This window comes from Saccharopolyspora gloriosae, from assembly GCF_014203325.1.
Taxonomy (GTDB): Bacteria; Actinomycetota; Actinomycetes; order Mycobacteriales; family Pseudonocardiaceae; genus Saccharopolyspora_C; species Saccharopolyspora_C gloriosae.
The window spans coordinates 1,439,938-1,497,088 of the sequence record NZ_JACHIV010000001.1; the positions used below are offsets into that span (position 1 = coordinate 1,439,938).

The window sequence follows — 57,151 nt, forward strand, 5'->3', positions numbered from 1 at the left end:
CTGGACGTGCTCGACGTGACCGAGGCGGCCTCGGTCGCCGCCTACCAGCGGGAAGCGCGTGCCGCCGTCGAGGACGTGCTGGCGCGCGGACGCACCCCGGTGCTCGTCGGCGGCAGCGGCCTGTACGTGCAGGCGGTGCTCGACGACCTGCGGTTCCCCGGCACCGACCCGGACGTGCGGGCGCGCTGGGAGGAGGAACTGCGGACCTGCGGCGCGGCGGCGCTGCACCACCGCCTCGCCGAACTGGACCCGCCCGCCGCGGCGGCCATCCTTCCCTCGAACGGGCGACGCCTGGTGCGGGCGCTGGAGGTCATCGAGATCACCGGGCAGCCGTTCTCGGCGAACCTGCCCGTCCCGGGCCCGCCCCGCTACGACACCGTGCTGATCGGCCTGGACCGGCCCGTCGCCGAACTCGACGACCGAGTCGATCGGCGGGTCACCTGGATGTTCGACACCGGACTGGTCGCCGAGGTGCGCGAACTGGCAGACCACGGCCTGCGCCACGGCCGGACGGCGTCCCGGGCGCTGGGCTACCAGCAGGTCCTGGCCGAGCTCGACGGATCCGGCGACATGACCGTCGCCGCCGCCGAAACCGCCCGCCTGACCAGGCGCTTCGTGCGCAAGCAGCGCTCCTGGTTTCGCCGCGACGACCGCATCCACTGGTTCGAGCCGGCGACGGCGAGGCCCGGGATCCACCGGCTGCTGCGCACGTAGACTCGTCACGTGCGGTTTTCCGAAGGACCTGAGTTCACCAAGGGCCACGGCACGCAGAACGATTTCATCGTGCTGCCCGACCCGGACGGCGAGCTGGAGCTCACCGATGCCCACGTGCGCGCGCTGTGCGACCGCCGTCGCGGCCTCGGAGCCGACGGCGTGCTGCGCGTCGTGCCCGCGGGCGCGGTGCCCGACGCCCCCGACGACGTTGACCCGGACGTGTGGTTCATGGACTACCGCAACGCGGACGGGTCGCTCGCCGAGATGTGCGGCAACGGCGTCCGGGTGTTCGCCCGCTACCTCGTCGAAGCGGGGCTGGTCGAGCAGTCCGAGTTCCCCGTCGGAACCCGAGCCGGGATCCGCTCGGTCCGCACCCACCCGGACGGCGGCAGCACCGTCGACATGGGCGCGGCGCGGATCTTCGGCGACTCCGCGGCCACGCACGGCGGCAGGGAGTTCGCCGGGGTCGCGGTGGACCTGGGCAACCCGCACCTGGCGTGCGTGACCGAGGCGGACCTCGACGCGCTCGACCTCGCCGAAGCGCCCGAGCACGACGGCGGGCTGTTCCCGAACGGCGTCAACGTGGAGTTCGTGCGCCCCACCGAACCGCAGCGGGTGCGGATGCGCGTGCACGAACGCGGGGTCGGCGAAACCCGTTCCTGCGGCACCGGCACGGTCGCCGCCGCCGTCGCGGCGCTGCGCGCCGACGGGGAGAGCACCGGTCGCCGGATCGTCGACATCCCCGGCGGCACCGTGCAGGTCGACGTGACCGAGACGACGACGCTGCTCACCGGGCCCGCGGTGCTGGTCGGCGGCGGCAGGCTCGATGCCGGCTGGTGGCGGCAGGTCGAGGGCGGCTGAACCGCCTCGGGCGGTGGTCACACCGTTCGAAGGGTGAAAACCGCTCGCGTGCCGTGGGACAATGGTGCCGATATGAAGAATTCCGCACTGTGGTCACATGAGGCAGGCACCCCGGCCGGTGCCCGCACGACAGCCGAAGCCGACGACGGCATCCGCCTGGACGGGGAAGCCCCGCTCGACGACGGCGACTTCGGCTTCCAGCCCGAATCCGACCTCGCGGACCCGTCCGCGGGGGAGATGGCACTCGAAGAGCGCGCCTCGCTGCGCCGCGTCGCGGGGCTGTCGACCGAGCTCGCGGACATCACCGAGGTCGAGTACCGGCGCCTGCGCCTGGAACGCGTGGTGCTGGTGGGCGTCTGGACCGAGGGCGACGCCGCGCACGCCGAGACGTCGCTGGCCGAGCTCGCCCGGCTCGCCGAGACCGCGGGCTCCGAGGTGCTCGACGGGTTGGTGCAGCGCAGGCCGCGCCCGGATCCCGCCACCTACGTGGGGTCCGGCAAGGTCAAGGAGCTGCGCGACGTCGTGATCTCCACCGGTGCGGACACCGTCATCTGCGACGGTGAACTGTCCGCCGGTCAGCTGCGCCAGCTGGAGGACAAGCTCAAGGTCAAGGTCATCGACCGGACCGCGCTCATCTTGGACATCTTCGCCCAGCACGCCAGCTCCAAGGAGGGCAAGGCCCAGGTCGAGCTGGCTCAGCTGCAGTACTTCCTGCCGCGGCTGCGCGGCTGGGGCGAGGCGATGTCCCGGCAGGCGGGCGGGCGCGCCGGTGGCGCCACCGGTGGTGTCGGTACCCGTGGTCCCGGTGAGACGAAGCTGGAGACCGACCGCCGGTTGATCCACAAGCGGATCAGCAAGCTCCGCAAGGAGCTCAAGGCCATGAGCACCGTCCGCAGCACCAAGCGCGGTCGGCGCGAAGCGCAGCACGTGCCCGGTGTGGCCATCGCGGGTTACACGAACGCGGGCAAGTCCAGCCTGCTCAACGCCCTGACCGGGGCCGGTGTGCTGGTCGAGGACGCGCTGTTCGCGACCCTGGATCCGACGACGCGCCGTGCCGAGACCCCGGACGGCAGGCCGCACACGCTGACCGACACGGTCGGCTTCGTCCGGCACCTGCCGCACCAGCTGGTGGAGGCGTTCCGCTCGACGCTGGAAGAGGTCACCGCCGCCGATCTGCTGGTGCACGTCGTGGACGGTTCCGAGCCGCAGCCGCACGAGCAGGTCTCCGCGGTGCGCACGGTCGTCTCCGACATCGCGGCGGAGCACGGTGCCCCGGTGCCGGAGGAGCTGCTCGTGGTGAACAAGGTCGACCAGGTCGACCCGACCCGCATCGCGGAGCTGCGCCAGTTGCTGCCGGGCGCGGTGTTCGTCTCGTCGCACAGCGGTGAGGGCATCGCCAACCTCCGCGAGCTCATCGCCGAGCGGCTGCCCAGGCCGGATGTGCTCATCGACGCGCTGGTGCCCTACACCCGCGGTGAGCTGGTGGCCCGGGTGCACGCCGAAGGCGAGCTCGTGGCCGAGGAGCACACCGCCGACGGGACCCGGTTGCGGGCGAAGGTCCGTTCCGACCTGGCCGGTGCGCTGCGCCCGTTCGTAGGAGCCGGATGAGCAGGACGGGGAAGGCTCGGGCCGTCGTCGTCCTCGCGCGGTGACCGAGCCGGTGCGCACTGCCCGTCGTCGGTCGTGCGCGTTCGTCGCCGCCCTCGCGTTGGTGGGCGTCCCGACGGGGGTGGCGACCGCTCAGAGCGGTGTCGCGCCCGAGCAGCGGTGCCGGATCAGCGACCCGAACTTGACGGAGTTGTCGGGCTTGTCCTCCGACGGCCGGTACTGGTACGCGGTCGACGACGGCGGGAGCTCGATCCGGGTCAGCTTGCTCGACCGCGGTGATTGTTCGGTGCGGGACGTGTGGACCTCCGAAACCGACCCGTACGACGTCGAGGACCTCGCCCTGGCGCCGGACGGCGCGGTGTGGCTGGCCGATACCGGCGACAACCGGCGCCAGCGGAGCACCGTGGCGCTGCACAGGCTGACCGAGGACGGCGACTCGACGCTGTACCGGCTCAGCTATCCGGACGGCCCGCACGACGCGGAGGCGATCCTGCTCGACCGGGCCGGCACTCCGCACGTGGTCACGAAAGAGCCGTTCGGCGTGGCGTTCGTCTACCGCCCGGCCGCTGCGCTCGCGGCGGACGCGACGGTGCCGTGGGAACGGGTCGGCTCGGTCGCGCTGCCCACCACGGATTCGCCGGACGGACCGATCAAGGGAATCGGCACCCGGCTGGTGACCGGCGGGTCGGTGAGCCAGGACGGGACCATGATCGCGTTGCGGACCTACACCGAGGCGTACCTGTTCCACGCTCCCGACGGGGACGTCGCCGCGGCGCTGCAACGTCCTCCGGTGCCGTTGCGGTTGCCGCCCGAGCCGCAGGGCGAGGCGATCGCCTGGGAGCCGGACGGCACGCTGCTGACGACTTCCGAGGGACTGCAACCGGTGTTCGCTCTGCCTGCCGCGGCGGCACTGCTCGCCCCCGCGGAGCCCGAAGCCCCACCGTCCCCGGAAACCCCGGACGCCGACCCCACGCCCCAGGCGCATCCCGACGAGGACGGCACCGCTGACTCCGAGCCGACCGGCGAGGCGTTCTCCACCGCACCCGCGCTCGTCGTGGCCGGTGGCCTCGCCGCTCTCCTGCTGTACTTCCTGGCCCGAATGCGCCGCCGCTGACGGCAATCCTTGATCATTATCCCGCTGGCCGCGAAGCCGTTGAGCAACGACCACAGCGTGAGAGGACTACTCGCGAGTCCTCACGTTCTTTTCGTGAGGACAGCGATTTTCGTGTGTGGCGAAGCCGGCGGCTTCCTCGTGGGACGGCGATTTCGTGATGTAGGGAGCTACATGAGAAATCGATCCCGCAGAGTAGGGAGCCGCCGCCACACGACTCCCACTCAGGCCAAGAACAAAGACAGGTTCCGAGGCCCCGGCCGCTCTCCGAAAGGTTTCCCTCAGAGGCGGCGCAGGACTGCTACTACCTTGCCCAGGATCGTCGCGTCGTCGCCGAGGATGGGCTGGTACGCCTCGTTGTGCGGGACGAGCCACACGTGGTCCTCGGTGCGCTTGAACGTCTTGACGGTCGCTTCGCCGTCGATCATCGCCGCCACGACGTCACCGTTGTCCGCGTCCGGCTGCTGGCGCACCGCGACCCAGTCGCCGTCGGTGATGGCCAGGTCGGTCATCGAGTCGCCGACGACCTGGAGCAGGAACAGCGAGCCCTCGCCGACGATCTCCTTCGGCAGCGGGAACACGTCCTCCACCGATTCCTCGGCCAGGATCGGGCCGCCGGCGGCGATCCGGCCCACCACCGGGACGTACGCGGGCTTCGGCCTACCGGCGAGCTCGGACTGCTCGGAGTCGGCGACCAGCACGCCCACCGTGCGCGGGCGGTGCGGATCACGCCGCAGGAAGCCCTTCCGCTCCAGCACCCGCAGCTGGTAGGCGACCGACGAGGTGGACGTGAGGCCCACCGCGTCGCCGATCTCGCGCACGCTCGGCGGGTAGCCGTGCTCCCGCATCCAGCTGCGGATCGACTCGAGCACCTTGAGCTGCCGGTCGCTGAGTTCGTCGGTGCCCGGCTGTTCGGGGACCGACGAGGCGGGCGCGGTCGGCTCCGCTGCCGTGCCACCTCGGATGTCGGTCACGATCGCCTCCGCGCCGCGAGAACCGTTCGTCGATCCGGCGCCGTCGGACGTGCCGCCGAGTTCGTCGTTGATCGATTCGGTCGTATTGCTGACCACCACTGCCTCCTGTCCTCGTGAACGGGACTGCTCGTGACTCCGATTTCCACAGTAGACGGGGCGAAGTGGAAGATCAAACACCTGTTCGAGTTAATTTGAGTCAGACCCTGGCGCATTCGGGCACTGTTGGTACACAATCGCACGCAGGTTCGATCGAACACCTTTTCGATCTTGTACGTCGATCTGCGGGCCGGTCTCCGGCCCCGATGCTGGAGGTGCTCATGGTGGCGATGTCCGGTGCGGCGACCCGGTCGCGATCCGGCGCTGCGAGAATGGGATCACCGGCGGTTCCGGCGGGTGGGCTCTCGCTGCCGCGCGGGGCCGTCGCGGCCGAGCCGCCAATGCTGAGGGCTGCGCGGTCCGCTCCTGGGGCGGAGGCGGCGCGGGCTGGGTGGCTCGCCGCCGCCCGCGAGTGCGCCTGGCTCGTCGCGGTGGGTGCCTGCGCATTCGTCGGCGTCCTTCTGTTCGGCGTGCTCGCGCTGGATTCGGGAGCGCGGCCGGTGCCGGATGCTACGGCGGTCGCGCGCGTGGCGGACGGCGACACGCTGTGGTCGGTGGCGGCGCGTTTCGCTCCGGACAGTGACCAGCGTGCGGTGGTCGGGCGGATCGTGGAGCTCAACCGCCTCGGCGCCGACGGGTCCGGGTTAGGTCGCACGTTGATCGTTCCCGCGCAGCGCGGCTGACGCCCGGGGCGTCATCTCGCCCGCCTCTCGGGGTGTCGGCTGGGGCTTCCGCAGGTCGCTTGGTTCGATGTCACTCGACCGGGCGGGGAGGGGTGGGTCGGTTTGCTTCCCGATCTGCGGCGGATTAAAGTCGACCACAACATCTAGTAGTTACGCCGGTGTAGTTACTCCACAGGTTGGGATCACGGAGTATTCACGCGTCCACGGACCGTGAGCGCGACCGGCTACCGCGATGGTGTGGGTGACGACGACGCCGGGAAGGGGGTGAGTCCGATGCGGTGCCCGTTCTGCCGAGGCGACGATTCGCGAGTGGTCGACTCGCGCGAGGTCGAGGAAGGCCAGGCGATCCGGCGCAGGCGATCATGTTCAGCCTGCGGTCGCCGGTTCACGACGGTGGAAGAGCTCGTGCTGTCGGTCGTCAAGCGTTCCGGCGTCACCGAGGCGTTCAGCCGGGAGAAGGTGGTCCGGGGAGTGCGGCGCGCCTGCCAGGGTCGTCCCGTGGAGGAGGACGCGCTGCAGCAGCTCGCGCACCGCGTCGAGGACGCGGTCCGCTCCCGGGGTGTGTCGGAGTTGTCCAGCCACGAGGTCGGACTCGCGATCCTGGGACCGCTGCGCGAACTGGACGAGGTCGCGTACCTGCGGTTCGCCAGCGTGTACCGGGCCTTCTCCTCCGTCGAGGACTTCGAGAAGGAGATCGCGGACCTCCGGGACGCGGCGGGCGTCGTCGCCCGTGCGGCCGAGGAGAACGCAGGTGGCTAGGTCGAAGCGGCGGCACGCGAGGCGCGGGTCGGCGAACGTGGGTGGGATGCGACCGAACCGGACGGGGAGCCCGGACGGTGGCGGGAATGCACGAGCGAGCAACAGGGAAGAGGGACAGGTCATGACAGAGACCGTGGGCAGCCCGGCCGGCGCCGCGGGGGAGCCGGATTCAGGTGCTCGTACCAAGGGCATCCGGGTGCAGCGCGTCTACACCACCGAGGGGGTGCACCCCTACGACGAGGTGTCGTGGGAGCGCAGGGACGTGGTGATGACCAACTGGCGGGACGGTTCGGTCAACTTCGAGCAGCGCGGAGTCGAGTTCCCCGACTCCTGGTCGCTGAACGCGGTCAACATCGTGACCAGCAAGTACTTCCGCGGGGCCCAGGGCACCGCGCAGCGTGAGAGCAGCCTGCGGCAGCTGATCGACCGGGTCGTGAAGACCTACGTGCGCGCCGGCGTCGAGCACGACTACTTCGCCACCGACGCGGACGCAGAGGTCTTCGAGCACGAGCTGACCTGGATGCTGCTGCACCAGGTGTTCAGCTTCAACTCGCCGGTGTGGTTCAACGTCGGCACCAGCTCGCGGCAGCAGGTCTCCGCCTGCTTCATCCTCTCCGTCGACGACACGATGGAGTCGATCCTCGACTGGTACAAGGAAGAGGGCCTGATCTTCAAGGGCGGTTCCGGCGCGGGCCTGAACCTGTCCCGGATCCGTTCCTCCAAGGAGCTGCTGTCCTCCGGCGGCACCGCGTCCGGGCCCGTCTCGTTCATGCGCGGCGCCGACGCCTCCGCGGGCACCATCAAGTCCGGCGGCGCCACCCGCCGGGCCGCGAAGATGGTCATCCTCGACGTGGACCACCCGGACGTCGAGGAGTTCATCGAGACCAAGTCGAAGGAAGAGCGCAAGATCCGCGCGCTGCGCGACGCCGGGTTCGACGTGGACCTGGGCGGCGCGGACATGGCCTCCGTGCAGTACCAGAACGCGAACAACTCGATCCGCGTGAACGACGAGTTCATGCGGGCCGTGGAGAGCGATGGCCGGTTCGGCCTGCGCGCCCGCACGGACGGCTCCGTGGTCGAGACGGTCCAGGCGCGCGACGTGTTCCGGAAGATGGCCAAGGCCGCCTGGGACAGCGCCGACCCCGGCATCCAGTACGACGGCACGATCAACGACTGGCACACCGCGCCGGAGAGCGGCCGGATCTCGGCCTCGAACCCGTGCTCGGAGTACATGCACCTGGACAACTCCAGCTGCAACCTGGCCTCGTTGAACCTGATGAAGTTCCTGCGCTCGGACCTGACGTTCGACGCGGAACTGTTCGAGAAGGCAGTCGAGCTCGTCATCACGGCGATGGACATCTCGATCAGCTTCGCGGACTTCCCGACCGAGGCCATCGGCGAGACGACCCGCAAGTACCGCCAGCTCGGCATCGGGTACGCGAACCTGGGTGCGCTGCTGATGGCCACCGGGCACGCCTACGACTCCGACGGTGGCCGGGCGCTGTCGGCGGCGATCACCTCGCTGATGACCGGTACGGCCTACAAGCGGTCGGCTGAGCTCGCCGGCGCGGTCGGCCCCTACGAGGGCTACGCCCGCAACGCCGACGCCCACCAGCGGGTGATGCGCAAGCACGCCGCGGCCAACGACCTGGTCCGCACGTACCACCGCAACGACGTGGCCGTGCACAAGCTGGCGACGAAGGTCTGGCAGGACGGCCTGGAGATCGGTGCCCGCAACGGGTGGCGCAACGCGCAGGCGTCGCTGCTGGCCCCGACCGGCACGATCGGCCTGATGATGGACTGCGACACCACCGGGGTCGAGCCCGACCTCGCGCTGGTGAAGTTCAAGAAGCTGGTCGGCGGCGGCTCGATGCAGATCGTCAACCAGACGGTGCCGCGGGCGCTCAAGGCGCTGGGCTACCAGGAAGAGCAGATCGAGGCGATCGTCGAGTACATCGCCGAGCACGGCCACGTCGTGGACGCCCCGGGGCTGCGCCCCGAGCACTACGAGGTGTTCGACTGCGCGATGGGCGAGCGTTCGATCGCTCCGATGGGCCACGTGCGGATGATGGCCGCGGTGCAGCCGTTCCTGTCCGGTGCCATCTCGAAGACGGTGAACATGCCGGAGGCGGCTTCGGTCTCCGACGTCGAGGAGATCTACTTCGAGGGCTGGCGGCTGGGCCTCAAGGCACTGGCCATCTACCGGGACAACTGCAAGGTCGGCCAGCCGCTGTCGGCGGGCAAGGGCGACAAGTCCTCCTCCGAGAAGGAGGTCGAAAAGCAGATCGAGTACCGCCCGGTCCGCAAGCGGCTGCCGAAGAAGCGGCCCAGCCAGACGGTCTCGTTCACCGTGGGCGGTGCCGAGGGCTACCTGCACGCCGGTTCGTACCCGGACGACGGCCTGGGCGAGATCTTCGTGAAGCTGGGCAAGCAGGGCTCGACGCTGGCGGGCGTGATGGACGCCTTCTCGATGTCGATCTCGGTGGGCCTGCAGTACGGCATCCCGCTGGAGTTCTACGTCTCGAAGTTCCAGAACCTGCGCTTCGAGCCCGCCGGCATGACCGACGACCCGGACGTGCGGATGGCGGGCAGCGTCCTGGACTACCTGTTCCGCAGGCTGGCCCTGGACTACCTGCCCTACGAGAAGCGCGCGCAGCTGGGCATCTTCACCTCCGACGAGCGCACCGCCCAGACCGCGGACTACGGCTCGGGTTCGACGAGCGGCGGCGAAGTCGACCTGGACACCATGCGCTCCACCGTGGAGTCCTCGGTGTCGGATTCGCGCCGTGACGAGGACGACCGCGGCGCGGGCAGCTCCACGGAGCTGCTGGAGCTGCGGTTGGGCAAGGCCGCCGACGCGCCGCTGTGCATGACCTGCGGTACGAAGATGCGCCCGTCCGGTTCCTGCTACCTCTGCGAGGGCTGCGGCTCCACCTCGGGGTGCAGCTGATCGAGGGCACGAGCGCTCGGGACGACCTCGATCGTTTGCGAGCGTTGACCTGAAGTAGCACTGCGGCGGGTGGTCCGGCTTGATGCCGGGCCGCCCGCCGCTGTCGTGACCGGCTGCGGACGTGTCTTCGTCGGCATGCCGCACCGATGCGAAAGCGGGGGCCGATCGTGTGATCGGCCCCCGCGCTCGTGTCGTCCTCCCCGAATTCAGCCTTCGTGTTCGGCCAGCAGCTTCTCGGTGCCGACGAGTCGCACGCACGTCGCGAAACCGGCGATGGCCACCTCGAGCTCCGACTGCTCCGGGTAGGTCGGCGCGATGCGGATCACCTGGTCGAGCGGGTCGTCGCCCCGGGGGTGGGTCGCGCCGGCCGGGGTGAGGGCGATGCCGGCCTCCTTCGCCTTGGCGACCACCGCGCGGGCGCAGCCCGCGGGCACGCGCACGGTGATGAAGTACCCGCCCTCCGGGCGGGTCCACTCGGCGAGGCCGGTCCCGCCCAGTTCGGCGTTGAGGATCTTGTCGACCGCTTCGAACTTGGGCCGGATCACTGCCGCATGTCGGCGCATGTGCTCGCGGAGGCCGTCCGCGTCGCGGAGGAACCGCACGTGCCGCAGCTGGTTGATCTTGTCGGGACCGATGCTGCGCTTGGCGGTGCAGCCCAGCCACCACTGGACGTTCGCCGGGGAGCTGCCGAAGAAGGCGACCCCGCCGCCAGCGAACGTGATCTTCGAGGTGGAGCCGAACACGAACGCCCGGTCCGGATTGCCGTGCTCGGCGCAGAGCCCGAGCAGGTCCGCGATCGCGGCAGGCTCATCGCCGAGGTGGTGCACCGCGTAGGCGTTGTCCCAGAAGATCCGGAAGTCGGGTGCGGCCGTGGGCATGGCGGCCAATCGGCGCACCGCGTCCTCGGAGTAGACGGCGCCATCCGGGTTGCTGTACTTGGGCACGCACCAGATGCCCTTCACCCGCGGGTCTTCGGCGGCGAGCCGCTCCACGACGTCCATGTCCGGGCCGTCCGAGGTCATCGGCACCGGGATCATCTCGATGCCCAGCCGCTCGCACAGCGCGAAGTGCCGGTCGTAGCCGGGAACGGGGCACAGGAACGCGATCTGCGGCTCGTCCACCCAGCGGCGCTGCCCGCCGGGCAGCGTGCCGAGCAGCGCGAACACGAGGGCGTCGTGCATCAGTTCCAGGCTGGAGTTCCCCGCGGCCAGCAACTGCTCCACCGGCACCTGCAACGCGTCGCTGAAGATCGCCCGCAGTTCGGGCAGGCCCTGCAGCCCGCCGTAGTTGCGCAGGTCGGTGCCATCAGCGGACACCGCGGCTTCCGGTGATTCCAGCAGGCCGGCGGACAGGTCGAGCTGCTGCGGCGACGGCTTCCCCCTGGTGAGATCCAGTTTCAGCTCGCGCGCGGCCAGCGCCGCGTGGTCCTGGCGGGCGCGATCGCGCTGGACGGTCAGCTCGTCGATGGTCGAGGCGTGAGCGGTCACCGGAGTCCCTTCACCGTGAAAAACGTGGAAAGCCACCGAGACAGCCTAATGAGGCTCCACGCCGGGCCCACGCGCTGGTCGGCCGCCGCTGCCGAGCTGGAGCCGTCGCGGTGGACGTTCTCGTTCAGCCGGTGGGTGCGGTACCGCCCCGAGCGAGCATCCGCGCGGTCACGGCGACTCCACCGGCGGCCGTGAACACCGCGGGCCACGCGCCGATTCGCCGCGCCAACGGGTGCGATCCGGCGAGCGCGCCCGCGTACGCCGCTCCGAGCACGAGGGCCCGGCCGCCGCCGCTGCGCCGTCGGCAGCTCTCCATCGCCGCGAGCCCGCCCGCCCCCGCGACCAGTCCGCTCCAGGAGCGGTGCCGTTGCAGCCTGGTGACGGCGAAACCGGCGACCAGCCCCGCCGACGAGAGCAGAGCGGGCGGAACGCTGCGCATGACCTGGCTCCTTCGCGTGGAAGTGGTTCTTCGACTGTACCGGCGCCCCCGGCGCCGCCGGAGCCGATCGATCGGCATGGGCTGTTCGAGTGTTGTTCAATTCGGCGCTCGCATCCGGAAGCACCGGTGCGATCTGCTGTTGTTCCGGCGTACTCGGGAGGTTGCATGCGGTCGCGCGGTCTTGTCGTGGTGGTGTCCGGGGCGGTGCTGGCGGGTTTGGTGACCGCGCCCGCGGGGGCGAGCGCACCGCTCGGACCGCCGCCGGTGGAGGACGTCCCCGCCGCTTCGGCTGCCGAGCAGGGACCGGTCAGCGTCCGCCCCGGAACGAAGCGGGCGTCGGGCGCGGACGGATTCGAGACCTCGCGGGACACGTCGACGCTCGCTCCGGGACTCACGTTGACCGAGTTCGACCGCTACGAACCGGAAGGCTGGCTGCGCGGTGATGTGCTCACCGCGGACTTGGCCGGTTCCGGGTTGCGGCCCGAGTACCTGAGTCCGGGTGCGGCCTCGGCGCGTGCTCCGCTGGCCGAGCAGCTCTCGGGTGCGATCGCCGGGGTCAACGGAGATTTCTTCGACATCGACGCCTCCGGTGCGCCGCTCGGCGCGGCGATGTCGGACGGTGAGCTGCTCAGCGCACCCGCCGCCGGGCACAACGACGTGGCCGCGGTCGGCGGTGCCCGAGCAGCCGGGCGCTTGATGCAGGTGTTCCTGGCGGCCGAGCTGACCCGCGCGGACGGCACGGTCACACCGATCACCGACCTGAACGCGCCGACGATCGCGCCGGACGGCATCGGCCTCTACACGCCGTACTGGGGCGATGCTTCCCGCGGATCGGTGGTGGACGGACGTGCGCCGGTCGTGGAAGTGGAGGTGGCCGGTGACGTGGTCACCCAGGTGCGCCCCGCCCCGGCGGAAGGTCCGGTTCCCGGCGGCGCGGTGCGCTTGCTCGGGGTCGGCGGCGGAGCCGAGGCGCTCGGTTCGCTGCGACCGGGTGACCGGGTCGACGTCCACTACCGTCCCCGCGAGCAGGGCGCGGACGTGGTGGTCGGGGGCAACAAGGTGCTGCTGCGCGGGGGAGAGGTGCAGCAGGTCGACGACGTGGCGCTGCACCCGCGCACGGCCGTGGGGTTCTCCGCGGACGGCACCAGGATGTGGCTGGTCACGATCGACGGCAGGCAGGCCGACAGCCGCGGCGCGACGGAGCGGGAACTCGCCGAGCGGCTGCGCGCCCTGGGAGCGGCCGACGCGATCAACCTGGACGGGGGCGGATCGTCGACGTTGCTGGCGCGGGAGCGCGGTGCCGCCGCCGCGGGCGTGCACAACTCGCCGTCGGACGGTGAGCTGCGCCCGGTGCCCAACGGGATCGGGTTCTCCACCGCGCCGGGCAGCGGGCGGCTGCGCGGATTCCGCGTCGAACCGTCCGACGGCACGCGGGTGCTGTCCGGGCTCACCCGGCGCCTGACGGCGCACGGCCACGATGAGACCGGGGCCCCGGTGGCGGCGGACCCGGCGTGGTCGGCCTCGCCGGGCGGGGGCCGCGTGGACGGCGGAGTCCTGCGCGCGGGACGGCCGGGGACCAGCACGGTCACCGCGAGCGCCCCGGGAGGCTCGGGATCGGCCGAGCTGACCGTGCTCGGAAGGCCCGTCCGGATCAGCGCGGACACCGCACGGGTGGAGCTGCCCGCGGAGGGCGCGCGGGGCCGGTTCCAGGTGCTCGGCCATGACGCGGACGGTTTCGCGACCTGGGTGGAGCCGGCGGACGTGCGGCTGGAGTACGACCGGCGGGCGGTGCGGATCGAGCCGGACGGGGACGGTTTCGCGGTGACGGCGCTGTCGCCGTCGGCGAGTTCCGCGGTGACGGCGCGGGTGGGCGATCAGGTCACGCACCTGGGCGTCACCACCGGCTCCCGGCCGGAACCGCTGGCGCCGCTGGACGGACCCGCGGGCTGGAACGCCACGGCTTTCCCGGCATCGGTGCGCGCATCGTTGAGCGAGGCGCCGGGGCGCGCGGGAACTCCCGGCCTGGCCTTGGACTACGCGCTCACCGGCAGCACGACGACGCGCGCCGCCTACGTCAACGCCGATGCGCCGCTGCCGCTGCCACCGGGGACGCAGCGCGTGGGGGTGTGGGTGAACGGCGACGGGAACGGCGCGTGGTTGCGCGGCACCGTCGAGGACGCGGCGGGCGTGGCCACCACGGTGGACCTGGCGCGGAACGTGGATTGGACGGGCTGGCGCTACGTGGAGGCCCCGCTGCCCACCGGGACGTCCGGCGCGTTGCGGTGGCAACGGCTGTACGCGGTCGAACCCGACGGCGCGCGGCAGTACGCCGGGAGGTTGGTGTTCGACGAGCTGACCGCGCGGGTCGCGCCCGACGTGGCGGTCCCGCCGAACCCGCGGCCGCGGGATCCCTCGGTGGTGCAGGACGCGACGTTGCCGCCTGCTCCGGGAGCGGCCCGGATCGCGGTGGTCAGCGACGCCCAGTTCACCGCTGACGATCCGGACGGCCCGCTGGTGGCGTTGGCGCGGCGGTCGCTGCGCGAAGCGGTGGCCGCGCGGCCGGACGCGTTGGTGATCAACGGGGATCTGGTGGATCGGGGCATCGCGGCCGATTTCGACCTGGCCCGCCAGGTGATCGATTCGGAGGTGGGCGGCCGGGTGCCCTGGTACTACGTGCCGGGCAACCACGAGGCGTCCGGGCCGGGTGATCTCAGCGAGTTCACGGCCGAGTTCGGTGCGACCCACCAGGTCGCCGACGTCGCGGGCAGCCGCGCGGTGCTGCTGGACTCCTCGGCTGGGTCGCTGCTCGGCGGCGGGTTCGACCAGGTGCGGATGCTGCGGTCGGCGCTGGACGAGGCGTCGGAGGATTCGCGGATCCATTCGGTCTCGGTGTTCCTGCACCACCCGCCGGACGATCCGGGGCCGGGCGAGGCGTCCCAGCTCTCCGATCCGAAGGAAGCTGACCTGATCACCCGCTGGCTGGCCGATTTCGAGCGGGAGACGGGGAAATCCGCCGCGCTGGTGTCGGGGCACGCTGGCGTCTTCCATTCGTCCACGGTGGACGGCGTGCAGGTGGAGGTGAACGGCAACTCGGGCAAGCAGCCCGCGGCCGCCCCCGGAGACGGTGGCTTCACCGGGTGGAGCCTGCTGCGGATCGATCCCTCCGATCGGAGCGGCCCGGTGCGGTGGGAGACGCGTCCGCACGTCGATCGGCTCGAACTGGCAGTGCCGCCGGTGGCGGTGGGAGCCGACGTACCGGTGGAGGCCGACGTGGTCCAGGGAGATCGGGTGGTGCCGGTGCGATATCCGGTGAGCGCGGACTGGGAAGGCGGCCGGTCGGTGCACGTCGGGCGGCCCGACGAGGCGGCTCCGGGCTCGGTCGCCGCCTTCGATCCGGCCACCGGGGCGCTGACCGGGCTGCGGCCGGGGCGGGCCGAACTGAGCGTGATGATCAATGGGGTGAAGAAGACCACCGAGTTCACGGTCACTCGGAAGTGAGTTTTCCAGGTCAGGACACGAAGTTGTCCACAAGCGATCGATTCGTCCACAGATTCGAAACTTGACCCTGCGGCGGCTCGCCCGGCCCCACCGATGTTCTGGGTATGACCGCTACTCCGCTCAACGCACGCATCCGCATCGGCGACGCCGGCGAGGTGCTGGCCGCCGTCCCGCACCTGCTCGGCTTCACCCCGGCCGACTCACTGGTGCTGCTCGGCCTGCACACCGCCGGGGACACCGCCACGTTCGGCCTCACGCTGAGGCTGGACCTGCCACCGCCGGAACATCGCCGCGCGCTCGTCGAATACGTCTCCACCGGCCCGCTGGTCCGGCGGGGCGTCACCGGCGTCATCGTCGTGGTCACCGGATCCGGCACCGTCGAGCACGGGCCGCCGGGCGATCCGCCGCCCGATCGGTCCGACCCCGACCCCGCCCCCGGCGACGATGTCGACGCCCCGCAGCGCGAGCTGATCGCGCTGCTGCGGGACGGGCTCGACGAGGCCGGGATCGAAGTGCTGCACGAGCTATGGACCGATCGGCTGGAGGCGGGCGGATCGTGGCGGTGCTACGACGATCCCGTGTGCGGCGGGCGCATTCCGGATCCGAAGCGCACCGCGCTCGGCGCCGCGATGGCCGCCTCCGGATCGGTGACCTTCGACAGCCGCCAGGAGCTGCAACGGTTGGTCGCGCCGGAATCCGAACAGGTGCTGGCCCGCTGGTCGGCACGGCTGACCGGCATGACCGAGGACCGGGAGCGGGAACCCGCCGGGGTCGGCGTGCACCGCGACGTGTCGATCGCGCTCGCCGGGATCCGCCGGACGGCGGCGGGGGAGGCGCTGACCGAGGACGACCAGCTCCGCATCCTGCTCGCGTTGTCCGACCACCGGGTCCGCGATCTCTGCCTCGGGGTGGCGCTGGGCGAGTCCGCGCTCGCCGCCGAGCAGCTCTGGCTGGGCCTGGTGCGCAAGGCACCGGAACCGGAGGTCGCCGAGGTGGCCGCGCTGCTGGCGTTCTCCGCGTACCTGCGCGGCGAAGGCGCGCTGGCGAGCGTGGCGCTGGAACGGGTGGAGGCCGGTCGGCCCGAACACGCGCTCGGCGGACTGCTGCGCCGGGCGCTGGACACCGGCGTCTCCCCGAAGGAGATGGCCGAGATGGCCAAGGACGCGATGACCGACGCCCAGCTGATGATCGAACAGGAGGAGTCCTGATGGGCCCCGCGATGGAGCACCACGAAGCCGCTCCGGTGCCCGGCGGCTCGCCGGCCGGGCACCGGAGGAGGTCAGCCCTGCTGACGAGCGCGGGTGAAGTCCCAGGCGTCGCGCACGATCGTGGACAGGTCGGCCAGCTTCGGCTTCCAGGACAGCTCTTCGCGGGCGCGGTCGCTCGCGGCCACCAGGGTCGCCGGGTCACCGGCCCGGCGCGGTGCCACCGCGGCCGGGATCGGGTGGCCGGTGACCGCGCGGCAGGTCTCGATCACCTGCTGCACCGAGAACCCGGTGCCGTTGCCCAGGTTGTAGATCCGGTGCTCACCGGGCCGCGCGTTGTCCAGCGCCAGCAGGTGCGCGTCGGCGAGGTCGGTGACGTGGATGTAGTCGCGGACGCAGGTGCCGTCCTCGGTGGGCCAGTCGTCGCCGTACATCTGCACCTGCTCCCGCTGGTCCAGCGCGACCTGCAGCACGATCGGGATCAGGTGCGTCTCGACGGTGTGCCGCTCGCCGAACGCGCCGTGCGCACCCGCCACGTTGAAGTAGCGCAGGCTCACCGCGCCCAGGCCGTGGGCGGTGGCGTAGGAGCTGATCGCGTGGTCGATCGCGAGCTTCGTCGCGCCGTAGGTGTTGGTGGGCCGGGCCGGGGCGGTCTCCGGGATCGGCACGGTGTCGGGCTCGCCGTAGGTGGCGGCGGTGGAGGAGAACACCAGGCGCGGCGTGCCGTGCTCGCGGACGGCCTCCAGCAGCCGCAGCGAGGTGAGCACGTTGCCCTGCCAGTACTTGTGCGGATCCTGCATCGACTCGCCGACCAGCGACTTGGCCGCGAAGTGCAGCACTCCGTCGTACCCGTCGGCGAGCAGATCACCGGCGGCCTCCGCGATGTCGGCCTGCACGAAGGTGCTGCCCGGCGGTACCGCGTCGGCGTGCCCGGTCGAGAGGTCGTCGACCACGGTCACCTCGTGACCGTTCTCCAGCAGGCGTGCCGCGCACACGCTGCCCACATATCCCGCACCACCGGTGACGAGGAGCTTCACGGAGGTTCTGCCTTTCCTGAGACATCGAACTCGCCAGAGGCGTCTGGCTCGGCGGCCCCGCGGTACCGCGGGGCCGAGCCGGCGAGGCTATCGGTCTCGGCCGGCTCCGGCCGCCGGGGTCGCGGTGAACAACCGCGGCGGGGTCAGCCCGTGCTCCTCGTAGGAGGCGAGCACCGCTTGCCCGATCCGCTCCCGGTCCTGCGCGCGGACCAGCGCGATGGCCGACCCGCCGAAACCACCGCCGGTCATCCGGGCGCCCAGCGCGCCCGCTTCCAGCGCCGCGTCCACCGCGACGTCCAGTTCCAGGCAGGAGATTCGGTAGTCGTCGCGCATGCTCACGTGCGACGCGGTCAGCAGCGGCCCGATCGAGCCGAGCTCACCGGCGTCGAGCTCGGCGACCGTGGAGATCACCCGGTCGTTCTCGGTCACCACGTGGCGCACCAGCGGGCGCAGTTCCTCCGGGAGCACGGCGAGCGCCTCGTCCAGTTCCGCGACGGACACGTCGCGCAACGCCTTGATGCCGAGCAGGTCGGCGGCGTGCTCGCAGCCGCGGCGCCGCTCGCCGTACCCGGACTCGCTGTGCGAATGCTTCGCACGGGTGTCGATCACCAGCAGTTCCAGGCCCACCGCCCCGGTGTCGAACGGGATCTGCTCGAGCTCACCGGAACGCACGTCGAAGAACAGGGCGTGCGACTCGGTGCAGCGCAGCGACGCGGTCTGGTCCAGGAGTCCGGTGGGGGCGCCGACGAAGTCGTTCTCCGAGATCTGCACCCAGCGGGCGACGTCGGACAGCGGTGCCGCTTCCGGCCCGTCCGCCGGCCGGCCGGCGAGGTCGAGCAGCGCCAGCGCGACCGCGCACTCCAGCGCGTGCGAGGAGGACAGCCCGGCACCGGCGGGCACGTCCCCGGCGATGACCAGGTCGGCGCCGGGCACGTCGATGCCCTGTCCGCGCAGCGCCCACGCGACTCCGGCCGGGTACGCGGCCCAACCGGTCTGCGCACCGGGTGCCAGCGCGTCCAGCGGCGTCGGATCGGCCCGGTGCAGCACGCCGTCGTCACCGAGGGTCGCCACCGACAGCCGTCCGTCGGTCCGCGGCGCGGCGGCCACCGCGATCCGGTGCGGCAAGGCGATGGGCAGCACGAAGCCGTCGTTGTAGTCGGTGTGCTCGCCGATCAGGTTGACCCGGCCGGGGGCCGACCAGACCGCGCTCGGGGCACGCCCGTGCTCGCCGCCGAACGCTTCGGCGGCGGACTCGGCGGGGCTCACCGGGCGAGGACCAGGACGGCGTGGGCGATGCCGGGGGCGAGCTGGGTGCTGCCCTTGGGGCCGGTGACCTCGATCGGCTTGTTCACGCCGGTGACCGGAACGATCTCGATCTCCTGGGCGGGCATCAGCCCGACTTCCTTGAGCTCGCTCATCAGGTCGGGGTCGAGCTGCACGTGCTCGGCGATTCGGCACACCGTGGCACGGCCGCCGCCCCGGCGGGCGATCTCGTCGACGCGCTGCAGGTCGGCTTCGTTGGCGGGTGCGGGCTGCGGGCCCGCGCCGAGCTCTTCGAGACCGGGAATCGGGTTGCCGTACGGCGAGGTCGCGGGATTGCCGAGCAGGGCGACGAGCTTGCGCTCCACCGCTTCGCTCATCACGTGCTCCCAGCGGCACGCCTCGTCGTGCACGTGTTCCCACTCCAGGCCGATCACGTCGACCAGCAGCCGCTCGGCGAGCCGGTGCTTGCGCATCACGCGGACCGCGCGGGTGCGCCCGGCTTCGGTGAGCTCCAGGTGCCGGTCCTCGGCCACGGTGAGCAGTCCGTCGCGCTCCATCCGGGCCACGGTCTGGCTCACGGTGGGCCCGCTCTGCTCCAGGCGTTCCGCGATGCGGGCGCGCAGCGGGACGACGCCCTCCTCCTCCAAGTCGTAAATGGTGCGAAGGTACATCTCGGTGGTATCGATGAGATCGTTCACGCTGGCTCCCCGTTGCAGTCCCACCCACGATTCTAGTCCCGCGGCACTACCGCCGGTCGGTGGCTTCCGAGCAGCCGTTTCCAGTGTTCGGGGCCGTTCTTCCGGCTCAGTTCCCATTCCGTCCAGGAGGTCGACATGGACCCGCTGATCAGCGTGGATGATCTTTCCCAAGAGGTCGCGGGCGCGCTCCCGCCGGTGCTGCTCGACGTCCGGTGGAGCCTGCTGGGGCCACCCGGCAAGCAGGACTACGACCGCGATCACCTGCCGGGTGCGGTGTTCGTGGATCTCGACACCGAACTCGCCGCTCCGCCCGGCGCGGGCGGGCGCCACCCGCTGCCCGCGGCCGCCGACCTGCAAGCCGCGCTCCGGCGGGCCGGTGTCACCGCCGACCGGGAGGTCGTGGCCTACGACGCGGACAACGGTTCGGCCGCCGCGCGGGCCTGGTGGTTGCTGCGGTGGGCGGGGCATCCCCGGGTTCGGGTGCTCGACGGCGGCTACCGGGCCTGGGTCGCGCGGGGCAACCCGGTGACGGCCGAGGTGCCGGAGGTCGTGCCGACCGACTTCCAGGTCGTCCCCGATTCGCTGCCGGTGATCGACGCGGACGAGGCGGCGCGGCTGGCCGGGGACGGACGGCTGCTCGACGCCCGAGCGCCGGAGCGGTACCGGGGCGAGGTGGAACCCGTCGACCCGAGGGCCGGACACATCCCGGGTGCGCGCAACGCGCCGTTCGCGGCCAACGTCACCGAGGACGGGACGTGGCGGACGCCGCAGGACGTGGCCGCGCTGTTCCAGGAACTCGGGGTGGACGGCTCGTCGCCGGTCGGGGCGTACTGCGGCTCGGGCGTGACCGCGTGCTCGACCCTGCTCGCGCTCGAACACGCGGGGCTGAGCGGCCCGGGGAATCCGGCGGCGCTCTACGCCGGGTCGTGGTCGCACTGGTCGGCCGATCCCGATCGCCCCGCGGCCACGGGCGAGCAGCCGAGCTGACCAGGCACGTGCACGGGTTGCCGGTGACCGGTTCCACCACTCCGGAGGCGCGGATTCCGCTGTGCCCTGGGCCACTGTGGGGGCGGCCACAGGGCGGGTAGCGTCCCGGTCATGGGCGACACATGCGCGGTGGTGTGGGACGAGTCGGTCCTCGACTACGACCTCGGCGGCGAGCATCCGTTGCACCCGGTCCGGCTCGACCTGACGATGCGCTTGGCGCGGTCGCTGGGCCTGCTCGACGACGTGACGCCGGTGCCGCCTCGACCGGCATCGGACGAGGACCTGCTCCGCGTCCACCGCCCGGACTACCTGGCGGCGGTGCGCTCGGCGCCGACCTCGGCCTGGGACGTCGGGTACGGGCTGGGCACCGAGGACAATCCGATCTTCGATCGGATGCACGAAGCGTCCGCGCTCATCGCCGGAGCGTCGATCACCGCGGCCGAACAGGTCGTGTCGGGCCGGGCGGACCGCGCGGTCAACATCGCGGGCGGCCTGCACCACGCGATGCCGGAACGCGCGGCGGGCTTCTGCGTCTACAACGACTGCGCCGTGGCCATCGCCTGGATGCTCGAGCAGGGCGTGGAGCGCATCGCCTACATCGACGTCGACGTGCACCACGGCGACGGGGTGCAGACGGCGTTCTACGACGACCCGCGAGTGCTGACCGTCTCGCTGCACCAGCACCCGATCACGTTGTGGCCGGGCACCGGCTTCGCCACCGAGACCGGCGGGCCCGGTGCGGAGGGGTCGGCGGTGAACGTGCCGCTGCCGCCGGGAACGGGTGACGCGGACTGGCAGCGGGCGTTCCAGGCCGTGGTGCCCTCGCTGCTGGCCGACTTCCGGCCGCAGGTGCTGGTCACGCAGTCCGGGGCGGACGCGCACCGGGAAGATCCGCTGGCGGACCTGGCGATGTCGGTGGACGGCCAGCGGGCCTCCTACCGCAGCCTGCGGGACCTGGCGCAGCGCTACGCGGGCGGCAAGTGGGTCGCGCTCGGCGGCGGTGGCTACTCGCTGTACCGGGTCGTGCCCCGCAGCTGGACGCACCTGCTGGCGACCGCGCTCGACCGGGACCTGGACCCGGCGACGTCGCTGCCGCAGGACTGGCTGGCGCACGCGTTGCGGGTGGCGGGGAACGTTCCGCTGCCCACGTCGTTGACGGATGGGGAGGATTCGTCGTTCGCGCCGTGGACCGGGGTCACCGAGTCCACGGTGGACACGGCGATCCGGGACGCGCGGCACGCGCTGTTCCCGTTGCACGGACTGGATCCGGCCGATGTTCGCGATTGACATCGGCGGCGCACGCGTGACCGCACCGGCGGCGCAGTGCGCCCGGCCTGCTCGACGCCGGTGCGGTTGAGAGGGTGCTGGCTGATGGGTGGCTGGGCGAAACGGCGCGGTGCGAACGGTGACGGTCGGCCGGAGGACCAGGACAGCGCCGACGGCGCGGTGTCGAACGGCGCGGCACCCGCACCGCTCACGCCTCCACCCGCCGATCAGCCGGCCGCCGGGAACCCGCCCGCCGAACAGCCGGAACCGCAGGACGACACGTCGAGCGCGGTGCTCGGCGAGACCTACCCGCGCCGCTGGGAAGCCGACGTCGTGCTCTCCGACGGCGGCACCGTGCACCTGCGTCCCATCACGCCCGCCGACGCCGACCAGCTGATCTCGTTCCACGGCAGGCTCAGCGACCGCACCCGCTACTTCCGCTACTTCGGCCCGTACCCGCGGATGCCGAAGCGGGACGTGGAGCGGTTCAGCACCGTCGACCACCAGAACCGGGTCGCGCTGGTGGCGCTGCTCGGCGACGACATCGTCGCGGTGGGCCGCTTCGACCGGCTCGACGAGCAGGACTCGGCCGAGGTGGCGTTCGTCGTGCAGGACCAGCACCAGGGCCGCGGTCTCGGTTCGATCCTGCTGGAGCACCTGGCCGCGGCCGCCCAGGAGTGCGGCCTGGACCGGTTCGTCGCGGAAGTGCTGGCGGAGAACTCGGGGATGGTGCGGGTGTTCCGCGACGCCGGCTACCAGGTGCGGCGCGCGATGGAGGAAGGCGTCGTGCACCTGGAGTTCGACATCGACCCGACCGAGGAGTCGCTGGCGGTCGCGCGGGCCCGCGAGCAGGCCGCCGAGGCGCGCAGCGTGCACAACCTGCTGCACCCGCGCGCGGTGGCGGTGATCGGTGCGTCCACCGATCACCGCAAGATCGGGCACGCGGTGCTCGTCAACCTGCTCACCGCGGATTTCGCCGGTCCGGTGTACCCGGTCAACCCGGAGCACCGTTCGGTGCGCGGGGTGCGGGCGTACCCGTCGGTGCTCGACATTCCCGACGACGTGGACCTCGCGGTGGTGGCCATCCCGGCCGCCGGGATCGACGAGGTCCTGGACGCCTGCCTGGCCAAGGGCGTGAAGGCCCTGGTGATCGTGAGTTCCGGCTTCAGCGAGTCCGGCCCGGACGGCCGCGAGATCGAACGCCGCATGGTGCGCGCCGCCCGGGTGCACGGCATGCGGGTCGTCGGCCCGAACGCGCTGGGCGTGGTCAACACCGACGCCGGTCACCGGCTCAACGCGACGCTCGCGCCGCGCCTGCCGGGAAGCGGGCGCACCGGGTTCTTCTGCCAGTCCGGTGCGCTGGGCGTGGCGATCCTGGCGACCGCGACCGACCGCGGCCTGGGGCTGTCCACCTTCGTCTCGGCGGGCAACCGCGCCGACGTGTCCGGCAACGACATGCTGCAGTACTGGCAGACCGACCCCGCCACCGACGTGGTGCTGCTGTACCTGGAGTCGTTCGGCAACCCGCGCAAGTTCGCCCGGCTGGCCCGGCGACTGGCGCGCACCAAGCCGATCGTGGTCGTCAAGTCCGGTCGCAACGCCGTGCGCGCGGGGTTGGCCGCGACATCGGTGCAGGTCGACGAGACCAGCGTGCAGGCCCTGTTCGAGCAGGCCGGGGTGATCCGCGTCGATTCGGTGGCGCAGATGTTCGACACGGCGCTGCTGCTGGCCCACCAGCCGCTGCCCACCGGTGAGCGGGTCGCGGTGGTCGGCAACTCCTCGGCGCTGGGCATGCTGGCCGCGGACGTCGCGCAGGCGGAAGGGCTGCGGCTGGCGGCCGAACCGGTCGACGTGGGCGCCTCGGCGGAACCGGAGGTGTTCGCCGCCGCGGTGCGCGAAGCGGCGCTCAGCGATGACGTGGACGCCCTGGTCACGGTTTTCGTGCCGCCCGTCGCGGTGCCCGGCACGGCCTACGCCCGCGCGTTGCGGGAGGCGTTGCAGGAGGCGGGCATCGCGGCGACGAAACCGGTGGTGACGACCTTCCTGGCGGCGGAGGGCGTGCCGGACGAGCTCGCGGTGCCGGGTCCGGACGGCTCGGCGGGCTGGGGGTCGGTGCCGTCCTACCCGAGCCCGGAGCGGGCGGTGCTGTCGCTGGCGAGGGCGACCCGCTACGCCCGTTGGCGAGCCGCGCCGCAGGGCCACTTCACCCGCCCGGAGGGCATCGCGGCGGAGCGGGCCAGGGAGCTGGTCGAAGCGTCGTTGACCGAGGGCGACACGCGGCTCAGCGACGAGCAGGCGGTGGAGCTGCTCGGGCACTACGGGATCGAGCTGGTGGCGTTCCGGCGGGTGCGCAGCGAGCAGGACGCGGTGCGCGCGGCGACCGAGCTGGGTTTCCCGGTGGTGCTGAAGTCGGCGGACGACCAGCTGCGGCACCGCACCGACCTGGTCGGGGTGCGGCTGGACCTGGTGAACGCCGACGCGGTCCGCGCCGCCTACGCGGACCTGCTCCGGGTGTGCGGTGCACACGAGGTCTACGTGCAGAACATGGCCGGACGCGGCCATTCCTGCGTGATCGACCTGATGGACGACCCGTCGTTCGGGACGCTGGTCTCCTTCGGACTGTCCGGTGTGGCCAGTGAGCTGCTGGGGGACAAGGCCTACCGGGCGGTCCCGATGACCGATGTGGACGTGGCGGCGCTGGTGCGGTCGCCGCGCGCGGCGCCGCTGCTGGCCGGGTACCGGGGTGACGAACCGGCGGACCTGGCGGCGCTGGAGGACCTGGTGCTGCGGGTGGCGACGCTGGTCGAGGACCTGCCGGAGGTCCGCGAGCTGACGTTGCAGCCGGTGCTGGCCTCCGCGGCCGGGGTGCGGGTCACCGGTGCTCGGATCAGCGTGCGCCCGTCGGCCGCCACCCCGGACACGGGGCCGCGCAGGCTGCGCTGAGCCGGATCACCCCTGACTCTCACCGGAACTCAGTCGTATCGTTATTCTGTGTCGAGCTGACGAGCCGAGTTCGAGGACGGGAGTCCGCCAATGGCCGACCTGACGTTGACCGAGCTGGGCGTGGTGTCCGCGGGCGATCACCGGTTGCGGGTCGGTGCGCTCGCCGCCGACGACCCGGCGGCTCCGGTCGTCATCGTGCTGCCCGCGATGGGCGTCCCGGCCACCTACTACGGGCCTTTCCTCCGGGAGCTGCACGCGCAGGGCTGCTCCGCGGTGAGCGTCGACGCGCGCGGGCAAGGTGCCGCGACCCCGGCCGCCGACCGGGGCGTCCGGTTCGGGTACCAGGACCTCGTCGACGATGCCGCCGCCGTCGTGGACCTCGTCGAGCGCGAGTTCCCGCACGCGCCGAGGTTCCTGGTCGGCCACAGCCTCGGCGGCCAGATCTCGCTGCTGTTCGCCGCCGCGCACCCGGGCAGGGTGCGGGGCGTGACGCTGCTCGCGTCCGGCTCGGTGTGGTTCCGCAGCTTCCCCGGCCTGCAGGGCTGGAAGAACCTGATCGCCACCCAGACCGTCGCGGTCCTGTCCGCCGTGCTCGGCTACTGGCCGGGGGAGCGGTTCGGCTTCGGCGGTCGCCAGCCCGCCGGAATCATGCGGGACTGGGCGCGCCAGGGCCGCACCGCCCGGTACCGCCTCGGCGGCTCGAAGATCGACTACGAGAAGGCGTTGCGGGAGCTGGACGTCGCGTTGCTGACGGTCAGCGTGGAAGGCGATGAGCTCGCCCCCGAGTCCTCAGTGGATCACCTGGCGGCGAAGGCGGTCGCGGCGCCGCGCACCCGGCGGCACTACTCCTGCGAGATCGCGGGCGCGACGAAGCTCGGCCACTACGCGTGGGTCTACAACAGCGGTGAGCTCGTCGGCTGGATCAAGGATTGGGCCACCGCCGCCCGCCGCACCGGCACGACGGCGGACGCGGACCGGAGCTGAGCCGGTCCGGACTGCCGGATTCGGATCGAAACGTTCACTGTGAATGCCGCTGACCAGCTGTTTCGATGCCGGTTGCGGTGAAATCCGCGGTGTCGTCCCAAAAGATCCGCGCTTCCGCGCAACCCCGCGGCGAACGCACTCCGTCTTCCGGGCATGAAACGCCTACACACCACAGTGGGCGCGGGCATGCTGCTCCTCGCCTTCACCGCCTGCGCCGGACAGCAAGAAGACGTCGGATTCGGCGGGCAGCCGCCGGTCCAGACCATCCCGGTCGACCCGAAGCCCGAGCAGGAACGCACACCCGTGCCGGACAATCTGATCAAGGCCGCGGACCAGTCCGGGACCAACGCACCCCGCGTGTGGACCCAGGACGGCGGCTCCGTGGTCGTCACCGAAGGCCAGGAAGGCGGCTGCAGCAAGGTGCGCGCCGAACTCGCCGAGGAGAACGACCAGCAGGTGAAGCTCGTGCTGGTCAACGAGACCCCGGAACCGCCGGGGATCTGCACGATGGATCTGCGCCATCCGCCGTTGGCGCTCCAGCTGGCCGAGCCGCTGGATCAGCGGACCGTCGTGCTCGAAGAGCGCGATGTGAAGGTCCCGCGGAACTGACCGCGGTGACCTGAGCGTCGCAGGCACTTCTCCCGTAGGAGGTGGGGCTCCTACGGGAGAAGTGCGTTCCCGCGTTCGTGGTGTGCAGCGGCCGGTGGTGCCCGATCGGGCACCACCGGCCGTCGTGCGTGCGGGGCCGGAATGCGCTGCACGCGGGATTCGCTCAGCGGGCGAAGGAGATCTGCAACGTGGGCTTCGTCGAGTCGGCGAAGAAGTCGTTGCCCTTGTCGTCGACGACGACGAACGCCGGGAAGTCCTCGACCTCGATGCGCCACACCGCTTCCATGCCCAGCTCCGGGTATTCCAGGACCTCGACCTTGCGGATGCAGTCCTGCGCGAGCCGGGCCGCGGGACCGCCGATGGAACCGAGGTAGAACCCGCCGTTGTCCTTGCAGGACTCGGCGACCTTGGTCGACCGGTTGCCCTTCGCCAGCATCACCAACGAGCCGCCCGCCGCCTGGAACTGCTCCACGTAGGAGTCCATCCGCCCGGCCGTGGTCGGGCCGAACGAACCGGACGCGTATCCCTCGGGCGTCTTGGCCGGGCCCGCGTAGTACACCGGGTGGTCCCGCAGGTACTGCGGCATCGGCTCGCCCGCGTCGAGCCGTTCCGCGATCTTGGCGTGCGCGATGTCCCGGGCCACCACCAGCGGACCGGTCAGCGACACCCGCGTCTTGACCGGCAGCTTCGTGAGCTCCTCGCGGATCTCCGCCATCGGCCGGTTCAGGTCGATGCGCACCACGTCTTCGGAGAGCTGGTCGTCGCCGACCTCCGGCAGGTACTTCGCGGGGTCCCGTTCGAGCTGTTCCAGGAACACACCCTCCGGGGTGATCTTCGCCTTGGCCTGGCGGTCGGCGGAGCAGGACACCGCGACGCCCACCGGAAGCGACGCCCCGTGCCGGGGCAGCCGGATCACCCGCACGTCGTGGCAGAAGTACTTGCCGCCGAACTGCGCGCCGATGCCGAACTGCCGGGTCATCTCCAGGACCTGCGCCTCCAGCTCCACGTCCCGCAGCGCGTGCCCGGACGCCGAGCCCTCCCGCGGGAGTTCGTCGAGGTAGCGGGCGGAGGCGAGCTTGGCGACCTTGAGGTTGTGCTCGGCCGAGGTGCCGCCGACGACGATCGCCAGGTGGTACGGCGGGCAGGCCGCCGTGCCCAGCGACCGCAGCTTCTCCTCCAGGAACTTGGCCAGCCGGGTCGGGTTCAGCAGCGCCTTCGTCTCCTGGTACAGGAACGTCTTGTTCGCACTGCCGCCGCCCTTGGCCATGAACAGGAACTCGTAGAACGGGTCGGTGCCCGCCTTCGAGAACAGCTCGATCTGCGCGGGCAGGTTGCTGCCGGTGTTGCGCTCCTCCCAGAAGTTGAGCGGAGCCATCTGCGAGTAACGCAGGTTGAGGTCCTGGTAGGCGTCGAACACGCCCCTGGCCAGCCGCTGCTCGTCCTCACCGCCGGTGAGCACCGTCTCGGTCCGCTTCCCGATGACGATGGCCGTGCCGGTGTCCTGGCACATCGGCAGCACCCCGCCGGCCGACACGCACGCGTTGCGCAGCAGGTCGGTGGCCACGAACCGGTCGTTGGAACTGGCCTCGGGGTCGTCGATGATGGCGCGCAACTGCGCCAGGTGCGAGGACCGCAGCAAGTGCTGGATGTCCTTGATGGCCGCACTGGCCAGCGCGGTCAGGGCACTCGGCTCCACTTCGAGGAAACGCCGCCCGGCCGCCTCCACGGTGCGGATGCCCTCGGTGGTGAGCAACCGGTAGTCGGTGTCGTCCGGACCGAGCGGAAGCACCTCGGTGTAGTCGAACGTGGTGGTCACGACGCCGCTCCTTTGCGCGTTCGGGGAATGCCGTGACGTTAACGCACCGGACGGCGCCGGGGATCAGGTCTGTTGGTGACCGTGCGCACCTGCGACGCTGTCGGTCGAAGCCGACCCGATGGGAGACGCCCTTGTCCACGACGGATCCGACGTCCGAGGCCCTGGCCGGGCTGGTCAACCTGCGCGATCTCGGTGGCATGCCCGCCGGGGAGGGGACGACCCGTGCGGGGATCGTGCTGCGCAGCGACGCCCCGCAGCCCGGAGACCGGGAGCCGGAGGGCATCACCTGGCCGCCGCGGCTGGTGCTGGACCTGCGCGACGCGTCGGAGCTCAACGGCACGCCGCACCCGCTGGCGGATGTGGCGGAGGTGCACCAGATCGAACTGCTCGCGGGCATCCACTCGACGGAGGTGACCCACCCGCTGCCGGTGCTGTACCAGCTCGCGCTGCGGGACGCGGCGGCGAAGCTGGTGCGGGTGTTCCGGCTCGCGCTGGAGGCGGACGGGCCGGTGCTGGTGCACTGCGCGGCGGGCAAGGACCGCACCGGAGTGGTCTCGGCGATGCTGCTCAGCGTGGCGGGCGTGCGCTCCGACGCGATCATCGCGGACTACGTGCGGACGGACCGCAACATGTTCCGGGTGCTGCAGCGGTTGGAAATGGCACCGGCGTTGCCGCCGGGCGTCAGCGAGGAGGACGTGCGCGAGCTGATCTCCACGCCGGTGGAGGCCATCGAGGGCGTGCTGGAGAGCTTCGCCGAGCACGACGAGCACGCCGCGGGCTGGTTGCGGGCCCACGGGGTGACGGACGAGGAGATCGACCGCTGGCGGGAGAAGTTCCGCGCCGGTTGAGCAACCGACCCCGAACGGGCGAGAGGCCGGACCTGCCTCATCGGGCGAGTCCGACCTCCCCTGGGGAGCGTCCGGCCGAGTCACCGGCCGGACGCGAACGTTCCTGTCGCGAGGGGCGTCAGCTGGCGTAGGCGCGCAGCCGGTCGGCCCGGTCGCCCTGGCGCAGCTTCGACATGACCTCCCGCTCGATCTGGCGGACCCGCTCCCGGGACAGCCCGAAGGCCTTGCCGATCTGGTCGAGCGTGCGCGGCTGGCCGTCGTCGAGCCCGTAGCGCATCCGGATCACCGACTGCTCCCGCTCCTCCAAGGTGCCCAGCACCCGGCGCAGGTCGTCCTGCAGGAAGCCGGAGATCACGGCGTTCTCCGCGTCGGCCGACTCGGCGTCCTCGATGAAGTCGCCCAGCGGGGCGTCCTCCTCGGCACCCACCGGCATGTCCAGGCTCACCGGGTCGCGGGAGTGGTCGAGCAGGTCGGAGACCTTCGTCGCGGTGAGCCCGCTCTCCTCGGCCAGTTCCTCGTCGGTCGCCTCGCGGCCCAGCTTCTGGTGCAGGTCGCGCTTGATCCGGGCCAGCTTGTTCACCTGCTCGACCAGGTGGACGGGCAGCCGGATGGTGCGGGACTGGTCGGCCATGCCGCGGGTGATGGCCTGGCGGATCCACCAGGTCGCGTACGTGGAGAACTTGAAGCCCTTGGTGTAGTCGAACTTCTCCACCGCGCGGATCAGACCGAGGTTGCCCTCCTGGATCAGGTCCAGCAGCGGCATGCCGCGCCCCGTGTAGCGCTTGGCGAGGCTCACCACCAGCCGCAGGTTGGCCTCCATCAGGTGATTCTTGGCCACCCGGCCGTCGCGCACCACCGACCGCAGGTCACTGCGCCGCTCGGGCGAGATCTTGCCGTCCGTCTCCAGCATGTGCTTCGCGAAGACACCGGCCTCGATGCGCTTGGCGAGGTCGACCTCTTCCTGCGCGGTCAGCAGCGCGGTGCGCCCAATGCCGTTGAGGTAGACCCGGACGAGGTCGGCCGAGGGGCCCTGGTTGTCAAGGTCGGCGTCGGTGGCGGCGGTCATGGTGTTGGTCTGCGGGACGGTCATTGAGCTCCCTCCCTGACGGGCTGGCTTGCGGGGCGTTCTCACGGCGCGGCCTGGCGCTGTGGAGGACGCGTACGCTCGGTGTTGCGGGCCGAATGCCACGCCGTCCGGATGTGACGGTTGTGCTGTCTGGTGTCGTGCGCTGTCGGGTTCGGAGTCGTGTTCCCGGCGGGCGAGTGGTGCCGAAGCAGAACGACGTTCTGTTCGGACTCCGCTCGACTCACCGCTGAGCCGGGTCACATCGGATGTGGCGGCGGCTCGTAGACCTGGCTGTCGAAGCTTTGATACCTGGAAAACGAACACGACCTCGAATTCGTTCCCGAACTGCTCGACCAAGAGACGTCGCGGCGGTCACATCCGTTGCTCCGCGAAGTCTGAGGATCAGCTGAGAACAGGCGTTACATTCACACGTCGATCAACAACGTGAATGGGCCGTCGTTGACGCTCGCCACTTCCATCATCGCCCCGAAGCTCCCCGTGGCCACCTGAGCGCCCCGCTCCCGCAGCAGCCGCACGACCTCCGCCACCAGAGGTTCGGCCTGCTCAGGCCGGGCCGCCTCGGTCCAGGACGGGCGCCGCCCCTTGCGGGTGGCGCCGTAGAGCGTGAACTGGCTCACCACCAGCAGCGGGGCTCCGGTGGTGGCGCAGGACTCCTCGTCGCGCAGCGCCCGTATCTCGTGCAGTTTGCGCGCCATTCTCCCGGCCTGTTCGGAGCCGTCGGAATGGGTCACGCCCAATAGCACCAGCAGGCCGGGTTCTTCGATCTTGCCGACCGTCTCACCGCCCACCCGCACCGAGGCCTCGGTGACCCGGCTGACCACCGCGCGCATTACTCCTCATCCGCCCATTCCGCCGGGATCACCATTCCGTGCCGCACGAGTTCCCGAAGCATCGGCACCGCCGCGCGGGAAAGCTCCTCGGCGTCCTCCCCGGAACCGAGCGCGAGCAGTTCCACCAGATCTCGGACCGGCATCGCTCCCTGGCACCCCGCGAGCAGCCGCGTCCCGAGCTCGTCGATCTCGTGCTGCCACCCGGGGCCGTCGGTCCGGTGCAGCCGGTGCACGAACCGCTCCCAGCCCTCCTCGCCGTGCGTCGCGACCTCTTCCAGCACCGTCGAGGGCGCCGTCACGAGCCGCGCGCCCAGCAGGCCGTCGGCGGAGCCGTGCTCGCGCAACCAGTCCACGCGGCGCAGCCAGGCGTCGCTCTCCGGGCCCAGCGGGTCGTCGAACGCCTGCCGCAGGTCCTCGCACACGACCTCGCCGCGCTCGGCGTCGGTGCGGCGCAACGTGACGAATCCGAACCCGACGCCGTCGACGTCGTTGGCGGCGAACCAGTCCAGCCACTCCGCCGCCTTGCGGCGCCCGGCGGGGGAGCGCGGGTCGAAACCGGCGTCGCGCAGCCAGGTCCCCACGTACAGCGCCGGATCGGCCACGTCGCGCTGCACGAACCACGCGTCGACCCCGCCCGGCGGCAGCCACCGCGACACCCGGTCCTCCCAGTCCTCGCCCTTGCGGTGCAGCCAGGACGCCAGCAGCTGCCCGGTGCCGCCCTCATTGAGGAACGACGGCAGCTGCCGCACCACCAGCGCGCTCGCGTCGTCCCCGGCCAGGCCGGAGTCGCGGTACACGTAGTCGGTCCGCGGTGGGCCGACGACGAACGGCGGGTTGCACACCACCTGGTCGAACCGGCGGCCACGCACCGGTTCGAACCACTCGCCTTCGGCGAGTTCGACGTCGATGCGGTTGAGCCGGAACGTCGCGGCGGCCAGCGCCAGCGCCCGCGTGGACACGTCGGTCGCGGTGATGCGCTGGGCGTGCGTGCTCGCGTGCAGCGCCTGCACCCCGCAGCCGGTGCCCACGTCGAGCACCGAGCCGACCTGCCTGCGGGAGGTCGCCCGCACCAGGCTCATCGAGGCGTGCCCGACGCCGAGCACGTGGTCGACGCCGGTGGCCCAGCCGTCCGGGCGCAGGTCGGCGTCGAGGTCGGAGACGACCCACCACGAGTCCGGCCCGGCGCTGTGCGGGCGGATGTCCACGGCAGCGCGCAGCGAGTCGCCGTCGGCGGCCAGCACCCCGCCCGCCACGGCCTCGTCGATCGGCAGCGGGCGCAGCGCCGCCGCCACGTCCGCGGCGGGTTCGGCTTCGCCGAGCAGGAACAGCCGCACGAGCGTGCCCAGCGGGCCGCCGTCCGCGGTCGCCCGCAGCGCCGGTTCGGGCTCGCCGCGCCCCAGCGCTGCGTGGGCCAGCGGCCCGAGCAGCTCCACCACGCCGTCGGCGTCGTAGCCGACCTCCTGGAACGCGGCGCGAAGACGGTCAAGACGATCAGCTGAAAGATCCGGAATCACGAGGTCGATCCTCACACGCGCCCCTGACGGCCGCTGCGGCCGAGGGCCCGAACGGCCTGCGCAGGGACGTGCGCCGCGCCGCGTGAGATCCTGCGGGCATGAGCCGGACGCTGCACCTGACCCAGAACGCCGAAGCCGACGCGCTGCTCTCGGAGGATCCGCTGGCGCTGCTGCTGGGGATGCTCCTGGACCAGCAGATCCCGATGGAGAAGGCGTTCTCCGGGCCGAAGGTCCTGGTCGAGCGGATCGGCGCGCTCGACGCGCACCGGATCGCGGCGATGGACCCCGAGGAGTTCGCCGCGGTGTGCGCGACCCCGCCGGCGATCCACCGGTTCCCCGGTTCGATGGCCAAGCGGGTCCAGGCGCTGTGCGCCTACCTGGTGGAGACCTACGAGGGCGATCCGGAACGGATCTGGACCGAGGGCGAGCCCGACGGCGCCCGCGTGCTCGCCCGGCTCAAGGCGCTGCCCGGGTACGGCGATCAGAAGGCGCGGATCTTCCTGGCGCTGCTGGGCAAGCAGTGGCAGGTGACGCCGGAGGGCTGGCGGGAGGCCGCGGGCGCCTACGGCGATCCGGACGCCCGCCGCTCCATCGCCGACGTGCTCGACCAGGACACCCTGGAAGAGGTCCGCGCGTGGAAGAAGCAGCAGAAGGCCGCCGCGAAGCAGAAGTGATGCGGCCCGGCGCGGGTGGGGCCGGTCAGGCCGCCGCGGACGACGGCGACTGGTAGCGGTCCACGTACTCCTGCTCGGACAGCTCCGAGATGGCGTACATGATCTCGTCGGTGATCGAGCGCAGCACCGGCAGCGAGCCCTCCATGCCGTGGTAGCGCTCGAAGTCCAGCGCCGCACCGAACCGGACGGTGACCCGGGCGAGCCGCGGGACCTTCGCCCCGATGGGCAGCAGCCGGTCCGTGCCGCTGAGCGCGACCGGCACCACCTTCGCCTTCCCGCTGAGCGCCAGCCGGGCCACGCCGGTGCGACCGCGGTAGAGCCGTCCGTCGGGCGAGCGGGTGCCTTCGGGGTGGATGCCGAACGCGCCGCCGTCGGCGAGGACCTGCTCGGCGGCGCCGAGCGCCTCCTTGGCCGCTCGGCCCCGGCCGCGCTGCACCGGGATCGCGCCGAGGGAGGTGAACACGGTCCGGGTGAGCCCGCCCTTGAACCCGCGGCCCTGGAAGTACTCGGCCTTGGCGAGGAACGCGACCGGCCGCGGGACCACGAGGGGCACGATGAAGCTGTCGGCCACCGACAGGTGGTTCACGGCGAAGATGACGGGCCCGTCGGTGGGCACCTGCTCCGCGCCGACGACCTTCGGCCGGTAGACGGCTCGCGCCGCCGAACCGACGATCCGCTTGGTCAGCATGTAGAACATGTCGTGCCTCCCCGCCTAGCCGATGGCTTCACCCGCTCCGCGAACCTACCGGTGGCGGGGGACGGCCCCGTCGCCGCCGTGTGAAGTCCGCGTTGAATCCCGCCCCGAATGCGGTGACGGTCACCGGGCTCCCAGGGTGTCCAGGGAAATGCCGGAGTGGGACGATGGAGACGTGGAGGTGGTGTCGTGAGCAGTACACAGCACGGCGACGACACCCCGGTGCTGATCACCGAGGCGCAGCCGTCCTACGACGATCAGCAGGCGGAGCGGCGCCGCAAGTACGCGATCATGATGTCGCTGCGCATCCCGTGCTTGATCGCCGGTGCGGCCTGCTACCAGATCTGGTGGCTCGCGTTGATCATCGTGGCGATCTCGATCCCGCTGCCTTGGATGGCGGTGCTCATCGCCAACGACCGCCCGCCGCGCAAGACCGAACAGGTCAACCGCTACCAGCACTCCGACCGCGCGCTGGAATCGGGCGCCCACCGGGTGATCGAGGACTCCTGACCGGGTCCTCCGCTGCGCGTGGGCCGATCCGGCCAGTGGTCGAGGTGAGCGGCGTGCACGGCGCGCGGTGCGGCATCATGGAGCGATGAGCACGATGACGCTTCCGGAAACCGATGTCCGGCCGGAGACCACGGAACAGACCCAGGACGACCGCCCCGAGGTCTTCCACTACGTGCAGAAGGACAAGATCGCCGAGAGCGCGGTCATGGGCACGTACGTGGTGGCGCTGTGCGGAGAGGTGTTCCCGGTGACGAAATCGGCGAAGCCCGGTTCGCCGGTGTGCCCGGACTGCAAGAAGGTCTTCGAGGGCCTGCCGCCCGGTGGTGGCGACGACGACTGACCCGGTACGGCTGCTTCGCGACGGCGCCACCGCGCCCGCGCGGTGCGCGCCGGCGTGATCACCCCTCGACGCCCTCAGCGCGCCTGGGGGCCGGTTCTTCCTGCGCCGGCGCGCTGGGCACCGCGGGCCGCGGCAGCTTGACGCCGATGCTCGGGCGCTCGTCCTCGCCGCGCCACGCGCGGTAGCCCTCCTCGGTGCGCAGCCGCTGCTCGGCCCGCCGCATCTCGAGCCTGCGCCACTTCCGGCGTTCCTTGCGGGTCATCTTCGCCGGCCACAGCTCCTGCAGGGCGTTGTTGAACTGGGCTCCGATGATGATCGCCAGCCCGATGAAGAACGCGAACAGCAGGAACGCGATCGGCGTGGCGAGCGCGCCGTAGGTGTAGCCGGTACCGGTCACCCAGGTGATGTACAGGCGCAGGCCCACGCTGGAGCACAGGAACACGACCATCGCCAGCAGCGCGCCGGGGACGCCGCGGTGCCACGGCAGCTTCCGCGGCAGCGCCACCTTGTAGAGCGTCGCCAGCGCGAGCACCAGCAGCAGTCCCGTGGCGGGGAAGTAGAACACCTGGATCAGCCACGCCACGTCGTCCTGCATCGGTGGCGGGAACACCGTCGGCAACCACTCCGGGCCGAGCGCGATCACGGGGAGTCCGACCACCGCCAGCAGCAGTCCGACCAAGTACAGCAGCAGCGCGAAGATCCGCTGCCAGACGCTGTGCCGGACCGTGTACTGGTCGTAGGCCATCGTGATCGAGTCCACCAGCGAGGCCAGTGCCGAGGAGCCCGCCCACAGCGACAGCAGGAAGCCCACCGAGACGATCTCGGTGCGCCCGCGGGTGAGGATGTCCTGCACCGTCGGCTCGATGATCTGGTCCACGACGTTGGCGCTGAACACGGTTCGAGCCCCGGACAGGATCTTGCCGTGCACGGCCTCGACGATCACCGGGCCGAACCAGTCGCCGAGGAACCCCAGGCTGCCCAGCAGGCCCAGCAGCAGCGGCGGCATCGACAGCGTCTGCCAGAAGGCGGCCGCCGCCGACTCCGAGAAGATGTTGTCCCACCAGGCCTTGTAGATCGTCCGCCACACCAGCCGCAGCGGCCCGCGCTTCGCGGGAGCCGCGCGTTCGATCACCGTGGTGTCCGGCTCGTCGCGCCGAGGGGGCTGCTCGAGTCGATCGTTCGTGGCGACGTCCTCGGACGAGGTGATCTCCTCCGGTTCCCGGGCATCGGAGGGTGCCGACCGTCGGCCGTGCCGGCCGGGCCGCTGGCTGTCATCGGTCGGACCTGAGGAACCCATCGCGCTACAAGGATGCTTCATGCCGACCACGAATGGGCGTGGACCCGGCGAACCGGGAGTGTCAGTGCGATCTCAATCCGGCTGGCGGGTCGGTGCGCCCGGTCACGGAGGGCGGGACGGTAGGCTGCGGGTCGCCCTCGGCGGATCTCCCGCTCGGCGCGATGTCGCGTGGTGGGAGGGGTGGACCGGTTCCACCCGGGCCGCGGGGCCGCTCGCGCCAGGCCGTGATCCGTTGGTCCGTGCCGCGCGAATCGCGAGGGGGAAGGCTTAGGAAGGAGCGGCGAGCAAGCGTGTCCGAGACACAACTCGACCATCCCGTCCGATCTGTGCTCAGCGACCCGGCGCAGGCCGCTCAGCGACCGCTGCGCGCGTGGCAGCGCAGAGCGCTGGCCAAGTACCTCTCCAGCAGCCCGCAGGACTTCACCGCGGTCGCGACGCCCGGCGCGGGCAAGACGACGTTCGGCCTGCGGATCGCGGCCGAACTGCTCGCCGATCGGACGGTCGAGCAGGTGACGGTCGTGGCGCCCACCGAACACCTCAAGTACCAGTGGGCCGCGGCGGCCAACGGCGCCGGGATCCCGCTGGACCCCGAGTTCCGCAACGCCGACGGGATGACCTCCAGCGACTACCGCGGCGTGGTCGTCACCTACGCGCAGATCGCGGCGCACCCGACGTTGCACCGGGTCCGCACCGAGCGGCGCAAAACGCTGGTGATCATGGACGAGGTGCACCACGCCGGTGACGCGAAGTCCTGGGGCGACGCCGTGCGGGAGGCGTTCACACCCGCGATCCGGCGCCTGGCGCTGACCGGTACCCCGTTCCGCAGCGACGACACGCCCATCCCGTTCGTGAACTACGAGCCGGACGGCGACGGCTCGATGCGCAGCAAGGCCGACAGCTCCTACGGCTACTCCGACGCGCTGCGCGACGGCGTGGTGCGCCCGGTGATCTTCCTGGCGTACTCGGGGGAGACGCGGTGGCGCACCAACGCGGGCGACGAGTTCTCCGCGCGCCTCGGCGAGCCGCTGACCGCGGAGCAGACCGCGCGCGCCTGGCGCACCGCGCTCGACCCTGCGGGCGAGTGGATCCCGTCGGTCCTGCAAGCCGCGCACACCCGGCTCCAGCAGTTGCGCAACGGCGGAGTCCCGGACGCGGGCGGGCTGGTGATCGCCTCCGACCACGTCACCGCGAAGGCGTACGCGAAGACGCTGGAGCGGATGACCGGCACGGCGCCGGTGGTGGTCCTCTCCGACGACCCGAAGGCGTCCGGGCGGATCGCCGAGTTCGCCGACTCCGACGACCAGTGGATGATCGCGGTCCGGATGGTCAGCGAGGGCGTCGACGTGCCGCGGCTGGCCGTCGGCGTCTACGCCACCAGCGCGTCCACCCCGTTGTTCTTCGCCCAGGCCGTCGGCCGCTTCGTGCGGGCCCGGCGCCCGGGGGAGACGGCGAGCATCTTCCTGCCCAGCGTTCCGGTGCTGCTGGAGCTGGCCAGCCAGCTCGAGGCCGAGCGCGACCACGTGCTCGGCAAGCCGCACCGGGAGAAGGACGGCTGGGACGACGAGCTGCTCGCCGACGCCAACCGCACGAAGGACGAGCCGGGCGAGGAGGAGAAGGCGTTCACCTCCCTCGGCGCCGACGCCGAACTCGACCAGGTGATCTACGACGGCTCGTCGTTCGGCACGGCGGCCTTCGGCACCAGCGAGGACGAGCAGGACTACCTCGGCCTGCCCGGTCTGCTCGAACCCGACCAGGTGCGCGCGCTGCTGCGGCAGCGCCAGGAGCAGCAGCTGGAGGGCGTCGGGAAGCGGGAGGCCGCGGACAAGGCGCAGAAGGCCGCCGAACGCGCTGAGCAGGCCGAGCAGGCCCGCCGCCCGCAGAGCGTGCAGGAGCGGCTGAAGGGGCTGCGCAAGGAGCTCAACACGCTCGTCTCGCTGCAGCACCACCGCACCCGCAAGCCCCACGGCGCGATCCACAACGAGCTGCGGCGGATCTGCGGCGGCCCGCCCACCGCGATGGCCACGGCCGAGCAGCTCGAGGAGCGCATCGCCACGCTGCGCTCCTGGTGATCACCCGCTGCGGCGGGTGACCGGACGCGACCTCGGCGTGACCGCCCGTCCTTACCCTGCTCCTCATGGCATTTGATGTGGAGAAGGTTCGGGCGCAGTACCCGGCGCTGTCCGACGGGCGGTCCTGGCTGGACGCCGCCGGCGGCACCCAGGTGCCGCAGGCGGTCATCGACGCCGTCTCGGACGTGCTGCGCCGCGGGGTGTCGAACGTGGGCGGCACCTTCGAGTCCAGCGAGCGCGCGGGCGCGGTCGTGGCCGAGGCCCGTTCGGCGGTCGCCGACCTCACCGGGGCTCCCGCTCCGGAGTGCGTGGTCTTCGGCCCCAGCATGACGGCGTTGACCTACCGGTTCGCGGGCGTGCTCGCCGCCGGGTGGCAGCCGGGCGACGAGGTGGTGGTGACCAAGCTCGACCACGACTCGAACGTGCGGCCCTGGGTGCAGCACGCCCAGCGGGCGGGCGCGACCGTGCGGTTCGCCGAGTTCGACCCGGCGACGGGGGAGCTGCCCGCCGAGCGGGTCGTCGAGCTCATCGGCGAGCGCACCAGGCTGGTGGCGGTGACCGCGGCGTCGAACCTGCTCGGCAGCATCCCGGACGTCGCCGCGATCACCCGGCGGGCCCGCGAGGCGGGGGCGATCAGCTACGTGGACGGCGTGCAGCACTGCCCGCACGCGGAGGTCCGGGTCGCGGAGCTGGGCGCGGACTTCTACGCGACCAGCGCCTACAAGTGGGCCGGTCCGCACCTCGCGGCGGTCGTGGCGGCCGACCCGTGGTCGCTGGAGATGCTGAACCCGGACAAGCTGCTCCCGGCACCGGACGAGATCCCCGCTCGATTCGAGCTGGGCACGGCATCGTTCGAAGCGCTCGCGGGTGTGACGGCGGCCGTGGAGCACCTCGCCGACCTCGACCCGGCGGCCACCGGTGACCGGCGGGAGCGCCTCGGCACGAGCCGTCGCGCGGTGGTCGCGCACGAGGAGGAGCTGGCGTCGACGCTGTTCGGCGGCTTGGCCGAGCTCCCGCACGTGCGCCGCATCGGAGCGCCGAGCGGGAAGTGCACGCCGATCGCGCTGTTCTCGGTGCCCGGTCGGTCACCGCAGGCGGTGGCCGAATTCCTGGGGGAGCGAGGGGTCAACGTGTCGTTCGGCCACGCGTACGCGTGGGAGGCGGTGGACGCGCTCGGTCTCGGCAAGGAGGGCGCGGTGCGCGCCGCGTTGTGCCACTACACCGAGGCCGGCGACGTCCGGCGGCTGCTGGGGGCGCTCGCCGAACTGGCCTGACCCCGGCCGGACACGCCGAAGGCCCCCGGAGAACCGCGTTCTCCGGGGGCCTTCGGGTCGGGTGTCGTTACTGCTCGTCCTGCTGGAGTTCGGCTTCCATCTCCCGCAAGCGGGGCTCGAACTCCCGGCCGTGGTGCCCGCAGAACAGCAGCTCCCCGCCGGATGGCAGTACGGCGCGAAGCTTCGCAGCGGCCCCGCAGCGGTCGCAGCGGTCGGCGGCGGTCAGCTCGGGGCGGGTGAGCGTTCCAGGCATCGTGATCTCCCTCCGTCCCGGCGCCGGGTTGTCCCCGACGCCCTCGATCCTGCTGCGACCACCGGTGGCCCACTGGCGGCGGGGCCGGTGCTCGCTTACCCCACTCTTGCAGACGCACAGCCGTACGTCAGTGTTCCCGCGCCGAGTGGCGACCGTCGTCACGTCGAAGTACCCGCTTGCCGCAGCGTCGGTAGCGGAGCGTGGTAATCCGTGCACACAACTGTTTCTCGATCGCCTGACCAGGCAAAATAGACGGTCTCGAATTGCGCCGACCGGTGTTTCATGCGTACCCGGGGTGCATGTTCCACGCCTGGGGTCTCTCGCGTTCTGCTGCAAGCGAACGGCGGCGGCTGCCCGGATGCGCGAAATTCCCCGGAATTACTGTGCGATGAATCACTTCTGAATGCGGGGAAAATTCGAGATCGCGAACCGCCCCGAGCCGGTCTCCGCGACGGCACCGGCACTCAAGGTACGCGAGGCCGGACGCAGCGTTGCGTCCGCGGGGCTCGCCGGGAGGCGCATCGCGGTGTGCGGGCCGAGCGCGTTCGATCCGGAAGCCCGTCGGTCGCTCGCTACCCAAGCGAAGGTGATCGTCAGGTCCGGCCGCGAGTCGACGGCGCCCTCAGCTGCCCGCAGGTGTCCGGCCCGGCGCCGTTCGGTCGGGGAGGCCGCACCGACCGCCCCGAGTCGGCGCCGCGGCGCTCTCGTCGCCCGCGTCGGCCGAACGCGACGGGCTTCGCCCCGAAGTCCGCCAGCGGGATCCGTCAAAGCCCCGCGAAGAACGCGATCGTCTCGATAATCTCCGCCCGTGATCACTGAACAGGTCGGCGTGTCCGCCGTGTCCCACGTGTCCGCTCGCCCCGGTGGCCGGGTCGTCGTGAACTTCGACCAGCAGGGCTGGGCGCTGCGCAGGCAGCGGCGCGAGTGGGCGGACCACAAGCGTTCGATGATCTGGGTCGTCGTGATCACCTGGGTGCTGGCGGTGGCGATGGCACCATTCAAGGACACCATCGAACAGAACCCCACCGCGCGGCTGGTCGTCGCGATCATCGCCGCACCGATGCTGCTGATCCTGCTCGGGCTCGTGCTGTACGCGGTGCTGCGCGTGCTCGCCGAAGTCCTCGCGGTGGTGTTCACGATCGTCACCTTCGGCCACTTCCACCGGAACCCGCCCCGCTGGCTGCAGCGCCTGCGCCGCCGCGACCGCACGCGGCCCGCGGAGCCGGGCGCGCGGCCCGAGCCCGTCGCCGCGCACCGCTACGACTCCGTTGAGAGCGGCCAGGTGCTGCACCGCTTCCGCCGCACCGTCGTGGTGCTGCGCACGACCGACGGACGGACGCTGCGCTACCGCACCTGGGGCTTCGCCGGGCGCACCCGGCTGCTGGGCAACGCCTTCGCCGAACACCTCGGCGACCGCCTCCGCACTTCCTGACCCGCCCCCCGCACGAAGAAGGCCGGTGCCCCGACGGGGCACCGGCCTTCTGCTGCGTCCAGAGGCTCAGTCCAGGTAGTCGCGCAGCACCTGGGAGCGGGACGGGTGGCGCAGCTTCGACATCGTCTTCGACTCGATCTGCCGGATGCGCTCCCGCGTCACCCCGTAGACCTGGCCGATCTCGTCCAGCGTGCGCGGCTGGCCGTCGGTGAGGCCGAAGCGCAGCCGGACCACACCTGCCTCCCGCTCGGACAGCGTCGCCAGCACCGACTGCAGCTGGTCCTGCAGCAGCGTGAACGACACGGCGTCGACCGCGACGACCGCCTCGGAGTCTTCGATGAAGTCGCCGAGCTGGCTGTCGCCCTCGTCGCCGATCGTCTGGTCCAGCGAGATGGGCTCCCGGGCGTACTGCTGGATCTCCAGCACCTTCTCCGGGGTGATGTCCATTTCCTTCGCGAGCTCTTCGGGCGTGGGCTCGCGGCCCAGGTCCTGCAGCAGCTCGCGCTGGATGCGACCCAGCTTGTTGATGACCTCGACCATGTGCACCGGGATGCGGATGGTGCGCGCCTGGTCGGCCATCGCGCGGGTGATCGCCTGCCGGATCCACCACGTCGCGTAGGTGGAGAACTTGTAACCCTTGGTGTAGTCGAACTTCTCCACCGCGCGGATCAGACCGAGGTTGCCCTCCTGGATCAGGTCCAGGAACGCCATGCCGCGGCCCGTGTAGCGCTTGGCGAGGCTGACCACCAGTCGCAGGTTCGCTTCCAGCAGGTGGTTCTTGGCCCGCTCACCGTCCCGGACGATCCAGCGCAGGTCGCGCTTCATCTGGAAGGTCAGCTTCTCGTCGGCCTCTTCGGCCTGGCGCAACCGCTCCGCGCCGTAGAGGCCGGCCTCGATGCGCTTGGCGAGCTCGACCTCCTCCTCGGCGTTGAGCAGCGCCACCTTGCCGATCTGCTTGAGGTAGGCGCGCACCGAGTCGGCGGAAGCGGTGAGCTCGGCGTCCTTGCGGGCCTGCCGCAGCGCCTCGGACTCCTCCTCGTCCCAGACGAAGTCGGAGTCGGTCTTGCCGTCCTCGTCCTCGGGGACGGTCGGCTCCTCCGGGATCTCCACTTCGACTTCGGCGAGGTCGCCGACGTCGGGCGACGTCAGGTCGGTCTCGATCGGTTCGTCGATCTCCATGCCCTCGCCGGACTTGGCCGCGTTCTTCGCGGAACCGGCCTTGCCCGCCGCCGACTTGGCCGGAGCGGCCTTGGTGCCCTTCTTGGCCGCCGCCGGCTTGGCGGCGGTCTTGCGGCCCGCCGGCTTGGCGCCTGTCGCGGACTTGGCCTTCGCCGCGCCGGTACCGGCCTGGCCGGTCTCCTCCTGCGCGGACGCCTCGGTCTGGGACTGGGATGCGGACTGGGCCGACGAAGACTGGCCACCGCCGGCGGTTGCAGCGGAGCTGGAGCGTCGGGTTGCGGTTTCTGCGGCTGCCACGTACGCCCTTTCGCGACGGTCGATCAGGGCAGGCCGGAGGGCGCGAAACCTCGGCCGCCAGAGGTCGGGGACGACCCACCTTCCAGAACTTCCGAAGCGGACTTGGAGCCGGCTGAACGCCTGCTCGGCGCCGGGCCGGAGGTCCCGGATGAGGTCGGTCGTGTTCCATTGTAACCGCGTCGGTGGAGTGCGGTTCCGCTGCAAGGCCGAGATCGGTCCCATCGCAGCGCAACGCGGTCCTGTGCGGGTCACTCGGATGGCGTACCGGGGAAACGTCGGCGACATCGCCCCGGCAACCGTGAAGATCAGTGTTCGAGCAGTGCGGCCGCAGCCGTCGCCGCGCCCACGATCCCCGCATCGTTCTTTAACGTCGCCGCCACGATCGGAGTGCGGATGTCCAGCAGCGGGAGCCACTTGTGGGCCTTCTTGCTGACACCGCCGCCCGCGATGAACAGATCGGGCCAGAGGAACTTCTCCAGGCCCTGGATGTAGCGGCTGACCCGAGGCGCCCATTCCGGGTAGCTCAGGTCCAGGTCGTCCTTCACCGAGGCCGCGGCCTGCTTCTCCGCGTCGTGCCCCTCGACCTCGATGTGCCCGAACTCGGTGTTCGGGATGAGCTTGCCGTCGAGGAACATGGCGCTGCCGATGCCGGTGCCGAAGGTCAGCACCACCACCAGGCCGGAACGTCCCGCTCCCGCGCCGGAGCGCATCTCGGCGAGGCCGGCGGCGTCGGCGTCATTGAGCACGACGACGTCCCCCCGGTCCCGGCCGAGCCGTTCCGCGAACAGGCCCTGCGCGTCGGTGCCGATCCAGCTCTTGTCGATGTTCGCCGCGGAGTGCGCGGTGCCCTCTTTGATCACGCTGGGCAAGGTGACTCCGACCGGGCCGGACCAGCCGAACTTCTCGGCTATCTCCGCGACCGCGTCGGCCACCGCATCCGGTGTCGAGGGGTGTGGGGTGGGGATTCGCATGCGTTCTTCGGCCAGCACACCACCGTCGATGTCCACCGGACACCCCTTGATGCCGGACCCGCCGATATCCACGCCGAAACCGCGGGCAGTGCCCATGCCCGATCCTTCCTATTCGATTCAGAACGAGGTGTGCAGACCTTAACCGCGCTGTGCTGCGATGTGAACGTGGGACTGACAGCTGACATGGACAACGAAACCCTCCGAACCGTCGCGGTGCAGGTCGCGGGCGAGGCGGCCGAACTGGCGCGCACGATTCGTGACGAATCGGTGACCGGCGGTGCCGTGGGAACGAAGAGCAGCGAGACCGACGTCGTCACCGCCGCCGACCGCGCGGCGGAGCGGCTCGTGCGCGACCGGCTCGCCGATTTGCGGCCCGGCGAGTCGGTGCTGGGCGAGGAAGAAGGCGGCGCGGCGGCGCTGGAAGGACTCCGCTGGGTCGTCGACCCGATCGACGGCACGGTCAACTACCTCTACGGCTACCCCTGGTACGCGGTGTCGCTGGCCGCGCAGGTCGACGGGAGGTCGATCGCCGGAGCGGTCGTCGAGCCCGTCTCCGGCCGCGTGTGGAGCGCCGCAGCGGGCGGCGGGGCGTTCTGCGACGGCGAGCCGCTGCGCGTGTCGGGCGCCGAGCGCCTCGACCTGGCTCTGGTCGGCACCGGGTTCGCCTACGACGTGGATCGCAGGCGCGCGCAGGCGTCGGCGACCGGACGGCTGCTGGGGCAGGTGCGCGACATCCGCCGTTCCGGCGCCGCCTCGCTGGACCTGTGCGCGGTCGCGGCCGGCTGGCTCGACGCCTACTACGAGGTCGGGCTCAAGCGGTGGGACTGGGCGGCGGGAGCGCTCGTCGCCCAGGAAGCGGGAGCGCACCTGCGGCTCCCGGCGGCCGGGACGGCCGACGGGCTCGGTGACGAGGCCATGGTGTGCGCGACGCCGGGCATCGCGGACTCCCTCGGCGAGGCGCTGCGCGCCGCCGGAGCGGGCGAGGTCTGACGCACGACGATGCCCGCCCCGCCGTTGCGGACGGCGGGGCGGGCATCGATGCGTTCAGCGGCTCGGCGAACGTCGAATTCGCCGGATCGGGCGAAGCTCAGCAGGCCACGTCGCGGGCGGCCGTGAGCAGTTCCTCATCGACCTGCGGCGGCCGGACCTCTTGCTCGGCACCGCCCTGCGGGACCCAGTTCTTGAGCTCCTGGAGGATCTGGCGGGCCTCCGGCTTGCTCTTGATGTCCTTGAAGTCCGACCCCAGCGCCAGGTCCAGCGAGGAGCCGGTGCGGTCGTCGCGCACCAGCTGGGCGCACGGCACCATCAGGCTCAGCGTGCGGGCCTGGCTCGCCCCGGCACCGCCGAAGCGGATCTGGCCGTGGCAGTTGAGGTCGTAGTTCGGGTAGACCGGGTCGTTGTCCGGTTCACCGCCGGGAGCGAAACCGATGTTCGTCAGCTCCTGGCTGATCAGGCCCGCCTGGTTGGCCTCGCCGTTGCCGTTGAGCACGCGCACCCGCACGTCCCGCGCGGGGACCGGAGTGGTGCGGTCCAGCGCGTTCCGGCTCAGCATCTGCCCCAGCGCGGCCGGCTGCTCCGGCTGCGGCTCGGCCGTGGGTTCCGGGGCGGCGGTCGGCGCGCCCGGGAGGGTGCACCGGGTCGCGGTCTCGATGTCCTCGGTGGTCTCGAAGACCCGTGTCCACACGAACCCGGACAGGACGACCAGCAGCCCCAGCACCAGCAGAGCGGGCAGCGGTCGACGTCGCCGGTATCGAGGGCCCTGGCGGCCCCAGCGTGAAGTCGCGGCTGACACGTCCTGCCACTCTCCCTTGCCGTCATCGGATCGGACGTTGCGCGATCAGCCTAGGCGCTCGTGGTTGGTTCCGCGTCGCCGGACGGGCCGTCGTGTCGCACTCGTTGCGTCTGCTGAAGCAGACGTCCGGGTGATCTTGTTGGATGCTCTGGTGCAGTGCACACCACACAAATGGGTGACCTCATGCGTCCGCCGTTCCTGGATGGGCTACCCTCTCGGCGCCTCGGGCAGTGACGGGGAGCGAGAGACGCTCGTTTCGGGGGAACTTGGGGCGCAGCAAGGCGAGATCACCGTCACGCAAGCCCTCGGGCACAAATGAGAGCCCTGGAACGTTTACCAGCGGCACACCATTGCAGTCTCCACTATCGCAGGGGTGAATCACGATGGCGACCGACTACGACGCTCCGCGCCGCAGCGAGTCCGAGGAAATGACGGAAGACTCGTTGGAGGAGCTCAAGGCGCGGCGCAATGAAGCGCAATCCGGTGTCGTCGACACCGATGAATCGGAGATCGCGGAGAACTTCGAGTTGCCGGGAGCCGATCTGTCCGGGGAGGAGATGACCGTCAAGGTCCTGCCGAAGCAGGCCGACGAGTTCACCTGCTCCAGCTGCTTCCTGGTGCACCACCGGAGCAGGCTCGCGGAGGAGCGCAACGGCGGTCTGATCTGCCGCGACTGCGCGCTCTGAGCAGTTCCGGACGGGGTCCGCGGGCGGGGTGGCCTGCGGTGACGTCCGGCCGGGGTCCGGTGGCGGGGTCGACCTGGAGGGGCGGTCCTGATGGCCGGACCGGCCGGTTCGGGCGTCCGAGCCCGCTGCGGCTCGGAGGCACTCCGGCCGGTGGGTGACCGGCTTGGCGTCGCGGGGGATCGGCCGCGGCGAATCGAGCGGCGACCGGCAGGCGCACCAATCGAACACGGACCTGGGCACACGCGGTGGTCGTGCGCCCAGGTTTGTTGTTTCCCGATCGGGGAAACCGTCGTTGCCCGATCGTCCCGCGGTGGTCCGTGAATCCCGATGCGGCGCGAGCCGCGTTCCACTCGGATCGCGCCGGACGATCCGGCATCAGGGCGAATGGCACCACTCGGCGGGACGAGTGCGCCTCACCGCCGCAATGCCGCCGCCAATTGCTCCGGACGGCGGGTGCTCACCACCCAATAGGGCGTCGGATCGTCCTCGTCGTCGAGCCAGACGCGCACCGAGGTCGGTGCCCACGGCCGGTGCACCACGAACGCGGCCGGGTCCAGGTCGGGGCCCAGCGCCGTGCGCTTCTCCTCGGCGGGGACGACCTCGACGTCCTCGATGAACCGCAGCGGCAGGTGGGCGTCGCCCACCCACAGCTCGCCGCCGGTGATCTCGATCTTCGTGCGGCCGAGCCACAGCGGTACCGCCACCGCGATCGGCAGCAGCAGCACGTACGGCAGCCAGGCGCGGATGCCGGGGTAACCCATGTGCACCTCGGCGGCCAGCAGGATCGCCATGACCAGCGGTAGCGGCCAGGTCCACCAGGACGCGAACAAGCGCTCCCGGTAGACCGCGGGCTCGCTCTCGTTCCCCTGACCGGGGGTGTCCGCGGCTGGGCTGGTTGCTTCTGCGCTCTCCGACACGCCTCCAGGGTAGTCTCGCCGCCCGTGCCGAACGTGAAGGTCCTGTTGACCCGTCTCGACCCCGACGTACCGATCCCGTCCTACGCCCGGCCCGGTGATGCCGGCGCCGATCTGGTGACGACCAGCGACCTGGTGCTGCGGCCCGGCGAGCGAGCGCTCGTCGGTACCGGCGTCTCGCTGGCGTTACCGGAGGGCTACGCCGGTTTCGTGCACCCGCGTTCCGGGCTGGCCGCGCGAGCGGGGCTGGGGGTGGTGAACGCTCCCGGCACCGTCGATTCGGGGTACCGGGGTGAGATCAAGGTCTGCTTGATCAATCATGATCGTGCTGAGACCTTGTCGTTGCGACGCGGTGACCGCATCGCGCAGCTGGTCGTGCAACGCGTGGAGAGCGCGGTGTTCGAGGAGGTCGAGCGGTTGCCCGACTCGCAGCGGGGGACCGGTGGTCATGGATCCACCGGCGGGCACGAGGTGCTGACGGGGCCGGCGTCCGCCGGGGCCGATCACAGGACGGAGGTCTGAGGGGATGTTCGGATTGGGCCGTCGCGGGCGAGGCTCGCGGCAGGACGAGGCCGGGCCGTCCGAGAACGCGGACGTGGCCGGGGCCGCCACCGGGGACGAGTCCGGGCTGGGGCCGTACGACCTCAGCGAGCTTCCCGAGGGCGACGACGTGGAGCGGCTCGACCTGGGCTCGGTGCGCCTGCCGATCCCGGAGGGCAGCCAGCTGCAGGTCGAGGTGGACCCGGCGGGGCCGGTGCGCGCCGTGCACCTGGTGACGCAGGTGGGCCGGTTGACCATCAGCGCGTTCGCCGCCCCGCGCAGTGCCGAGCTGTGGCCCGAGGTGCGCAACGAGCTGGCGGAGCAGCTGCGCCGGGACGGCGCCAAGGTCGGCCAGCAGGACGGCGAGTGGGGCCCGGAACTGGTCGCCGACTCGCCGCGGGCGGCGCTGCGGTTCGTCGGCATCGACGGTCCGCGCTGGATGGTCCGAGGGGTCGCGGCGGGGCCGGGGGAGACCGCCGAGGCGTGCTCCAAGCTGCTGTACACCGTGCTGGACGACACCGTCGTGGTGCGCGGTGACGATCCGCTGCCGGTGCGCACGCCGCTGCCGATCGAGTTGCCGGAGTCCATCGCGCGGCACATCCAGCAGTCGCAGAACGGTGAGCAGCAGGCCTAGCGGCCGCCGCCGTCGCCGTTCCGGGGCGGTCCTGCCGCGCGTTGCGGGCGCCGCAGGACACCCCCGGACGTGCCAGGATGACCTGATCGTGTGATCAAGTTCGAATTGCCGCCAGGATGGCGACGTGCCGCTGAGCACGGGCTACGCTGGTGTCCGGAGCGCGCAGCAGTGCCCCGAGAAGTCACCGGAGAACCCGGCGGCCGCCGCCTCTGGGCGGTTTCCGCCGATCGTGTTCGATCCCAGGCGTACGTGGAGCGCTAGCGATGAGCAACACCGGGGGCGGCTACTGGCGCCGCCTCATGCGTCGTCTGACCAGCGATGTCGCCGAGCTCGACGCCGACGACCTCTCCGAACGCTCGCAGGCGAGCGGGGCGCAGCGGGCCTGCGACTGCCGGTGCGGCCAGGAGGCCGTGGTGCTCGGCAGGCTGCGCAGCGTCGACATGTCGCCGACGAACTCCGCTCCGACGTTGGAAGCAGAACTGTTCGACGGCACCGAGGGCGTCACCCTCGTGTGGCTCGGCCGGCGCCGGATCACCGGCATCGAACCGGGCCGCACCATCAAGGCCCGCGGCAGGATCGCGGTCCGGGACGGCTGCAAAGTGCTGTACAACCCCTACTACGAGTTGCAGAACACCGCATGAGCGAACGCGACACACCGGCCCCCGACCAGGGCCCCGGCTCGGCTTCGCCGAGCACCGGGCCCGCGGGCTCGCCGGGACGGGCACCGACCGACGGCGAGGCCGCTCCGGCGGCCGAGCAGACCCTGCTGGAGCAGATGGGCGGTGTCTCCGGGCTGGCCTATTCGGCCGTGCCGATCGTGGTCTTCGTCGTGGTCAACGCGTTGACCGGGCTGATGCCCGCGATCTGGGCCGCCGTCGGGCTGGCGGTGGCCATCGCGGTGTGGCGGCTGGTGCGCAAGGAACCGCTGCAGCCCGCGATCTCCGGGGTGCTCGGGGTGGCGGTGTGCTCGTTCATCGCCTACCGCTCCGGTGACGCGAAGGGCTTCTTCCTGCTGGGCATCTGGACGAGCCTGGTGTACGGCGGCGCGTTCCTGCTGTCGGTGCTGGTGCGCTGGCCGCTGGTCGGCGTGGCCTGGTCCGCGCTGAACTCGCTGGGCATGGGGTGGCGCAAGCACCGCGCGGCCCTGCGCGCGTACGACCTGGCGACGCTGGCGTGGGTCGTGGTGTTCGCCGCGAAGTACGTCGTGCAGCAGTGGCTGTACAACGCGGACCAGACCGGCTGGCTGGCGTTCGCCCGCATCGCCATGGGGTATCCGCTGACGGCGCTGGCGTTGATCGTGACGGTCTGGGCGGTCCGCCGAGCTTCGAAGATCTCGCAGGAGGCCGCGGACCGGGAGCTCGCCGAGCAGGAGGCGGCCGACCGCGCGGCCTACGCCCGCCACTCCGGCCTCCCGGAGCAGGCGGCGGGGGAACCGGAGCGTCCAGGACCCGCCACCGGCTGAAATCCGGACCGGAGCTCGCGGGTGCGGGCTCCGGTCAGCGGCCGTGGACGACTTCGCGGATCCGCTGCTCCATCTCCGCGGCGGCGACGAACAGCATCTCGTCGCCCGCTTCCACCGGGTCGTCCGGCTGCGGCACGATGACCCGCCCGCCGCGCAGGATCGTCACCAGCGCCGCGTCCGGCGGCAGCTCGAGGTCCCGGACCCGGTGACCGGCCAGCGGTGTGTCCGGCGGGAGCGTGATCTCGACCAGGTTCGCCTGGCCCTGGCGCAGCGTCATCAGCCGCACCAGATCGCCGACGTTGACGGCCTCCTCGACCATCGCGGCCAGCATCCGCGGCGTGGACACCGCCACGTCGACGCCCCAGGCGTCGGTGAACAGCCATTCGTTGCGCGGGTCGTTGACCCTGGCCACCACGCGCCGCACCGCGAACTCGGTCTTGGCCAGCAGCGCCACCACCAGGTTGACCTTGTCGTCGCCGGTGGCCGCGATGACCACGTCGCAGGACTGCAACCCGGCCTCTTCCAGCGAGGCGAGCTCGCAGGCGTCGGCGAGGACCCACTCGATGCCGGGAATGCTCTTCGGCCGGTAGTTCTCGGTGCTGCGCTCGATGAGCATGACCTCGTGGCCCCCGTCGAGCAGTTCGCTGGCGATGGAGTGGCCGACGGCTCCGGCGCCGGCGATCGCGATGCGCATCACTCGGTCTCCTCTGGTCCGCGCAGAGCGGCTGCGGTGACGTCGGTGACGGTGCCGGACAGCGCGGCGACGTAGAGCGCGTCGTCGGCCTGGATGACGGTCTTCGGCTCCGGCAGCACGCCGTTGCCGAAGCGCATGACGAACGCCACGCGGGCCCCGATGGTGCTCTCCAAGTCGACGATGCGGTGACCGACCCAGTCCTCGTGCAGCGGGAGCTGCAGCACCGCGACCGCGCCGGAGGGTTCCCGCCAGGCGGTGGCGACGCCTTCGGGCAGCAGCATCCGCAGGAAGCGGTCCGTGGTCCACGGCACGGTCGCCACGGTGGGGATGCCGAGCCGCTGGTAGACCTCGGCCCGCTTGGGGTCGTAGATGCGGGCCACGACGTGCTCCACGCCGAAGGTCTCGCGGGCCACGCGGGCGGCGATGATGTTGGAGTTGTCGCCGTTGGAGACCGCCGCGAACGCCGCCGCGGATTCGATGCCCGCTTCGACGAGCACGTCGCGGTCGAATCCGTTGCCGGTGATCTGGTGGCCGGTGAAGTCCTTGCCCAGCCGGTGGAACGCGGTGTCGTCCTTGTCCACGACGGCGACGGTGTGGTCGAGCCGTTGCAGGGCCGTGGCCAGGGAGGCCCCGACCCGGCCGCAGCCCAGGATCACGACGTGCACGGCCTGTCTCCTTGTCACGGGCGTGTCGGCGGCGCCTCGCCGCGTCAGCGTGACGGTACCCGGCAGCGCACCTGAGCGGTGTCCGCACGCGTGCCCCGACGGGAACCGCCGCTTCCAGCGCTGCACCGTATCCGAGGCCCGGCGCACGGCACCGGCCACCGGGTCGGCCGCGACCCGCGCGACGACGGGCGGGCGCGGGAGCGCGAGCGGGCGGAGCACTTACGCTCATGGCCGTGTCCAAGCTCGCGACCGCGACAAAACGCCTGCTGGTGGGGCGTCCGTTCCGCAGTGACCGGTTGGCGCACACGTTGCTGCCCAAGCGGCTGGCGTTGCCGGTGTTCGCCTCCGACGCCATGTCCTCGGTGGCCTACGCCCCGGAAGAGATCTTCCTGGTGCTCTCGGTCGCCGGCCTGTCCGCGTACGCCTTCACGCCGTGGGTGGGGGCGCTGGTCGCGCTGGTGATGCTCACCGTCGTGGCCAGCTACCGGCAGAACGTGCGGGCCTACCCGTCCGGCGGCGGCGACTACGAGGTCGCGACGGTGAACCTGGGCAAGCAGGCTGGGCTCACGGTGGCCAGCGCGCTGCTCGTGGACTACGTGCTGACCGTGGCGGTGTCGATCTCCTCGGCGGCGGCGAACATCGGGGCGCTGATCCCGTTCGTGGCCACCCACAAGGTGTGGTTCGCGGTGGCCGCGATCGTCGCGCTCACCGCCATCAATCTGCGCGGGCTGCGCGAATCGGGCGGTTTCCTGGCGGTGCCGGTGTACGCGTTCCTGCTCGGCGTCCTCGGCATGATCGCGTTCGGGGTGTTCCGCGCGCTGGTGCTGGGCCAGCCGATGCGGGCGGAGAGCGCCACCGTCGAGATCATGCCGGACGAGAACCAGCTGGCGGGGCTCGCGTTCGTCTTCCTGGTGATGCGGGCGTTCTCGCAGGGAGCGGCGGCGCTGACCGGCGTGGAAGCGATCAGCAACGGCGTCCCGGCGTTCCGCAAGCCCAAGTCCCGCAACGCCGCGACGACCCTGCTCATGATGGGCGTGATCTCGGTGACCATGCTGATGGGCCTGATCTACCTGGCCCAGATCACCGGGGTGCGGATCGCGGAGAACCCGGCCGCGCAGATCATCTCGGCCCCGCCGGGCTACGAGCAGAAGACGATGGTGGCGCAGGTCGCGGACGCGGTCTTCAGCGTCTTCCCACCCGGCGCGTACTACGTGACCGGGGTGACGGCGATCATCCTGGTGCTGGCGGCGAACACGGCGTTCAACGGCTTCCCGGTGCTCGGATCGATCCTCGCCCAGGACCGCTACCTGCCGCGCCAGTTCCACACCCGCGGCGACCGGCTGGCGTTCTCCAACGGGATCCTGTTCCTCGCCGCGTTCGCGGTGGTGCTGGTGATGGCCTTCGACGCGGAGGTCACCAGGCTGGTGCAGCTCTACGTGGTGGGCGTGTTCGTCTCGTTCACGGTGAGCCAGACCGGCATGGTGCGGCACTGGAACCGGCTGCTGCGCAAGGAGAAGGACCCGCTGGCGCGGCGCCGGATGCGGCGCTCGCAGGCGATCAACGGGTTCGGCCTGCTGATGACCGGTTCCGTGCTGCTGATCGTGCTGGTCACGAAGTTCGCGAAGGGCGCGTGGATCGCGCTGGCGGCGATGGGCGCGATCTACCTGCTGATGACCGCGATCCGCAGGCACTACGACTCGGTGCAGGAGGAGCTGGCGCGCTACGACGCGGAGCCCGCGGTGCTGCCGTCCCGGAACTACGCCATCGTGCTGGTGTCGCAGCTGCACCTGCCCACGTTGCGCGCGCTCGCGTACGCGCGGGCGACGCGTCCGGACACGTTGGAGGCGGTCACGGTGAACGTCGACGACGCGGGGACCCGGACGTTGCGGGCCGCCTGGGAATCGAAGGACATGCCGGTGCCGCTGAAGGTGATCGAGTCCCCGTACCGTGAGGTGACTCGGCCGCTGATCGAATACGTGAAGCGGGTCCGCCGCAACAGCCCGCGCGACGTGGTGACCGTGTTCATCCCGGAGTACGTGGTGGGGCGCTGGTGGGAGCAGGTGCTGCACAACCAGAGCGCGTTGCGGCTCAAGGGCAGGTTGCTGTTCGAACCGGGTGTGATGGTGACGAGCGTGCCGTGGCAGCTCGCGTCGTCGACCCGTGCGAAGCAGCGTGCCAAGCAGCGGGTGATGCCGGGCGCGTTGCGTCGCGGTTTGGGCGAATCGAAGGGAAATGAACGTCGGTGACCGGCAAGTTGGATTGGACCGGCAAGCGTCTGAAGCTGGACGTGGGGCCGGTGGCGCACGGCGGCCACTGCGTGGCCAGGCATGAGGGACGGGTCGTGTTCGTGCGTCACGCCTTGCCGGGTGAGGTGGTCCTCGCCGAGGTCACCGACGATCCCGGCAAGAGCTTCTGCCGCGCCGACGCGGTGGAGGTCTTCACCGCGGCGGAGGGGCGCGTGGCGCCGCCCTGCCCGTTGGCGGACATGGCGCTGGGCCACGACCGCTGCGGCGGGTGCGATTGGCAGCACGCCGACGGTTCGACGCAGCGGGAGTTGAAGGCCGCGGTCATCCGCGAGCAGTTGCAGCGGCTCGCCGGGCTGGACCGCGAGGTCGAGGTGCGGGAGCTGCCGGGCGGCCTGCTGCGCTGGCGCACGCGGGTGCGGCTGGCGGTGGACCGGGTGGGCCGGCCGGGGTTCCACCCGCACCGCAGCCACCGGGTGCTGCCGGTGGACGACTGCCCGATCACCGTGCAGGGCGCGCTGGACGGGTTGACCGACCGCGAGTGGCCGCAGGGCGCAGAGCTGGAGGTCGCCGCGGACGCGGACGCCGAGGTCCACGTCACGCAGCGGGAGCGCGCGCCGCAGCGCCGCCGCGGCAAGCGCACCCCGGTGGTCAACACGCACGTGCGGGGTTCCGGGGTCGCGCGGGAACGCGCCGCGGGGCGCTCGTGGGAGTTCTCCGCCGACGGCTTCTGGCAGGTGCACCCGGCCGCGGCGGACACGTTCGCCCAGGTCGTCGGCCGGATGGCCGCGGTGCCGCAGGGCGGCGTGGCGTGGGACCTCTACGGCGGTGTGGGGCTGTTCGCGGCGGTGCTCGCCGAGCAGGCGGGCCCGGGTGGCGAGGTGTCCATGGTGGAGTCCTCGCGCCGGGCGACGGAGGACGCGGTGGCGAACCTGCGCGACCTGCCCCAGGTGTCGTTCCGGGCGGGCACCGTCGAGGACGTCCTCGACGACGACACGCTGCCCACGCCCGACGTGGTCGTGCTGGACCCGCCGCGCAAGGGCGCGGGACGACGGATCGTCGAGGCGGTGTGCGCGGCCGGGCCTGCGCGCGTGGTGCACGTGGCGTGCGATCCGGCCGCGTTGGCGCGCGACGTGAGCCTGTTCGCCGAGCAGGGGTACCGGCTCGCCGACCTGGAGGCGTTCGACGCGTTCCCGATGACGCACCACATGGAGTGCATCGCCCTGCTGGAACGCGAGGCCTGACGAGCGCGCGGCTTCCCGCCCCGTGCGGGGAGCCGCGGCTGCTCCAGCGGCGATGTCGTGCCCGGATTCGAGGACGTTCCGTGTTCGCGTTACTCGGAACGGGTGGTGATTGCTCCCCTCGACCGGAGGAAATCCCGGCGTTCGAGCGGGTTCCGAACGCCGCATCGCGGCGGTAGCCGCCGGTCCCGCGCCTGCCGCGGTCCTCCGGCCCGGTGATCTCACTCATCGCGGTTGCTGCGTACCTTGTCCCGAGCGGGTGGTCATGCTCCGTAGACTGGTCGCCGGTCCCCCAGGGGTGCGCCCGGCCGTCGCGCGGCCCCCCGCACGGGTGGTGAAGGCAAGTGACGCGGGATGACGAACGAGGTGGAGCGGTGACGCTGCTGGAATCCGTGCAAGGTCCGGACGACCTGAAACGCCTGGAGCACGGTGAGCTGGTGGAGCTGGCCGCTGAGATCCGGTCCTTCTTGATCCAGAAGGTGTCCCGCACAGGTGGGCACCTCGGCCCGAACCTGGGCGCGGTGGAGCTCACGCTGGCCCTGCACCGGGTCTTCGACTCGCCGCGGGACGCGGTGGTCTTCGACACCGGGCACCAGGCGTACGTGCACAAGATCGTGACCGGTAGGCAGGAAGGCTTCGACCGGCTGCGCAAGCGGGACGGCCTGTCCGGCTACCCGTCGCGCGCCGAGAGCGAGCACGACCTGGTGGAGAATTCGCACGCCTCCACCTCGCTGTCCTACGCCGACGGGCTGGCGCGGTCGTTCCAGCTCACCGGCGGTGGGCGGCACGCGGTGGCGGTCGTCGGCGACGGCGCGCTCACCGGCGGCATGTGCTGGGAGGCGCTGAACAACATCGCGGCCGACCAGGAACGCCCGCTGGTCATCGTCGTCAACGACAACGGCCGCTCCTACGCGCCCACCATCGGTGGTTTCGCGGAGCACCTGTCGGCGCTGCGGCTCAACCCGGGCTACGAGAAGGCGCTGGAGCGCGGTCGCAGCACGCTGCGCAACCTGCCGGTCGTGGGGCGCCCGCTCTACACCGGGCTGCACGCCGCGAAGTCGGGGCTCAAGGACGCGTTCAGCCCGCAGGTCATGTTCTCCGACCTCGGCATCAAGTACCTCGGGCCGGTCGACGGCCACGACATGAAGGCCATGGAGCAGGCGCTGACCATGGCGCGCTCCTTCGGCGGTCCGGTGATCGTGCACGCGGTGACCCGCAAGGGCAACGGCTTCGCCCCGGCGGAGAACCACGAGGCCGACCAGATGCACCAGGTCAAGGTGATCGACCCGGAGACGGGGGTGCCGACCTCGCCGACGCCGAAGAGCTGGACGAACGTGTTCTCCGAGGAACTCGTGCGCATCGGCGGCGAGCGTTCCGACGTGGTCGCGATGACGGCCGCCATGCTCGGACCGACGGGGCTGGACAAGTTCGCCAAGGCCTACCCGGACCGGTGCTTCGACGTGGGCATCGCCGAGCAGCACGCCATGACGTCGGCGGCGGGCATGGCGATGGGCGGGTTGCACCCGGTGTTCGCGGTGTACTCGACGTTCCTGAACCGCGCGTTCGACCAGCTGCTGATGGACGTGGCGCTGCACCGCCAGCCGGTGACGGTCACCTTGGACCGCTCCGGGGTCACCGGTGACGACGGGGCCAGCCACAACGGCATGTGGGACCTGTCGATCCTCAACGTGATCCCCGGCATCAGGGTGGCGGCGCCGCGCGACGCGGTGACGCTGCGCGAGGAGCTGCGCGAGGCCGTCGCCGTCGACGACGGGCCGACGGTGGTGCGGTTCTCGAAGGGCTCCGTGATCGAGGAGGTGCCCGCGCTGGAGCGCGTCGGCGGTGTGGACGTGCTGCACCGTCCCGCCGGCGGCGAGGACGGCGATGTGCTGCTCGCGGTCGTCGGCGCGTTCGGCGAGACCGCGGTGGCCGCGGCGCGGCGGCTGGCCGCGCAGGGCATCGGGGTCACCGTCGTCGACCCGCGCTGGATGAAGCCGGTGCCGGAGCAGGTCGTCGCGATGGCCGCCGAGCACAAGCTGGTCGTGACGCTGGAGGACTCCGGGCGCAACGGTGGTTTCGGCTGGTCGCTGGCCGCCGCGCTGCGCGACGCCGGGGTGGACGTGCCGTTGCGCGATCTCGCGGTGCCCAACGAGTTCCTGCTGCACGCCTCGCGCGAGCAGGTGCTCGCGGAGCTGGGCCTGACCGAGCAGGACGTGGCGCGGCGCATCACGGAGTGGTTCGCCGACCGGATCCGCACGGCGCAGCAGGACAACGAGCTCGACAGCCCCGTTCGCCGCGAGGCGTGAGCCCTCGGCGGTGGGCGGCCGGACCGGTCGCCCACCGCTGGTGATCCCCGCTCGTGCCCGTTGTGGCACGGTGAACGGGTGCGAATCCTTGTGGTCGAGGACGAGCAGCCGCTGGCGGACGCGATCGCCCGTGGGCTGCGCCGGGAGGGCATGGCCGTCGACGTCGCCTACGACGGCGAGGGCGGCCAGGAGAAGGCGTCGATCACCCGCTACGACGTGATCGTGCTGGACCGCGACCTGCCGGTGATGTCGGGCGATGAGCTGTGCCGCGAGGTGGTGGACTCCGGCGAGCTCACGCGGGTGCTGATGCTGACCGCCAGCGGCACCGTGCAGGACCGGGTGGACGGGCTGTCGCTGGGCGCGGACGACTACCTGGCGAAGCCGTTCGCCTTCCCGGAGCTGACCGCGCGGGTGCGCGCGCTGGGCAGGCGCGCGACCCCGGCGGTGCCTCCGCTGCTGATCGCGCTCGGGCTGTCGCTGGACCCGGCGCGCCGGGTGGTGCTGCGCGGCGGTGCCGAGGTCGACCTGACCCGCAAGGAGTTCGGCGTCCTGGAGGTGCTGCTCGCCGCGGGCGGGGCCGTGGTCAGCTCGGAGGAGCTGCTCGAACGGGTGTGGGACGAGCACGCGGACCCGTTCACCACGACCGTGCGGGTCACGATGATGACCTTGCGCAAGAAGCTGGGGGAGCCCGGCGTCATCGACACCGTCGTCGGCTCC

At 71.5% G+C, this 57,151-nt stretch carries 50 protein-coding genes (2 of these 50 running past the window's edge); 31 read left to right on the forward strand and 19 right to left on the reverse strand.

Annotation, left to right across the window (positions count from 1 at the left end):
- The 4 genes from miaA to BJ969_RS06545 all read left to right on the forward strand — a co-directional run.
- A protein-coding gene (gene miaA, locus BJ969_RS06530; protein ID WP_343071261.1) for a tRNA (adenosine(37)-N6)-dimethylallyltransferase MiaA crosses the window boundary here: on the forward strand, window positions 1–714 show its 3' portion. The gene continues 198 nt to the left of window position 1, outside the view; only the last 714 of its 912 coding nucleotides appear in the window; its start codon lies off the left edge, out of view; the stop codon is at window positions 712–714.
- 9 nt (window positions 715–723) lie between these two features.
- On the forward strand, window positions 724–1,575 hold the full coding sequence (gene dapF / locus BJ969_RS06535) for a diaminopimelate epimerase (RefSeq protein ID WP_184477940.1): 852 nt from the start codon (window positions 724–726) through the stop codon (window positions 1,573–1,575).
- Between the two features lie 237 nt (window positions 1,576–1,812).
- Window positions 1,813–3,183: a GTPase HflX gene (gene hflX / locus BJ969_RS06540; RefSeq protein ID WP_221316231.1), complete on the forward strand. Its 1,371-nt coding sequence runs from the start codon at window positions 1,813–1,815 to the stop codon at window positions 3,181–3,183.
- A 40-nt stretch (window positions 3,184–3,223) separates the two neighbouring features.
- Window positions 3,224–4,297: an NHL repeat-containing protein gene (locus BJ969_RS06545; RefSeq protein ID WP_343071262.1), complete on the forward strand. Its 1,074-nt coding sequence runs from the start codon at window positions 3,224–3,226 to the stop codon at window positions 4,295–4,297.
- 278 nt (window positions 4,298–4,575) lie between these two features.
- On the opposite strand, the gene lexA is transcribed toward BJ969_RS06545, so the two are convergent.
- Window positions 4,576–5,259, reverse strand: coding sequence for a transcriptional repressor LexA (lexA, locus tag BJ969_RS06550; RefSeq protein ID WP_343071694.1), 684 nt, complete (start codon window positions 5,257–5,259; stop codon window positions 4,576–4,578).
- Between the two features lie 311 nt (window positions 5,260–5,570).
- Here lexA and BJ969_RS30045 point away from each other — a divergent pair, with 311 nt between their 5' ends.
- The 3 genes from BJ969_RS30045 (at window position 5,571) to BJ969_RS06565 (ending at window position 9,756) form a co-directional block, all read left to right on the forward strand.
- Window positions 5,571–6,047, forward strand: coding sequence for a LysM peptidoglycan-binding domain-containing protein (locus BJ969_RS30045; protein WP_246456696.1), 477 nt, complete (start codon window positions 5,571–5,573; stop codon window positions 6,045–6,047).
- 273 nt (window positions 6,048–6,320) lie between these two features.
- Entirely contained in the window at window positions 6,321–6,806 is a 486-nt protein-coding gene (nrdR, locus tag BJ969_RS06560; protein ID WP_184484919.1) for a transcriptional regulator NrdR, read from the forward strand.
- A 121-nt stretch (window positions 6,807–6,927) separates the two neighbouring features.
- A complete protein-coding gene (locus tag BJ969_RS06565; RefSeq protein ID WP_184477942.1) occupies window positions 6,928–9,756 on the forward strand; it encodes a vitamin B12-dependent ribonucleotide reductase in 2,829 nt (942 codons plus the stop codon).
- Window positions 9,757–9,962: 206 nt separating this feature from the next.
- Here the strand turns inward: BJ969_RS06565 and BJ969_RS06570 are convergent, their stop codons facing one another.
- Complete coding sequence (locus BJ969_RS06570; RefSeq protein ID WP_184477943.1) at window positions 9,963–11,243, reverse strand: aspartate aminotransferase type Ic; 1,281 nt, start codon at window positions 11,241–11,243, stop codon at window positions 9,963–9,965.
- 124 nt (window positions 11,244–11,367) lie between these two features.
- Window positions 11,368–11,682 carry a hypothetical protein gene (locus tag BJ969_RS06575; protein ID WP_184477944.1) on the reverse strand — a complete coding sequence of 105 codons (315 nt, stop codon included), beginning with the start codon at window positions 11,680–11,682 and terminating at the stop codon, window positions 11,368–11,370.
- Between the two features lie 165 nt (window positions 11,683–11,847).
- Here BJ969_RS06575 and BJ969_RS06580 point away from each other — a divergent pair, with 165 nt between their 5' ends.
- Complete coding sequence (locus BJ969_RS06580; protein WP_184477945.1) at window positions 11,848–15,180, forward strand: phosphodiester glycosidase family protein; 3,333 nt, start codon at window positions 11,848–11,850, stop codon at window positions 15,178–15,180.
- 104 nt (window positions 15,181–15,284) lie between these two features.
- A complete protein-coding gene (locus tag BJ969_RS06585; protein ID WP_184477946.1) occupies window positions 15,285–16,388 on the forward strand; it encodes a DUF4192 domain-containing protein in 1,104 nt (367 codons plus the stop codon).
- Between the two features lie 71 nt (window positions 16,389–16,459).
- Here the strand turns inward: BJ969_RS06585 and galE are convergent, their stop codons facing one another.
- The 3 genes from galE to BJ969_RS06600 form a co-directional block, all read right to left on the reverse strand.
- The gene (gene galE, locus BJ969_RS06590; protein WP_184477947.1) at window positions 16,460–17,422 is read right to left on the reverse strand and encodes a UDP-glucose 4-epimerase GalE; all 963 of its coding nucleotides are present in this window, start codon (window positions 17,420–17,422) and stop codon (window positions 16,460–16,462) included.
- A gap of 87 nt (window positions 17,423–17,509) precedes the next feature.
- Window positions 17,510–18,688, reverse strand: a complete 1,179-nt coding sequence (gene galK / locus BJ969_RS06595) for a galactokinase (RefSeq protein ID WP_184477948.1) — start codon at window positions 18,686–18,688, stop codon at window positions 17,510–17,512.
- Window positions 18,685–19,383 (reverse strand): iron-dependent transcriptional repressor DtxR, encoded by a 699-nt coding sequence (locus tag BJ969_RS06600; RefSeq protein WP_184477949.1) that lies wholly within the window; start codon window positions 19,381–19,383, stop codon window positions 18,685–18,687. The genes galK and BJ969_RS06600 overlap by 4 nt, the downstream gene beginning before the upstream one ends.
- 135 nt (window positions 19,384–19,518) lie before the next feature.
- On the opposite strand from BJ969_RS06600, the gene BJ969_RS06605 reads away from it, so the two are divergent.
- From BJ969_RS06605 to BJ969_RS06625, 5 genes are all read left to right on the forward strand, one after another.
- Window positions 19,519–20,370: a sulfurtransferase gene (locus BJ969_RS06605; RefSeq protein WP_184477950.1), complete on the forward strand. Its 852-nt coding sequence runs from the start codon at window positions 19,519–19,521 to the stop codon at window positions 20,368–20,370.
- A gap of 111 nt (window positions 20,371–20,481) precedes the next feature.
- Entirely contained in the window at window positions 20,482–21,657 is a 1,176-nt protein-coding gene (locus BJ969_RS06610) for an acetoin utilization protein AcuC (protein WP_184477951.1), read from the forward strand.
- Window positions 21,658–21,741: 84 nt separating this feature from the next.
- Complete coding sequence (locus BJ969_RS06615; protein ID WP_246456697.1) at window positions 21,742–24,579, forward strand: bifunctional acetate--CoA ligase family protein/GNAT family N-acetyltransferase; 2,838 nt, start codon at window positions 21,742–21,744, stop codon at window positions 24,577–24,579.
- Between the two features lie 90 nt (window positions 24,580–24,669).
- Window positions 24,670–25,563, forward strand: coding sequence for an alpha/beta hydrolase family protein (locus BJ969_RS06620; RefSeq protein ID WP_184477952.1), 894 nt, complete (start codon window positions 24,670–24,672; stop codon window positions 25,561–25,563).
- A 153-nt stretch (window positions 25,564–25,716) separates the two neighbouring features.
- On the forward strand, window positions 25,717–26,172 hold the full coding sequence (locus BJ969_RS06625) for a hypothetical protein (RefSeq protein WP_221315726.1): 456 nt from the start codon (window positions 25,717–25,719) through the stop codon (window positions 26,170–26,172).
- A gap of 163 nt (window positions 26,173–26,335) precedes the next feature.
- Here the strand turns inward: BJ969_RS06625 and BJ969_RS06630 are convergent, their stop codons facing one another.
- Window positions 26,336–27,988: a FumA C-terminus/TtdB family hydratase beta subunit gene (locus tag BJ969_RS06630; protein WP_184477953.1), complete on the reverse strand. Its 1,653-nt coding sequence runs from the start codon at window positions 27,986–27,988 to the stop codon at window positions 26,336–26,338.
- Between the two features lie 131 nt (window positions 27,989–28,119).
- Between BJ969_RS06630 and BJ969_RS06635 the strand changes: the two genes are divergently transcribed.
- Complete coding sequence (locus BJ969_RS06635) at window positions 28,120–28,836, forward strand: tyrosine-protein phosphatase (protein WP_184477954.1); 717 nt, start codon at window positions 28,120–28,122, stop codon at window positions 28,834–28,836.
- Window positions 28,837–28,954: 118 nt separating this feature from the next.
- On the opposite strand, the gene BJ969_RS06640 is transcribed toward BJ969_RS06635, so the two are convergent.
- The 3 genes from BJ969_RS06640 to BJ969_RS06650 form a co-directional block, all read right to left on the reverse strand.
- Window positions 28,955–29,926: a sigma-70 family RNA polymerase sigma factor gene (locus BJ969_RS06640; RefSeq protein ID WP_184477955.1), complete on the reverse strand. Its 972-nt coding sequence runs from the start codon at window positions 29,924–29,926 to the stop codon at window positions 28,955–28,957.
- Between the two features lie 401 nt (window positions 29,927–30,327).
- A complete protein-coding gene (gene dtd, locus BJ969_RS06645; protein ID WP_184477956.1) occupies window positions 30,328–30,753 on the reverse strand; it encodes a D-aminoacyl-tRNA deacylase in 426 nt (141 codons plus the stop codon).
- Window positions 30,753–32,267 (reverse strand): DUF7782 domain-containing protein, encoded by a 1,515-nt coding sequence (locus tag BJ969_RS06650; RefSeq protein WP_184477957.1) that lies wholly within the window; start codon window positions 32,265–32,267, stop codon window positions 30,753–30,755. The genes dtd and BJ969_RS06650 overlap by 1 nt, the downstream gene beginning before the upstream one ends.
- 98 nt (window positions 32,268–32,365) lie before the next feature.
- Between BJ969_RS06650 and BJ969_RS06655 the strand changes: the two genes are divergently transcribed.
- On the forward strand, window positions 32,366–32,941 hold the full coding sequence (locus tag BJ969_RS06655; RefSeq protein WP_184477958.1) for an HhH-GPD-type base excision DNA repair protein: 576 nt from the start codon (window positions 32,366–32,368) through the stop codon (window positions 32,939–32,941).
- A gap of 25 nt (window positions 32,942–32,966) precedes the next feature.
- On the opposite strand, the gene BJ969_RS06660 is transcribed toward BJ969_RS06655, so the two are convergent.
- Entirely contained in the window at window positions 32,967–33,638 is a 672-nt protein-coding gene (locus tag BJ969_RS06660; RefSeq protein WP_184477959.1) for a lysophospholipid acyltransferase family protein, read from the reverse strand.
- A gap of 186 nt (window positions 33,639–33,824) precedes the next feature.
- Between BJ969_RS06660 and BJ969_RS06665 the strand changes: the two genes are divergently transcribed.
- Together BJ969_RS06665 and BJ969_RS06670 are read left to right on the forward strand one after the other, a co-directional pair.
- Complete coding sequence (locus BJ969_RS06665) at window positions 33,825–34,145, forward strand: DUF3099 domain-containing protein (protein WP_184477960.1); 321 nt, start codon at window positions 33,825–33,827, stop codon at window positions 34,143–34,145.
- 85 nt (window positions 34,146–34,230) lie between these two features.
- Complete coding sequence (locus tag BJ969_RS06670; protein WP_184477961.1) at window positions 34,231–34,485, forward strand: DUF3039 domain-containing protein; 255 nt, start codon at window positions 34,231–34,233, stop codon at window positions 34,483–34,485.
- Between the two features lie 58 nt (window positions 34,486–34,543).
- On the opposite strand, the gene BJ969_RS06675 is transcribed toward BJ969_RS06670, so the two are convergent.
- Window positions 34,544–35,782: a YihY/virulence factor BrkB family protein gene (locus BJ969_RS06675; protein WP_246456698.1), complete on the reverse strand. Its 1,239-nt coding sequence runs from the start codon at window positions 35,780–35,782 to the stop codon at window positions 34,544–34,546.
- Between the two features lie 290 nt (window positions 35,783–36,072).
- Between BJ969_RS06675 and BJ969_RS06680 the strand changes: the two genes are divergently transcribed.
- Together BJ969_RS06680 and BJ969_RS06685 are read left to right on the forward strand one after the other, a co-directional pair.
- A complete protein-coding gene (locus BJ969_RS06680; RefSeq protein WP_184477962.1) occupies window positions 36,073–37,851 on the forward strand; it encodes a DEAD/DEAH box helicase in 1,779 nt (592 codons plus the stop codon).
- A gap of 65 nt (window positions 37,852–37,916) precedes the next feature.
- The gene (locus BJ969_RS06685) at window positions 37,917–39,125 is read left to right on the forward strand and encodes a cysteine desulfurase-like protein (protein ID WP_184477963.1); all 1,209 of its coding nucleotides are present in this window, start codon (window positions 37,917–37,919) and stop codon (window positions 39,123–39,125) included.
- A gap of 67 nt (window positions 39,126–39,192) precedes the next feature.
- Here the strand turns inward: BJ969_RS06685 and BJ969_RS06690 are convergent, their stop codons facing one another.
- Entirely contained in the window at window positions 39,193–39,378 is a 186-nt protein-coding gene (locus BJ969_RS06690; RefSeq protein WP_184477964.1) for a DUF7455 domain-containing protein, read from the reverse strand.
- 808 nt (window positions 39,379–40,186) lie between these two features.
- Between BJ969_RS06690 and BJ969_RS06695 the strand changes: the two genes are divergently transcribed.
- A complete protein-coding gene (locus tag BJ969_RS06695; protein ID WP_184477965.1) occupies window positions 40,187–40,810 on the forward strand; it encodes a hypothetical protein in 624 nt (207 codons plus the stop codon).
- A gap of 66 nt (window positions 40,811–40,876) precedes the next feature.
- On the opposite strand, the gene BJ969_RS06700 is transcribed toward BJ969_RS06695, so the two are convergent.
- Together BJ969_RS06700 and ppgK are read right to left on the reverse strand one after the other, a co-directional pair.
- On the reverse strand, window positions 40,877–42,286 hold the full coding sequence (locus BJ969_RS06700; RefSeq protein WP_184477966.1) for an RNA polymerase sigma factor: 1,410 nt from the start codon (window positions 42,284–42,286) through the stop codon (window positions 40,877–40,879).
- A gap of 305 nt (window positions 42,287–42,591) precedes the next feature.
- Window positions 42,592–43,353 (reverse strand): polyphosphate--glucose phosphotransferase, encoded by a 762-nt coding sequence (gene ppgK / locus BJ969_RS06705; RefSeq protein ID WP_184477967.1) that lies wholly within the window; start codon window positions 43,351–43,353, stop codon window positions 42,592–42,594.
- Window positions 43,354–43,440: 87 nt separating this feature from the next.
- Between ppgK and BJ969_RS06710 the strand changes: the two genes are divergently transcribed.
- Entirely contained in the window at window positions 43,441–44,247 is an 807-nt protein-coding gene (locus tag BJ969_RS06710) for an inositol monophosphatase family protein (RefSeq protein WP_184484927.1), read from the forward strand.
- Window positions 44,248–44,344: 97 nt separating this feature from the next.
- On the opposite strand, the gene cei is transcribed toward BJ969_RS06710, so the two are convergent.
- On the reverse strand, window positions 44,345–45,049 hold the full coding sequence (gene cei / locus BJ969_RS06715; protein WP_184477968.1) for an envelope integrity protein Cei: 705 nt from the start codon (window positions 45,047–45,049) through the stop codon (window positions 44,345–44,347).
- A gap of 383 nt (window positions 45,050–45,432) precedes the next feature.
- Between cei and BJ969_RS06720 the strand changes: the two genes are divergently transcribed.
- Window positions 45,433–45,735, forward strand: a complete 303-nt coding sequence (locus tag BJ969_RS06720) for a DUF4193 domain-containing protein (protein ID WP_184477969.1) — start codon at window positions 45,433–45,435, stop codon at window positions 45,733–45,735.
- A gap of 413 nt (window positions 45,736–46,148) precedes the next feature.
- On the opposite strand, the gene BJ969_RS06725 is transcribed toward BJ969_RS06720, so the two are convergent.
- Complete coding sequence (locus tag BJ969_RS06725; RefSeq protein WP_184477970.1) at window positions 46,149–46,652, reverse strand: DUF3093 family protein; 504 nt, start codon at window positions 46,650–46,652, stop codon at window positions 46,149–46,151.
- 24 nt (window positions 46,653–46,676) lie between these two features.
- Here BJ969_RS06725 and dut point away from each other — a divergent pair, with 24 nt between their 5' ends.
- From dut to BJ969_RS06745, 4 genes are all read left to right on the forward strand, one after another.
- Complete coding sequence (gene dut / locus BJ969_RS06730; protein WP_184477971.1) at window positions 46,677–47,171, forward strand: dUTP diphosphatase; 495 nt, start codon at window positions 46,677–46,679, stop codon at window positions 47,169–47,171.
- 4 nt (window positions 47,172–47,175) lie between these two features.
- Entirely contained in the window at window positions 47,176–47,823 is a 648-nt protein-coding gene (locus BJ969_RS06735; protein WP_184477972.1) for a DUF3710 domain-containing protein, read from the forward strand.
- A 263-nt stretch (window positions 47,824–48,086) separates the two neighbouring features.
- Window positions 48,087–48,464, forward strand: a complete 378-nt coding sequence (locus BJ969_RS06740) for an OB-fold nucleic acid binding domain-containing protein (RefSeq protein ID WP_184477973.1) — start codon at window positions 48,087–48,089, stop codon at window positions 48,462–48,464.
- On the forward strand, window positions 48,461–49,285 hold the full coding sequence (locus tag BJ969_RS06745; RefSeq protein WP_184477974.1) for a DUF3159 domain-containing protein: 825 nt from the start codon (window positions 48,461–48,463) through the stop codon (window positions 49,283–49,285). The genes BJ969_RS06740 and BJ969_RS06745 overlap by 4 nt, the downstream gene beginning before the upstream one ends.
- Window positions 49,286–49,319: 34 nt before the next feature.
- Here the strand turns inward: BJ969_RS06745 and BJ969_RS06750 are convergent, their stop codons facing one another.
- Both BJ969_RS06750 and BJ969_RS06755 read right to left on the reverse strand, forming a co-directional pair.
- Complete coding sequence (locus tag BJ969_RS06750; protein ID WP_184477975.1) at window positions 49,320–49,979, reverse strand: potassium channel family protein; 660 nt, start codon at window positions 49,977–49,979, stop codon at window positions 49,320–49,322.
- Complete coding sequence (locus tag BJ969_RS06755) at window positions 49,979–50,644, reverse strand: potassium channel family protein (protein WP_343071264.1); 666 nt, start codon at window positions 50,642–50,644, stop codon at window positions 49,979–49,981. Before BJ969_RS06755 ends, BJ969_RS06750 begins: the two co-directional genes overlap by 1 nt.
- Before the next feature lie 233 nt (window positions 50,645–50,877).
- Between BJ969_RS06755 and BJ969_RS06760 the strand changes: the two genes are divergently transcribed.
- The 4 genes from BJ969_RS06760 to BJ969_RS06775 all read left to right on the forward strand — a co-directional run.
- Window positions 50,878–52,890 (forward strand): amino acid permease, encoded by a 2,013-nt coding sequence (locus BJ969_RS06760; RefSeq protein ID WP_184477977.1) that lies wholly within the window; start codon window positions 50,878–50,880, stop codon window positions 52,888–52,890.
- Window positions 52,887–54,131 (forward strand): TRAM domain-containing protein, encoded by a 1,245-nt coding sequence (locus BJ969_RS06765; RefSeq protein WP_184477978.1) that lies wholly within the window; start codon window positions 52,887–52,889, stop codon window positions 54,129–54,131. Before BJ969_RS06760 ends, BJ969_RS06765 begins: the two co-directional genes overlap by 4 nt.
- A gap of 371 nt (window positions 54,132–54,502) precedes the next feature.
- A complete protein-coding gene (gene dxs, locus BJ969_RS06770) occupies window positions 54,503–56,434 on the forward strand; it encodes a 1-deoxy-D-xylulose-5-phosphate synthase (protein ID WP_184477979.1) in 1,932 nt (643 codons plus the stop codon).
- 78 nt (window positions 56,435–56,512) lie between these two features.
- On the forward strand, window positions 56,513–57,151 hold the 5' portion of the coding sequence (locus BJ969_RS06775; protein WP_184477980.1) for a response regulator. It continues 48 nt past the right edge of the window; only the first 639 of its 687 coding nucleotides appear in the window; it begins with the start codon at window positions 56,513–56,515; its stop codon lies off the right edge, out of view.

Bases quoted from the DNA above. Each gene is read 5' to 3' on its own strand.
- hflX (WP_221316231.1), top strand. From the start codon at position 1,813: ATGGCACTCGAAGAGCGCGCCTCGCTGCGCCGCGTCGCGGGGCTGTCG.
- BJ969_RS30045 (WP_246456696.1), top strand. From the start codon at position 5,571: ATGCTGGAGGTGCTCATGGTGGCGATGTCCGGTGCGGCGACCCGGTCG.
- nrdR (WP_184484919.1), top strand. From the start codon at position 6,321: ATGCGGTGCCCGTTCTGCCGAGGCGACGATTCGCGAGTGGTCGACTCG.
- BJ969_RS06565 (WP_184477942.1), top strand. From the start codon at position 6,928: ATGACAGAGACCGTGGGCAGCCCGGCCGGCGCCGCGGGGGAGCCGGAT.
- BJ969_RS06575 (WP_184477944.1), bottom strand. From the start codon at position 11,682: ATGCGCAGCGTTCCGCCCGCTCTGCTCTCGTCGGCGGGGCTGGTCGCC.
- BJ969_RS06580 (WP_184477945.1), top strand. From the start codon at position 11,848: ATGCGGTCGCGCGGTCTTGTCGTGGTGGTGTCCGGGGCGGTGCTGGCG.
- BJ969_RS06585 (WP_184477946.1), top strand. From the start codon at position 15,285: ATGACCGCTACTCCGCTCAACGCACGCATCCGCATCGGCGACGCCGGC.
- BJ969_RS06605 (WP_184477950.1), top strand. From the start codon at position 19,519: ATGGACCCGCTGATCAGCGTGGATGATCTTTCCCAAGAGGTCGCGGGC.
- BJ969_RS06610 (WP_184477951.1), top strand. From the start codon at position 20,482: ATGGGCGACACATGCGCGGTGGTGTGGGACGAGTCGGTCCTCGACTAC.
- BJ969_RS06615 (WP_246456697.1), top strand. From the start codon at position 21,742: ATGGGTGGCTGGGCGAAACGGCGCGGTGCGAACGGTGACGGTCGGCCG.
- BJ969_RS06620 (WP_184477952.1), top strand. From the start codon at position 24,670: ATGGCCGACCTGACGTTGACCGAGCTGGGCGTGGTGTCCGCGGGCGAT.
- BJ969_RS06625 (WP_221315726.1), top strand. From the start codon at position 25,717: ATGAAACGCCTACACACCACAGTGGGCGCGGGCATGCTGCTCCTCGCC.
- BJ969_RS06640 (WP_184477955.1), bottom strand. From the start codon at position 29,926: ATGACCGTCCCGCAGACCAACACCATGACCGCCGCCACCGACGCCGAC.
- dtd (WP_184477956.1), bottom strand. From the start codon at position 30,753: ATGCGCGCGGTGGTCAGCCGGGTCACCGAGGCCTCGGTGCGGGTGGGC.
- BJ969_RS06655 (WP_184477958.1), top strand. From the start codon at position 32,366: ATGAGCCGGACGCTGCACCTGACCCAGAACGCCGAAGCCGACGCGCTG.
- BJ969_RS06660 (WP_184477959.1), bottom strand. From the start codon at position 33,638: ATGTTCTACATGCTGACCAAGCGGATCGTCGGTTCGGCGGCGCGAGCC.
- BJ969_RS06670 (WP_184477961.1), top strand. From the start codon at position 34,231: ATGAGCACGATGACGCTTCCGGAAACCGATGTCCGGCCGGAGACCACG.
- BJ969_RS06675 (WP_246456698.1), bottom strand. From the start codon at position 35,782: ATGGGTTCCTCAGGTCCGACCGATGACAGCCAGCGGCCCGGCCGGCAC.
- BJ969_RS06685 (WP_184477963.1), top strand. From the start codon at position 37,917: ATGGCATTTGATGTGGAGAAGGTTCGGGCGCAGTACCCGGCGCTGTCC.
- BJ969_RS06690 (WP_184477964.1), bottom strand. From the start codon at position 39,378: ATGCCTGGAACGCTCACCCGCCCCGAGCTGACCGCCGCCGACCGCTGC.
- ppgK (WP_184477967.1), bottom strand. From the start codon at position 43,353: ATGGGCACTGCCCGCGGTTTCGGCGTGGATATCGGCGGGTCCGGCATC.
- BJ969_RS06710 (WP_184484927.1), top strand. From the start codon at position 43,441: ATGGACAACGAAACCCTCCGAACCGTCGCGGTGCAGGTCGCGGGCGAG.
- BJ969_RS06720 (WP_184477969.1), top strand. From the start codon at position 45,433: ATGGCGACCGACTACGACGCTCCGCGCCGCAGCGAGTCCGAGGAAATG.
- BJ969_RS06735 (WP_184477972.1), top strand. From the start codon at position 47,176: ATGTTCGGATTGGGCCGTCGCGGGCGAGGCTCGCGGCAGGACGAGGCC.
- BJ969_RS06740 (WP_184477973.1), top strand. From the start codon at position 48,087: ATGAGCAACACCGGGGGCGGCTACTGGCGCCGCCTCATGCGTCGTCTG.
- BJ969_RS06745 (WP_184477974.1), top strand. From the start codon at position 48,461: ATGAGCGAACGCGACACACCGGCCCCCGACCAGGGCCCCGGCTCGGCT.
- BJ969_RS06750 (WP_184477975.1), bottom strand. From the start codon at position 49,979: ATGCGCATCGCGATCGCCGGCGCCGGAGCCGTCGGCCACTCCATCGCC.